Genomic DNA, 55,035 nt, shown 5'->3' with positions numbered 1-55,035 from the left:
TCTCGCGGCCCGACCTGCTCTCCACCGACACGGGCTGCGTCTGGGGCGGGTGCCTGAGCGCGGTGCGCATCGGCGCGACGCTGGACGAGCGCGAGCTGATCCAGGTGAAGTGCGAACAGGCGCAAAAGCCCGGCAAGCAGGCCTGAAGAACGCCGCTGCCCGCTCCGTTGGGCTTCAGAACCCGTGCGTCATCAGCGCGTACACCGTCTGCACGCCGGTCACGTAGTTGCCCATGCGCAGGTTCTCGTTCGCGGCATGCTGGTTGTTGTCGGCGTTCACCAGCGGAATGATCGCAAAGGGCACCTGCAGCACCCGCACGATCTCCGCCGTCGGCACGGTGCCGCCCATCATGCGGATGCGCACCGGCTCGGGCTTGGTGCCGAAGGTGTCGGTCAAGGCCTTGTAGGCCCATTGCCCGATCGGTGAGTTGATCGGCGAGCCCGCCGCATCGGCGCCCTCGCTGCGGTAGGTGAAGCTGGCGATCTTGTCGTAGCGGGCGCGCTCTTCGTCCGTCGGCGCACCCTTCACGAGGTGGTAGCCCTGCTTCACGATGTGCGCCTCGATCAGCTTGCCGAGGTACGGCGCGTCGGAATCGGGCGTGGTGCGCAGGTCCATCTCGGCCTCGGCCTTGTCGGGGACGATGTTCGCCACCTTGTCGCCCACGGCCGCCGATGCCATGCCGCGCACGTTCAGCGAGGGGTACTGCATCGCCTCCTGGTAGTTGGCGCCGACCTTGTCGGTTTGCGCGATGCCCAGGCGGCGCTTGAGCGCGGCCTCGTCGTCGGGCACGGCGGCCATGATCTTGCGCTCGGCCTCGCCGATCTTCACGCGGTCGTAGTAGCCGGGAACGGTCACCCGCCCGGTGTCGTCCTTCATCGAGGCCAGCAGGCTGGCGAGGCGCTGCGCCGGGTTGGGCGCGTAGTTGCCGTAGTGCCCGCTGTGCAGCGGCACCTTGGCGCCGTACACGGTGAGCCGCGCATCGGCCGCGCCGCGGTTGCCGAACACCAGCGTGGGCCGGTTGGTCGCATGCATCGGGCCGTCGTGGATCACGATGGCGTCGCTGCGCAGCAACTCGCGGTGCGCCTGCATGACCTGGCTGATCGACGGCGATCCTTTTTCTTCCTCGCTGTCCAGGATCACCTTGACGTTGACCGCCGGCTGGCCGCCGCCGGCCTTGAGCGCATCGATGGCCGCCAGCAGCATCATGATCGGGCCCTTGTCGTCCGCCGACGCCCGGCCGAACACGCGCCACTCGGGGTCGAGCGGGCCATTGAAGAGCGGGGCCGAATCGATCTCCTCCCACTCGCCCTTGTCCGTCTTGCGCTTGAGCACGGGCGTCCACGGGCTCTTTTGCGCCCACTGCGCGGGAATCACCGGCTGGCCGTCCAGGTGCATATAGAAGAGCACGGTCTTTCGCGCGGGGTCGCTGCCCGGGAACTCGGCGTAGAGCATCGGCTTGCCGTTGTTGGGCAGTTGCCGCGTCGTGAAGCCGCGTTTGCGAAAGGCCTGCTCCAGCCAGTCGACGTTCTTGCGGATGTCCTCCGGCACGGTGGCATCGTTGGGCAGGGCCAGCAGTTCGAAGTATTCGCGGTAGGTGGCCTGCGCATGGCGCTCGGCGAGGGCCGGCGAGAGTTCGGCCGCCTGCGCGAGGCCATGGCCGAGGAGCAGGAAGGCTGCGGGCACCAGCGCGAACAGGCGGCGCTGGCGGCGGTTTTGGCGAGGGGAAGGGGTGGATGCGAAATCGATGGGCATGGAAGGCAAAGGGAAAGGCAGAACAGGAGAGCGAAAGAATGCGGATGTCCGCCCAGCATAGAAAGCTGCCGGGCTTTCAACAATCGTTGGTTTCCTGAACCATCTAGCATTTCCCGCGCCCGGCGACGACGCATCTTTGTCCCTCAGTCCGCTCGCGGCAGCCGGAACTTGTCCAGCGCCATGCGCTGCCTGCCCTCTGCATCGAAGTTCTCCGGCGCGAGCCAGCGCTCGAACGCGGTGCGCAGCACGGGCCACTCGCTGTCGATGATGGAGAACCACGCCGCGTCGCGGCTGCGGCCCTTGTAGATGCTGTACTGCCGGAACACGCCCTCGGCCTGAAAGCCCAGGCGGGCCGCCGCGCGCTTGGACGGCTCGTTGAAGCTGTCGCACTTCCATTCGTAGCGCCGGTAGCCCAGCACGTCGAAGGCCAGCTTCATCAGCAGGTACTGCGCTTCGGTGGACATCGGCGTGTGCTTGAGCAGCGGCGAGAAATTGACATGGCCGACCTCGACCACGCCGTTCGCCGCGTCGATGCGCATCAGCGACAGCGTGCCGACGGCCCGGCCGCCCTGCCTGTCGATGACGGCGAAGTGCAGCGGGTCGGCGGTTTGCGCAAGGCGCTCGATGTGGGCGCGCATGGCATTCAGGTCGGCGGGCCGCTCGGCGCCCAGGTAGGTCCAGTCGCGGCCGTCGGGAGCCTGCGCGTAGGCGGCGTGCAGGTCGTCGGCGTGCCTCGCGGCGTTCACCGGCTCGAGCGTGCAGTAGCGGCCTTCGACGGGCGCGCGCGGCGGCAGCGGGCGGGCGCTCCATTCGGGCATGAGGGGGCCGAGGGACTGGCCGAATTCGTTGTGGCGGGCTGGCATGGGATGAAGCGTCTTTCAGGAACAAAGATGGAGCGGCGATGCCGGAGAACGCTAAAGTACGCCCGGCGTGGTTCCATGAGAAGTACCACGATGCATTCATTTCATGGTGCCACGCCTCGATCCATCGCCTCATGCCCAACCCGCCAGACCTCGCCGCATTGCTCGAATCGCCGCTCGAACGGGCCCGCGATGCCGGGTCGATGCAGCGCCAGCTGCACGAACGCCTGAAGCGCGCCATCCTCGACGGCCGTCTCGCCCCGGGCAGCCGGCTGCCCGGCTCGCGCGCGCTGGCTGAAGCGCTCGCGATATCTCGCAACACCGTCACCGCCGCCTACGAACACCTGGCCGCCGAAGGCTATGTGCAGCCCGATCGCCAGGGCACGCGGGTGACCGAGCTGTCGTCTCCGGCGACGACGACCACCAGGCGCTCCCGCGGCAAGGCCACGGGAGCGCCGGCCACCGCGCGCCGCCTTGCGAGCATCCAGCCACGCACCGCCTTCACCGAGCCGGACGCCACCTTTCGCCCTGGCGTACCCGCGTTGTCGCACTTTCCCGCAACCGCATGGCGCCGCGCGCTCGACCGTGCCATCCGCACCGCGAGCCCGGCCACGCTCGGTTATGGCGATCCGCTGGGCGAGCCCCGGCTTCGCGCGGCCATCGCGCGGCACCTGGCCATTGCGCGCGGCGTGCGGTGCGAGCCGCGGCAGGTCGTCATCGCCGAGGGCGCGCAGGAGGCGATCTCGCTGTGCGTGCGGCTGCTCTCGAACCCCGGCGAAACCGGATGGATCGAAGACCCCGGCTACCGCGGCGCGAAGTCGGCCATGCGCGCGGGCGACATGCACATGGTGCCGATCCGCGTCGATGCGGAAGGCCTCGATGCGAGCGCGGAAGACTGGCGCAAACACCCGCCGCGCCTCATCTACACGACGCCCTCGCACCAGTACCCGGCCGGCGCGGTGCTGAGCATCGCGCGCCGGCTCGCACTGATCGCACAGGCCCGCCGGCACGGCGCATGGATCATCGAAGACGACTACGACAGCGAGTTCCGCCACACCGGCGAGCCCATCGGTGCGATGCAGGGGCTGGTGCCCGACGCGCCCGTGCTCTACATCGGCACCTTCAGCAAGACGATGTTCCCGTCGCTGCGGCTGGGTTTCCTGGTGCTGCCCGAAGCGCTCCTGGCCAGCGTGCAGGCCCCGCTCGAGGAAATGCTGCGCGGCGGGCACCGCCACGCGCAGCTCGCCATGGCCGACTTCATCGAGAGCGGCCAGTTCGGCCGGCACCTGGGCCGCATGCGGCGGCTGTACCGCGACCGGCAGCAGGCGCTGCGGCTGGCGCTGACCCGGCATCTGAAAGTGCCGCACGAGATCGATGGCGGCTACTGCGGACTGCACCTCACCGTGCGCCTGCCGCCCCGCTTCGACGACCGCCGGATCGCCGCCGAGGCGCTGCGCCACCACCTGGCGCCCGTGGCCCTGTCGAGCTTCGCGATGCAGCCGTTGCCGTCGGACAACGGGCTGGTGCTGGGCTACGGCAACACATCGGCGGAGCTTTTCGAGCCGTTGGTCAAGCGCCTGTCCCAGCTGGCGCGTGCCGCGGAACGCGGCGGCAGTGGCAGCGTCACCTGAAGCCCTCGCAGCGCCAACAGTGCTACTGCGGACGGCCGGCGTCCCAGCTCAGCAGGCCCCGCTCCATCGCCGCGCGCACCGCCTGGGTCCGCGAATTGACGTCCAGCTTGCGGTAGATGCTCTTGATCTGCGTGTCGATGGTGTTGGCCGAACGGCTGAGCGCCTCGGCGATCCGGCGGTTGCTCAGGCCCTGCGACACGAGGTGCAGCACCTGCAGTTCGCGCGGAGACAACGGCCCGTTCGATGCCGGGTGGGCAGCCGACGGCACGGCGCCCATGCGCGACTTCATGGCGATGGCCGCCGAAGAAGGCCGGGATCTGGCGGCCGCCGCGATCAGGGCCAGCATGTGGCGCGCGATGTGCGAGGCGCCGGGCGAATCGCTGCGCTCCATGGAAAACATCAGGGCGGCCAACTCGTCCTCGCTGGCCTCGTTGAAAAGATGGCCGAAGGCACCGGCGGCTGCGGCGGGATCGGCTTTTCCTGTGGACATTTCGGTACTCGCTCAAGACATCAGGTTCGTTCGGCCATGCGGCCGCACGAAGGCAAGCGTCGTGGCAGCTGTCCGGCGGGCTTGACCGTCCGTCTCAGTTATTGAGAGAATTCATTCGAATTTGCGCCTTATTTAACGGTTTCTTCCATTCATTGGGTGCCGCGACCGCCCAGTCGCAGCGGTCGCACCTCGCGAATTTTTCCTCTCCAATGAACTTCGCCCCCCGCCGAGGCGACCCCCAGGTCCCCTCCTTTCCCATGCAAGGCCTCGTGGCGCGCAGCCACTTCAGCGTGCATGGCGAGCCGGCGCACCGGCAACTGCTGGCCTGGCGGGAGCGGGTGGGCCACGTGATCGACGTGCTTCCTTCCAAGGCCGACATCGAGAAACCTTTCAGCGCGGAGATCGACCGCTACAAGGTCGATGGCCTCCTGTTCACCGACTGCCGCTCCGACGCGATGCTGCTCGAACGCTCGCTGGCGCGCATCTCGACGGACAGCGTGCGCGACTACGTGTTCCACGTGTTCGCCGAGGGCGGCGTCGACGACGTCGCGCTGCAAGCCTCGCCTCGCCACGCTGCGGCTTCCACCACGAAGATCCTCGCGCTGGACATGAACCAGCCGGTGCGCATGCGGCGCAGCAGTTGCCGGGTGTTCACCTTCTTCGCGCCCGCCTCGCTGGTGCAGGAGACCTTGCCCGACCCCGAAGCCATCCACGGCCGCACGATCCAGGACACGACCCCGCTCACCCGGCTGGCGCTCGAACACGTGGCAGCGCTGGGCGCCAACATCCGCGGCATGACCGTTGCCGCAGCCGACAGCGCCGTGCGCAACGCCGCGCATCTGGTCGTCGCAGCCTTCGGCAAGCAGGCCGGCTTGAGCGGCAATGCGCGGTCGGCGGCGCGGGCGGCGCTCTTCGGCCGGGTGCGGCGCCACATCCAGGCCAACCTGCACCGCGCGGAGCTGACGCCCGAAGGCGTGGTCAGCGCCTTGCACCTGTCGCGACCGACCATCTACCGCATGTTCCAGCACGAAGGCGGTCTGGGCGCCTACATCCGCCACCTGCGCCTGCGCCAGGCGGCCGACGAACTCGCCCGCTACCCGCACATGATGGTGACGGACGTGGCCTATGCGGTCGGCTTCAAGAGCGCGTCGGACTTCACCCGCGCCTTTCGCCGGGCCCACGGCATGGCGCCGCAGGAGTTTCGTGCGCTGTCGCAGGCGTACCGGACGGATCGCCCGGCCCCCTGGCAGGCGCTGTCTGCCTAGCCCGCGACACCGAAGCCGGTGTCGAACGTGCCCTTCACATCCAGCGGCTGCTTGATGAGCCCCACCTGCCGGTAGAAATCCGCCGTGCCCTGCTGGTCGGCGATGACCTTCGCATCGATGGCCACCCACTTCTGCTGGCGGCGCTCGAACTGCAGCTTTGCGGCCTCGGGCGGGATGCCGATGATGCGGGCCAGCGCGGCCGAGTAGGCGTCGACATTGCGGTACGACCAGAGCTGCGCCTTCACCACGCGCTGCAGAAAGTCCTGCAGCACCGGCCGCTTGGCGGCAATGGCCGCATCGGTCGCGGCGAGGTAGCTCAGGCCCGGCAGCAGACCGCGCCCGCTCACGAGCACGCGCGCATGGTGGCTCACCTCGGCCAGCGCGGTGTAGGGCTCCCAGGTGGCCCAGGCATCGACCGAGCCTTGCGTGAGCGCGAGCTTGGCGTCGGCCGGCGCGAGGAAGCGGATGTTCACGTCTTCCGGCTTCAGGCCCGCCGCGGTGATGGCCTTGAGCGTCACGTAGTGGCCGATGGAGCCGCGGTTGGTGGCGATGCTCTTGCCCTTGAGGTCGGCCGCGGTCTTGAGCGTGGAGTCGGGCCGCACGAGCACTGCCGTGCCGTAGGAATCGGAGCGGTTCGCGCCGATGGCCTTGACGCGCGTGCCCGCGGCCAGCGCGAAGATCAGCGGCGCATCGCCGATGGGCCCCGAGTCGACCGCCGCCGCGTTCAGCGCTTCGGCCAGCGGTGCGGCTGCGGGGAATTCGGACCACTGGATGTCGTAGCCCAATCCTTCGAGGCCGTTGGCCGCTTCGAGCAGCGCGCGCAGCCCGCCCTTCTGGTCGCCGGCCTTGAGCACCGGGCGGCCCTGCGCGCGGGCGGGCAGCGAAAAGATGGGCAAGGCGGCGACCGTGGCGGCAGCGAGGCCTTGGGCGAGGAGCTTTCGGCGTGAGGAGGCGAGGTTCGAGGGCATGGGTTCTCCGTGTTCGGTCGAGGTCAAGAAAAAAATCAGTGGATGAAACCGCCCTTGACGAAGCGCACCGGCTCCGCGTCCATGCGGGCGATGAGTGCGCCGAGGCCGTCGGCGGGCAGCGCGGCGTTCTTCGCCGATGCCGCAGGCGTCGTGCGTTCGCTGCGGCACAGCAGGTCGTCGTCGGACCAGCCCGCCTTGCCGGGTTCGCCACGCGCACGCAGCCAGCCGTCGCGGTCGGCGATGAGTTGCGTGCCGGCCAGGCGATCGGTGCCGGCGATTAACGCCAGCGCCTCCCAGGCAGCGGGCGAATCGGCCACGCAATCGGCAGCGGCCAGCGCGGCTCCTGAAGGCTGGATCAGTTGGACCGTCACGAGCCGCGGGTCTTCCGCCGGCGCGGCATCACCCGCCACGACGCGCACGCGCTGGCCGCGCCAGCTCGCGAGCCACCGCGGCGGTTGCGCGCCGCAGCGCACCGCCATGTCGGGCAGGCCGATGGGCTGCGGCCAATTGCCGAGCGCGCGCAGGCTCTGGCCCGCGCCCTGCGCCTTCATGTAGTCGATCAGCGCCCAGGCGTCGGCTTCGTCGAGCCGCTCGGCGAAACCGGGCATCGTCGGCTGGCGCTGCGCATCGCGCGTGCCGTGCAGGATCCGCCAGAGCAAGTCGCCATCCGCGCGACGCCACAGCAAGGGGCCGCTCAGGTTCGGTGGCCATACCGCCAGCGATACCGCGAGCGGGCCTTCGCCCTTGCCGTCCGCGCCATGGCACGCCACGCAGTTCTGCGCGTAGAGCACGCGGCCCTTGGCGATGGAGGCAGCCGTGAAACCGGTCGGCGACGACTGGAAGCTCGTCGGCGTCGCGGGCACCAGCACCACATGGGCGTCGGGCCATGGCGCGGCGATCAACAGCATCGGCGCAAGCGCAAGCGCGTAGAAGCGCCGGCGCCGCCAGAACAGCCCGACCAGCAAGGCAAGCAGCGCGACGGCCATGCACGCCAGCGTCCACGCAAGGCTGCGCGCCTGGCCCAGGTCGATCAGCAGGTTCTCGCCAGACAGCCGCCGCGCCCACGGCCACGCCGGCTGCCCATGCACCTGCTGCGCGAGCCCAAGCGCATCGAGCACCCGCAGCAGTTGCAGTTGCGCGCCCTGGAGCAGGCCGATCAGCAGGTTGAGCCAATCGGCCTCGGGCGTGCTGTTCATCTCACCAGGTGGCGTCGAGCCCCAGATGTCGCAGGGCTTCGTGGCGCAGCTCGGCAAGGCGCGCATGCCCGCGATGACGCGGATACGGCAGGTCGACCACGATCTCAGCGGCAATGCGCGCCGGCCGGTCGCTCAGCACGATCACGCGGTTGGCGAGGAACAGCGCCTCTTCCACGTCGTGCGTCACCAGGAGCGCCGAGAAGCCCGCGCGCTGCCACAGGTTGACCAGCTCGCTCTGCATCGCGATGCGCGTGAGCGAATCGAGCTTGCCGAGCGGTTCGTCGAGCACCAGCAGCTGCGGGTCGTTGACCAGCGCACGCGCCAACGCCACGCGCTGCGCCATGCCGCCCGAGAGCTGGTGCGGAAAGGCCTTCGCGAAATCGGTGAGGCCCACCAGCTTGAGCGCCTCATCGACCCGCCCGCGTTGCGCCTTCAGCACGCCCCGCGCCTGCAGGCCGAGCGCCACGTTGTCCCACACGCTGCGCCACGGGTAGAGCGTCGGGTCCTGGAAGACGACGATGCGCGACGGATCGGGCCGGGTGATCGGCACGTCGTCCTGCGTGATGCGGCCGGCGGTGGCGGGCTCCAGGCCCGCGACCAGCCGCAACAGCGTCGACTTGCCGCAGCCGCTCGGCCCGAGCAGCGCGACGAATTCGCCGGGCTTGACCGTGAGGTCGATGTCGTCGAGCACCTGCAGCGGACCCGCAGGCACGTCGAACCAGTGGCTCACGCCGCGGATGTCGATGTGCGCGCCGGCCTGGCGCACGCCTGTTTCAGCAATCGCTACCACTTCACGGTCCCCTTCTGCCACGAGAGCACGCGGTCGCGCACCTTGAAGAGCAGCGTGATGAGGCCCGAGCACAGCACGGCCATCACGATCAGCGCGGCGTACATGTTCGAGTACGAAGCCCAGCCCTGCGCCCACGACAGGTAGAAGCCGAGCCCGGCCTTCACGCCCATCATCTCGGCCGTCACCAGCACCGAGAACGCGGCGCCCAAGCCCATGAAGAGCCCGACGAACACCTGCGGCAGCGCGGCGGGAATCGCCACGCGCAGCACCAGGAAGCGCTCGCTCGCACCCATGGTGCGCGCCACGTCGTAGTAATTGCGGTTGACGCCGGCCACACCCGACCAGGTGAGCACCGCCACCGGAAAGCCCGTGGCGAGCGCGATCAGGAACACGGCCGCCGCATAGCTCGACGGAAAGAAAAAGAACGCGAGCGGCAGCAGCGCCGAGGCCGGCACCGGCCCGACGAAGCGCAGCACCGGATGCACCCAGTAGCCCGCAATGCGCGACCAGCCGATGGTCACGCCCGTGAGAAAGCCCGCGAGCGCCCCGAGCACGAAACCGTGGGCCAGCAGGCGCGCCGAATGCAGCAGGCTTTCGCCGAGGCGCCGCCAGTCGTCGATGTAGGTCTCGACCAGGCTCTGCGGCGGCGCGAAGAACGGCGTGGGGAGCAGCGCGAGCTTGGCGGTCGCGATCTCCCAGATGGCGAAGAGCACCGGCAGCGCGACGAGCCACGGGCCCGCAGGCCGCAGCACGCGCGCCACACGACCGGCGCGCGACCCGAGCAACGCAACGGCCAGCAGCAGCGCGCCCACCGCGATAGCCGCGATGCCGAACTCGTCCGTGTACGCCCAGTCGCTGAACCCCACGGCCTTGTTCGGCCAGAAAACGGTGAGCAGGCCCAGTGCCGCCCATGCCACCGTCGCAAGCACGCCGGTCAGCCAGAAGCCTTCGGCGGTGCGCACGGGAAAGGAGGCCGGCGCGGCCTTCTCGGTGCCGGCACGGCGCCAGCTCCCAGGCGCGGGCGGCGCCTCCAACACTCGATCGATGACTGCGCTCATTGAATAACCTCCGTGCTTCGCACTGCGGTGCACGCTTGCTTGGGGCGGCTCGGCGCGGCGCTCATGCCAGCGGATCGAAAGACACGTGATCGGCGAACTTCACCGGGTCGGTCGTCTTCTTGAGCACGCCGACGCCGCGGAAATCGCGGGCATAGAACTCCACCTCGTCGCGCAGGTTCTTGCCCAGCGGATGGTGGTTGTGCGTGAGCGTGCCCAGCAGCGCGCGCAGGTCTTCGATCGGCACCTTGGGCGAGTACTTGGCAAAGAGCTTGGCCGATTCGTTCGGGTTCTCGGCCACGTAGGCCGACGCTTGCGCGATGGAACGCACGAGTGCCGCGACAGTCGGTTTGTCCTTGCGCACCAGTTCGCCGCGCGCGCCGACGATGCAGCAGACCTTGTCCTTGTATTCGCCCGAGAGGTTGCTCGCCACCTCGACGAAGGCGCCCTTGTTGCGCTTCTCGATCAGGTAGACGTTCGGGTCGCCGTCGGCAATGGCGTGGATCTCGCCCTTCTGCACCGCGATGTCGAGCAGGTCGGCCGGGTACTGGCGCCAGGTGACGTCGCGGTCGGCGTCGATGCCGTTCTTGGTCAGCAGGATCGAGAAGAAGTTCTTGCCCGGGCTCGCGATGTCCGACACGCCGATGATCTTGCCCTTCAGGCTCGCAAGGTTGGTCACGCCCGCGGCCTTGGCGCCCACCAGGCGCACGCAGCCGCCGTGCGAGCTGCCGACGATCTTCACGTCGAAGCCCGACTCCAGCGGCTTGAGCCAGCGGTGGATCATGCCCACCGCCGCATCGGCCTTCGCGGTGGCGAGCGATTCGAGCAACTGGTCGGTGGAGCCGGTGTAGTTGATCAGGTCGACCTGCAACCCGTTGCGCTCGAAGTAACCACGCTCCTGCGCCACCACCACGGGCGAGAGGCAGAACGCCGCGGCGTTCCATGCGAAGGTGAGCTTGCGCGCCTGCTGCGAGAACGCCTGCGAGGCGATCAGGCCGCCCGAGGCGACCACGGCGGCAGCGGCGCCCGTGCGCAGGACGCTGCGGCGTGAAAGAGATGCGGTCATCAAGAGACTCCGGTGGTTTTTTCTTCAGTCCAGCAGTTCGGGTTCCGCTTCTACGAGGCCTTCGTAGAGGCTGTAGAAGGAATGGATGGCCCCCTCCGGGCCGCCGATCTGGCTGTGCGTGTGGCGCGCGGTTTCCTCGTCGATGGGCTGCGGCTTGCCGGCCGCCTCGGCGAGGAGCTGGGTGTGGCAGGCGTTGTCCAGCGCGATGTACCACCACGCGGCGGCCTCCACCGTGGGGCCCGCGGTCAGGATGCCGTGGTTCTTGAGGATCGCGCCCTTCTTGTCGCCCAGCGCCTCTGCAATACGGTCGCCCTCGCTGGTGTCGACCACCATGCCGGTGAAGTCATCGAACAGCGCCACGTCGTCGTGGAACACGCAGCTGTCCTGCGTGATCGTGTCCAGCTTGCGGCCCAGTGTGGACCAGGCCTTGCCGTAGGTCGAGTGCGTGTGGGCGGCCGCGACGATGTTCGGGTTGTGCTCGTGGATTGCGGCGTGAATGGCGAAGGCGGCCTTGTTGAGCGGCTTGTCGCCGATCACCGTCTCGCCCTTCGAATTGACCAGCAGCAGGTCGGACACCTTGATGCGCGAGAAATGAATGCCCAGCGGGTTCACCCAGAAGTGGTCGGTCAGCTCGGGGTCGCGCGCGGTGATGTGGCCGGCCAGGCCCTGCGCAAAGCCGAAGCGCGCGAACAGGCGGAAGGCGCCCGCCAGGCGCTCCTGCCGGTGGCGGCGCTCGGCCTGCACGCTGGTGCGCGGCGGCACCGGATCGAACCAGTACTTCTGCTGCGGGTTCGGGTTGAGCTTGAGCGGCTGGGCCGCGCTGCTGCGGTCGATGGAGAGAACGGCGCTCATTGCTCAGGCCGCCTTGCGTTGCGATTGGGCGCGCTGCGCGACGAGCTCGCGCGTGCGCGGGATCAGCTCGCGGCCGTAGTCGGTCGCGTCTTCCAGCGGATCGAAGCCGCGGATCAGGAATGTCGTCACGCCCAGGTCGTAGTAGTCGAGCAGCGCCTCGGCCACCTGCTCGGGCGTGCCGACCAGCGCAGTGCTGTTGGAGCGGCCGCCAATTTCCTGCGCGACTGCCGTCCACAGGCGCTTGTCCACGCGCGGGCCCTTGTCGGCCGCGGCCAGCAGGCGCTTGGCGCCCTCGCTCTGCTGCGGGCCGCCGCGGTTGTAGCCCTGCACCACGCGCAGGCGTTTCGTCTCGGCAAGGATGTTCTCGGCACGTGCCCACGCGGCCTCTTCGGTCTCCGCGAGGATCGGGCGGAACGACACCGAAAAGCGCACGCTGCGCCCGTGCTTCGCTGCTTCGGCACGCACGCGCGTCGTCAGCTCGCGCGCCTGGTCGAGCGACTCGCCCCACAGCGCGTACACGTCGGCGTACTTGCCCGCGACAGGAATCGCCGCTTCCGACGCACCGCCGAAATACACCGGCACATGCGGCTTGCCGTTGCGCGTCTGCAGCGGCTTCACTTCGGAAAACGCGTTCTGGTAGCGGTAGTGCGCACCTTCATGGTCGAAGGGCTTGTCGGCGGCCCACACCTTGTGCAGCACCTCCAGGTATTCGTCGGTGCGGGCGTAGCGCTGGTCGTGATCGAGCCAGTCGCCGTCGCGGCGCTGCTCTTCGTCGGAGCCGCCCGAGATGTAGTGCACACCGAGCCGGCCGCCGCTGAACTGGTCGAGCGAGGCGAACTGCCGCGCCGCGAGCGTGGGCGCAACGAAACCCGGGCGGTGCGCAAGCATGAAGTGGATGCGCTCGGTGACCGAGGCTGCATACGCCACGGTGAGCGTGGCGTCGGGGCCGGTCGAATGGTGCGGCACCAGCACGCGGTCGAAGCCGGCGTTCTCGTGCGCCTGCGCGAAGGCGCGCACGTAGTCGCGGTCGATGGCCGGGCCCTTGGCCGCGTGGATCTCCGAGACCTTCTGGCCCTGGATCATGCCGATGAATTCAACGTCGTTCTGGCTCATGGGAGTCCTTTGTTTGTTGTCGAGGTTTGGGGGCTTCAGGCGACCGGCAGGCGCAGCACGCTTTCGAAGCTGCGGTCCCACAACGGCTTCACATCGGCTGGGCCGTCGAGCACGCCGATCTTCAAAAAAGTGTCGGCCACGTCCTGGTGGCTGCGCACTACCGCGTCGCTGACCGGGCCAAGGCTGTAGTCGCCACTGCGGCCGTTGAACAGCTCGACCAGGTCGCCGACCGGCACGCGCGTCTCGGCCGACTGCGCGCGCGCATAAGCCAGGAAGTTGCCGTTGATCCATGCGAACGAGCGCTGCAGGCGCTGCAGCAAATCGCTCAATGCCGCGCGACGCAGCGTGTCGTCGAGCGCGCGCGGGTTGGCGTAGATCGGGAAGTTGCCCGAGAGGTAGCCCACGCCGGTCTTGATGACCCGCGCGCCGTACTGGGTGCGCGCGATCTGGCCGTTGTAGCCGTAGATGGCCCAGGCATCGAGGTCGCCGCGCGCAAAGGCCGAGAGGCCGTCTGCCGGCGTGAGGCTCACGGCCTGGATGTCGCTGAACGAGAGGCCCGCCTCGGCCAGCTGCTTGGCCAGGTAGTAGTGCGAGGTGGTGGCGCGCACGTAGCCCACACGCTTGCCCTTGAAGTCGGCGATGCTGCGGATCGGTGCGTCCTTGCGCGCGAGCGTGGCCTGGTTGTTCAGGTCTTCGTGCGTCACGGCCACGAGCCGCACGCTGGATTTCTGGCGCGCCGCGAACACCGGCGGGATCTCGCTGCCCGAGCCCAGGTCAAGCGCGTCGCCGTTGATGGCCTCGATGTGCAACACGCCGTTGTTGAGTTCGCGCCAATCGATCTTGTAGGGCGTGTTGGCCTGGCCGGAGGCCTGCAGCAGCGGGCGCCACAGGCCCTTGTAGGTGCCGACACGCAAGGTCACGCCCGAGAGGTCGCGCGAGGGCGTTGCGGCCTGGGCCGCATGCGCCCCAAAGCCGGCGGCGGCTGCTGCGCCCCATGCGGCGGCGGCCTGCAGCAAGCTGCGGCGATCGAGGGGGAAATCGGGTTTCATGCGTTGCGGTCTTTCGTCTTCCCGGCCCACGGGAGCCGTGAGGGAGAAGCGAGACCGTACCGAGATGCCCTTCAAAAGCGAACGCAGAAAAACGAATTTGAATATGCGGGATACGTAGTTTTCGAGCCGGCGGCGTCCCGGTACCGTGCGGGAACCATGAGTGCACTCCCCTTGCGCCGCCCGTCGGCCACGCCCGAAGAAGAAACCCCATCCGCCACCGTCGATGCCGCATTGCTGGCTCGGCTGTCGGCCCGGTTCGCAGCCACCGCGGCCGACTACGACCGCAGCGGCGCCTTCCCCCAGGAGAACTTCGCGGCGCTGCAGGCGAGCGGGCTGATCGGCCTCGTCGCGCCCGCGGCGCATGGCGGCGGCAGCGCCACGCTGGCGACGGCCCGGCGCGTGATCGCGGCCGTGGCGCGCGGCGAGCCGGCCACCGCGCTGATCCTCACGATGACCTATCTGCAGCACCACGCACTCACGCGCGGCGACAACCGCTGGCCGCCGCAACTGCGCGAACGCGTGGCGCGCGATGCGGTGGAGCGCGGTGCGCTCATCAACGCGCTGCGCGTGGAGCCTGCGCTCGGCTCGCCCTCGCGCGGCGGCCTGCCCTCGACCGTCGCACGGCGCGACGGCAACGGCTGGAGCCTCGACGGCCACAAGCTCTACACCACCGGCATCGAAGGCCTGACCTGGCTCGCCGTTTGGGCGCACACCGACGAAGCGACGCCGCGCACCGGCGTGTTCCTGGTGCCGCGCAACGCCCCCGGCGTGCGCGTGATCGCCAGCTGGGACCACCTGGGCCTGCGCGCCTCGGGCAGCCACGAAGTGATCTTCGAGAACGTGGCCATCGACCTCGACCATGCGGTCGACCTGCGCGCGCCGGCCGACTGGGCGCCCGACGCCGGCAGCCAGACCGACATCGACGCGCACGCCACCCAGCAGGCCTGGATGGTCGTGCTGCTCGGCAGCCTCTACGACGCGGTGGCGCAGGCTGCACGCGACTGGCTGGTGGGCTTCTTGAACCAGCGCGCGCCCGGCAGCCTGAGTGCGCCGCTCGCGAGCCTGCCGCGCGTGCAGGAGCATGTCGGCGAAATCGAGGCGCTGCTGCGCACCAACCGCGTGCTGCTCGACGACGCGGCTTTGGCCGTCGACAGCGGCCACGCGCAGCCGGCCACGGACAGCGGCCTCCTCAAGTACACGGTGACGAACAACGCGGTCCGCGTGGTCGAACTCGCGCTGCAACTGAGCGGCAACCACGGCCTCACCCGGCAGAACCCACTGGAACGCCACTACCGCGACGTGCTGTGCAGCCGCATCCACACGCCGCAGAACGATGCGATCCTGGTGAGTGCAGGCAAGCGCGCGCTGCTGCAGACGGGAGTTGTTGCATGACCGGTCTGCTGTTTTCCAAAGCCTCGCGCCGCAGTTGGTTGAAGCAAGGCGCGGCGCTCTCGTTGGCCGCAACCGGCTCGCTGCGTGCGTTGGCACAGCCGCAGCAGACCACGCTGATCCTCGGCGACCAGGCCGGCGGCCTGCGCTCGCTGTTCGAGGCGTCGAAGGCGCTCGAGGGCGCACCGTTCGCCTACCGCTGGGCCAACTTCCAGGGCGCTGCACCTTTGTTCGAAGCACAGCGCAGCGCCGCAGTCGACACCGCGATGGCCGGCGACCTGCCGGTGCTCGCCGCGGCCGTCGGCAAGACGCCGCTCAAGATCGTCGCCACGCGCGTCGGCAAGGCCGATTCGCTGGGCATCGTGGTGCAGCCCGATTCGCCCTTGCGCAGCGTGAGCGACCTGCGCGGCAAGACGGTGATCGTTTCGTCCGCGCGCGGCAGCATCTCGCAGTACCAGCTTTATGGCGCGCTCGAAGAGGCCGGCGTGCCGCGCAGCGAAGTCACGGTGAAGTTCGTGCTGCCAACCGATGCGGCCGCCGCCTTCGCCTCGAAGCAGATCGACGCGTGGGCGATCTTCGATCCGTACTACGCGATCGCGCTGCAGCAAGGCGGGCGCATCCTGCGCGACGGGCGCGGCATCAACACGGCGCTGGGCTTCATCACCGCAAGCGAGCATTCGCTGGCCGATCCGGCCAAGCGCGCGGCCATCGTGCAGTTTCTCGACCGGCTGGGCCGCGCGGGCGACTGGGCGCTGGCGAATCCCGAGGCCTATGCGCTGGCCTACAGCCAGCTCACGCGGCTGCCGATCGAGTCGGCGCGCATCATCACCGCGCGCGCGTCGGTGGCGGGCCGGCCGGTGAGCGAGGCGGACATCGTCGCGTTGCAGGCCGTGGCCGACCGCTCGGCGCGCGACGGCATCCTGCCGGTGCGCGTGGACGTGCGCACCATCACCGACACCCAGCTCTGGAAGCGCCCCGCGTGATCGCGCCGCTGCGCGACTTCGTCGGCGCCTTCGGCCGGCTGCTCGACAGCGCCCCCGACGAGCCCCGCATCCTCTCCGAAGGCGGCGCGCTGCTGCGCACACTGGTCGCGCGCGACGACTGGCTGCCCGATGCCTTTGCACGGCCCGACCCGGCGCGCTACCAGCAGTTCCTGCTGCATGCCGACAGCACCGAGCGCTTCTCGGTCGTGAGCTTCGTCTGGGGGCCGGGGCAGGCCACGCCGATCCACGACCACACGGTGTGGGGCCTCATCGGCATGCTGCGCGGCGCGGAATACAGCCAGGGCTATGCGTTCGACGGCGATGGCCGCGCGCAGCCGCAGGGCGATGCGGTGCGGCTCGATGCCGGCAACGTGGAGGCCGTGTCGCCCACCATCGGCGACCTGCACCGCGTGCACAACGCGCATGCGGACCGCGTGTCGATCAGCATCCACGTCTACGGCGCCAACATCGGCGCGGTACGGCGGCATACTTACCCGGCCGAGGGCGGGCGGAAGCCCTTCGTCTCGGGCTACTCCAACACGCTGCTTCCCAACCTCTGGGACCGCTCCGAAGAACTCAGATCGACCTTCGCATGACGACCGCTGCCTTCCCCCTCCTGCCCTTTTCCGCCGTGCGCGAGCGACTCGTCGCGCGCGAGGAAACGGCGCTGCTCGATGTGCGCGAGGAAGACCCGTTCGCGCAGGAGCATCCACTGTGGGCCGCGAACCTGCCGCTCTCGAAGATCGAGATCGAGGCCTGGCGGCGCATTCCGCGGCGGGACACGTTCATCGTGCTGTACGGCGCGCACGATGGCGTCGATCTCGCACCGCTCGCCGCGCGCACCTTCGCTGCGTTGGGCTACACGAACGTGCACCTGCTCGAAGGCGGCCTCGAAGGCTGGCGCGCGGCGGGCGGCGAGCTGTTCCGCGACGTGAACGTGCCGAGCAAGTCGTTTGGCGAACTGGTCGAGCACGAGCGTCACACGCCCTCGCTCTCGGCACCCGAAGTGAAGGCGCTGGTCGAGGCCAAGGCCAACGTGGTGGTGCTCGATGCGCGCCGCTTCGATGAATACCAGACGATGAGCATCCCCTCGGCCACGAGCGTGCCCGGCGCGGAACTGGTGCTGCGGGTGCGCGAGTTGGCGCCCGATCCGGCTACGCAGGTGATCGTCAATTGCGCGGGGCGCACGCGCAGCATCATCGGCACGCAGTCGCTGGTGAACGCGGGCATTCCGAACCCGGTGGCGGCGCTGCGCAACGGCACGATCGGCTGGAAGCTCGCGGGGCAGGTGCTGGACCATGGGGCGGACCGCCAAGCGCCTGCTGCGGTGTCCGATGCGCATCGCGCGCAGGCAGAGGCCGATGCGCGTCGCGTGGCCGACAAGGCCGGCGTGCGCCGCATTCCGCTCGATGCGTTGCAGACGCTCGAAGCACCGGGCCGCACCGTCTATCGCTTCGACGTGCGCACGCCCGAGGAATACACGGCAGGCCACCTGCCCGGCTTTGCGAGCGCGCCCGGCGGACAACTGGTGCAAGAGACCGACCACCAGGTGCCGGTGCGCGGCGCGCGCATCGTGCTGGCGGATGACGACGGCGTGCGCGCCTCGATGAGCGCATCGTGGCTCGCGCAGATGGGGTGGGAGGTCTATGTGCCCGACACGGCGCCTTCAGCTTCTGCGTTCACGGAGACGGTGGCGCCATCGCCCGCCTACCCGCCGGTTGCAGCGACCGTCGGAGAGATCGCGCCCAAGGCATTGGCCGAGCTGCTGAAACAGCCCGGCACCGCCGTGCTCGACGTGACCACCAGCGCCAACTACGTGAAGCGCCACATTCCGGGTGCCTGGTATGTGATCCGTGCGCAGCTCGCGGGTGCAATCGATGCGGTCATCCCCGCATCGCAGCGCTACGTGCTGACCTGCGGCAGCAGCCTGCTCGCCCGCTATGCCGCAGCCGACCTGCGCACGCTGCTCGACGCGCGCGGGCAGCGCGATGTCGAAGTGCTGGTGCTGGCCGGCGGCAACACGGCATGGTTTGCCGCGGGCCAGGAAGCGGAGACCGGCGAGACGCGCCTCGCGACGGCGCGCACCGATCGCTATCGCCGGCCCTACGAAGGCACCGATGCGCCCGCGGAAGCCATGCAGGCTTACCTCGACTGGGAGTACGGGCTGGTCGCGCAGTTGGGCCGCGACGGCACGCATCATTTCAAGGTGATCTGAGAAAGCGTTTTGAAAGGATGACAACACGCCCGTGACACTGTTTCGCGGGCGTAAAGGCCGTCATCCACGGGTTCGGCGGGGCGTTGGTTGTGCACATCCACAACAACTCGTCCCAAGGAGCTTCGTCATGAGATTTCCTGTTGTTCTCGCGCTGTCGGCCGCTGCGCTCGCGGCTGCACTCACCGGCTGTGTCGTTGCACCGGCCCAACCCGTCTACTCGGCGCCTCCGGGCGTGGCCTATGTAGCCCCGACGTACGTGTCGCCTGGCGTTGGTTTTGTGTGGGCGTACCACCCGCGCTATGGGTGGGGCTGGCACCATCCTCAATACGGCTGGCACCGCGGCTGGAGGTAGAGGAAGGGCTCGCCCCCAGGCTCCGCGCACTTCGTGTCGCTTCTCCTACCCCCGACCGGGGGCAACACCAGCGGCCCGGCGAAGCCGGTTCCGCGGTGCTTCTGAAAGGGAGAGGGAAAGGAATGGGGTGCCGCACTTGCGCGGCACGCACCGGGGTCAGCTCGGCTCGGCGCTCTTGAAGAGGGCCGCGACCTTGCGCTTGCTCTTGATGTTGCTGGAGATGCCGCGCGCGGGCGCTGCCTTGGCGGCGGCTTCCCAGGCTGGCGTTGCGTCGGCCTGGCCCGGTTCGTAGGGCTTGTCGAAGAACGGATCGCGCGGCGCCGAAGGCGCACGGTGCGGACGTCCGCCGCTGCTGCGACGGGGAGCGTCAGCGCCGAAACCGCCGCTGCGTTCGCGCGGCTGGTCGAGCACGTCGCGTGCATCGCCGGCTTCGCCTTCTTCGCGCCAGTGGCGGCGTCCGTCGTTGATGCGGCCGCGCGGGCGGTCTTCCTCGAACTCGACGGGCTCCAGCTCGATCTTCTTCTTGATCAGCTTCTCGATGTCTGCCACCAGGCGCGCATCGTTGCCGCCGCTGGCAAAGCTCACGGCCAGGCCCGAGGCGCCGGCACGACCGGTGCGGCCGATGCGGTGAACGTAGTCTTCGGCGTTGAACGGAATGTCGAAGTTGAAGACGGCGGGCACGTCCTTGATGTCGAGGCCGCGGGCCGCGACGTCGGTGCACACCAGCAGGTCGACTTCGCCGGCCTTGAACGAGGCGAGTGCCTTCAGGCGTTCGTCCTGGCTCTTGTCGCCATGCAGTGCGGTGGTACGCAGACCGTCGCGCTCCAGCGAGCGTGCGAGGCGCGCGCAGCCGAGCTTGCTGTTGACGAACACGAAGGCCTGCGTGATGCCGCGCTGCTTGACGATCTGCTTGAGCGCCCGGCGCTTGTCGTCGTCGGACACGCTGTAGAAATGCTGCTCGACGGTGGAAGCCGTTTCGTTCGGCCGCGCCACTTCGATGGTGATGGGGTTCTGCAGGTAGCTGCCGGCCAGTCGCTTGATTTCAGGCGAGAACGTGGCCGAGAACAGGAGCGTGGTGCGCTGCTTGGGCAGGTAGCTCAGGATGCGCTGCAGGTCGGGCAGGAAGCCGATGTCCAGCATGCGGTCGGCTTCGTCGAGCACGACGTATTCGACCTGGTTGAGCACCGCGTTCTTGGCTTCGATGTGATCGAGCAGGCGGCCCGGCGTGGCCACCAGCACCTCGACGCCCTTCTTCAACTCCAGCGTCTGCGGCTTCATGTCGATGCCGCCGAACACCACCGTGCTGCGCAGGTTGGTGTACTTGGCGTACAGCTTGACCTGTTGCGCGACCTGGTCGGCCAGCTCGCGCGTGGGCAGCAGCACGAGCGCGCGCACCGGGTGCCGCGCGGGCGAGGTGGAGGCGTTTTCGTGCTTGAGCATGCGCTGCAGCAAGGGGAGCGAGAACGCCGCCGTCTTGCCGGTGCCGGTCTGCGCGGCGCCCATCACATCCTGCCCCGCGAGCACGACCGGAATGGCCTGCTCCTGGATCGGTGTCATGGTCTCGTAGCCCATTTCGGCTACGGCGCGGGCCAGCGGTTCTGCCAGCGATAGATTGGAGAAGGAGCTTGTCATTGAGCCCGCTATTGTCGCATTGCCGCAAAAAACGGCAGTGACGGCGTTGTGACAACGCCCGCGCCGCCGGCATTGCTACTTATTCAATAGCACCCGAGCCAACAGACATGGGCCCCACAGGCCCACGAAGCTCAAAGGTTGCGAGCGTTGAAGGTGTCGCACGACTTCATGTCGCCGCTTTGATAACCCGCGCCGAACCACTTCTGGCGCTGCGCGCTGGAGCCGTGGGTGAAGCTGTCGGGCACCACCGCGCGGCCCGCCGAACGCTGCAATGCGTCGTCGCCGATTTTCTGCGCGGCGTTCATCGCGGCCTCGATGTCGCCCGGGTCGAGCCACTTCTTCGATTCCTGCGAGTGGTGCGCCCACACGCCCGCGAAGCAGTCGGCCTGCAGCTCGACGCGCACGCTCACCGCGTTGTTCTGCGACTGGCTCAGGCGCCCGCGCATGCCGTCGACCTTCGCGGTGATGCCCAGCTCGTCCTGCACGTGATGGCCGACCTCGTGCGCGATGACGTAGGCCTGCGCGAACTCGCCCGGTGCGCCGAGCTGGTTCTTGAGCGTGTCGTAGAAGCCCAGGTCGATGTAGACCTTCTTGTCGCCCGGGCAGTAGAACGGCCCCATAGCCGATTGCCCGGTGCCGCAGGCCGTAGGCGTGGCGCCGCGGAACAGCACGAGCCGGGGCGGCTGGTAGCTGCCGCCGTTCTTTCGGAAGATGTCGGTCCACACCACTTCGGTGTTCTTGAGCACGGTCGAGACGAAGGCCGCTTCGCGGTCGCCCGAAGGCGGCCTGGGCGCGGGACCCTGCGGCGCCTGCTGCACCTGCTCGGTGCCACCGCCGCCGCTCAGCAAACTCAGCACGGTGAGTGGGTTGATGCCGAAGATCCAGCCGGCGATCAGCGCGACCGCGATGGTGCCGATGCCGATGCCGCGCCCACCGATGAAGCCGCCACCGCCCCCACCACCGCCTTCGCCGCGGCGATCTTCAACGTTGTCGGATTGTTCGTTGCCTTCCCATCTCATCGCAGTCTCCTTCCCGGCGTGCACAACTGTTGCCGGACAGTGGCTGGATGGTACTTGGCCCCAGGCCGCCCGGGGTAACCGGGCGTCAGTGCCCGGCCCGCCGCTGCGTCAGGTTTTCGGCAGAGTGACGCCGCGCTGGCCCTGGTACTTGCCGCCGCGGTCCTTGTAGCTGGTCTCGCAGACTTCGTCGCTCTCGAAGAACAGCACCTGCGCGCAGCCTTCGCCCGCGTAGATCTTGGCGGGCAGCGGCGTGGTGTTGCTGAATTCCAGCGTCACGTAGCCTTCCCATTCGGGCTCGAACGGCGTCACGTTGACGATGATCCCGCAGCGCGCATATGTGCTCTTGCCCAGGCAGATGGTCAGCACGTTGCGCGGGATGCGGAAGTACTCGACGGTGCGCGCCAGCGCGAAGCTGTTGGGCGGGATGATGCAGTAGTCGCCGTGCATGTCGACGAAGCTCTTCTCATCGAAGTTCTTCGGGTCGACCACGGTGCTGTGGATGTTGGTGAAGACCTTGAATTCGGGCGCGCAACGGATGTCGTAGCCGTAGCTCGAAGTGCCGTAGCTGATGATCTTGTGGCCACCGGCCTCGCGCACCTGGCCCGGTTCGAAGGGGTCGATCATTCCTTCGTTTTCGGCCATGCGCCGGATCCATTTGTCGCTCTTGATGCTCATATGCGCTCGCTGCTGCTGCGGGGGAATCGGGGCCGAATTGTGGCATGGGCGCCCTGTGCGCCCTCCCCCGCAGAGGTCAGCCCGCCTGCGAGATCACCGTGCGCTCGACCAGCCGGTCGTCTCCCAGCACGATCATCGCGAAGAGCAATTCTTCCAGCGTGTTCGCCAGCTTGGTCTTTCGCGCCAGCAGCGGCGTGGCGGCGGGATTCAGCACCAGGAAGTCGGCCTCGCACCCCGGCTGCAGGTTGCCGACCACACCATCGAGCCCCAGCGAGCGCGCCGCGCCGCCGGTGTGGTGCCACCACAGCCGGGAGGGCGGAATGCTCAGGCCGGCCTTGGTCTGGATTCCCTCGACTGTTGTACGGCCCACGTAGTAGGCGGCCAGCATGGTGTGGAACGGGCTGAAGCTGGTGCCGCCGCCCACGTCGCTCGCAAGGCCGTAGGGCGATTCGATGCGGTCGGCCGCACCGAAGTCGAAGAAGCCGCTGCCCAGGAACAGGTTGCTCGTCGGGCTCACGGCGGCCGCCGTCTTCGTCTCGCGCATCAGGCGGCGGTCTTCGTCGTCGATGTAGATGCAGTGCGCGTACACGGCGCGCTCGCGCATCAGGCCGAAGCCGGCGTACACATCGAGGTAGGAGCGCGACTTCGGATAGAGCTCCCGCGCCCACTGCACCTCGTCGCGGTTCTCGGCCACGTGCGACTGGATCCAGGTGTCGCCGTACTTCGCGGCCAGCTCGCCGGCGCCGCGCATCTGCGCATCGGTGCTGGTGGGCGCGAAACGCGGGGTGATCGCGTAGCCGAGGCGATCGACGTTGTGCCACTTGCGGATCAGCGACTCGGTATCGATAAGGCTCTGCTCGGTCTGGTCGCGCACGCCATCGGGCGAATTGCGGTCCTGCAGCACCTTGCCGGTGATCATGCGCAGCCGGCGGCGCTGCGCGCCTTCGAAGAAGGCATCGACCGAGGCGACATGCGAGGTCGCGAAGGTGAGCGAGGTGGTCACGCCGTTGCGCAGCAGTTCGTCGAAGAACACATCGGCCACTTCGCGCGAATGCGCCGGGTCGACGAACTTGCTTTCGGCGGGGAAGGTGTAGTTCTCGAGCCAGGGCAAAAGGCCCGGCGAGGGCGCGCCGATGATGTCGGTCTGCGGAAAGTGGATGTGCATGTCCACGAAGCCCGGCGCGAGGATGCGGCCCGGCAGGTGCGTCACATCGGCATCGGGATGGCGCGGCGACACGGCGGCATGGCTGCCGGCATCGACGACGCGCTGGCGGCCGGCGGCGTCGGGGGCGACGACCAGGAGGCCGTCTTCATCGAAAACGGGCAGGCCGGCGTCGTCGAATCGCAGGAGGGAGGCGCGGTAGGCTTTTTTCATCGTGGCTGCGGAGGGTAATCCAGCCCTGCGCCGTCGCAATTTCCATGCGCATATGAGTGCTATATGCGGAACGCACTCCCCGGGAAAACCCGGCGCGGCCGCTTTTCAGCGCGTCACACGCCCCTGCACGCCGTCGACCAGCCAGTTCATCTTGAGAATCTGCTCGTCGCTCAATTGCGCACCCTTGGCGATCACGACGCGGCCTTCGTTGTCGCGCACATCGCCACTCACCGCACGAAACGGCTGCAGCTTGCCGGCCGCGATGTCCTGCTGCCGCGCCAACACTTCCTGCTGCACGGCCTTGGGCACCTTGGTGCCGAAGTCGCCGACGCGGATCATTCCTTCCTTCACGCCGCCCCAGAGATTGCCGCTCTTCCAGGTGCCGTCGAGCACGGCCTTCGCGCGCTGCGTGTAGTAGCCGCTCCACTGGTGCGTGACCGCGACGATCTGCGCATCGGGCGCGATCTTGCGCATGTCGGAGTGGTACGCGATGGCCATCTTGCCGCGCTCCTGCGCCGCGGCCATCACGGCGGTGGAGCCGGTGTGGAAGGCGACGACGTCGGCGTTCTGGTTGAAGACCGCCATCGCTGCATCGCGCTCCTTGGGCGGATCGAACCACTCGTTGAGCCACACCACGATGACCTTCGCATTCGGGTTCACCGAGCGCATGCCCAGCGTGAACGCGTTGATGCCCTGCAGCACCTCGGGAATCGGAAAGCCCGCCACATAGCCCGCCAGGTTCGTCTTCGTCATGCGCCCGGCCGCGATGCCCGCGAGATAGCGGCCTTCGTAGTAGCGCGCATTGGCGGTCGCGACGTTGGCCGCGGGCTTGTAGCCCGTGATCGACTCGAACTTCACATCGGGAAAATCGCGCGCCACCTTCAGCGTCGGCTCCATGTAGCCGAAGCTGGGCGTGAAGATGAGCTTGTTGCCCTGCTGCGCAAGGTCGCGGATCACACGCTCGGCATCGGCCCCTTCGGCGACGTTTTCGACGAAGGTGGTCTTCACCTTCGCACCGAGCGCCGCATCGACGGCCTTGCGGCCCTCTTCATGCTGGCGCACCCAGCCGGCATCGGTGACCGGCGTGACATAGACGAAGCCGATCTTCAGCGGCGCATCGGGTGCCTGCGTTTGCGAAAAAGCGGGAGATAAAAAACAGGCGGCTGCCCACGCCAGAACGGCGCGGCCCGCGAGGTTTTTGTACATGGTGGTCCTCTACATGGCCCCGGAAAAACAAAAACCCGCAGTCGGCCGGGACGCCCAACTGCGGGATGCGGATTTTAGTGCGCGCGTTTTCAGGCGGTCGCTGCAGCCTCCGTGCGCGAACCCGTCACGCCGTATCGGGCCGCGGGCACCGAACTGGAAATCCGGCCCGACATGGCACGCCGCGCCGCATCGAAAGCGTCCCACTCGTCCTGGCTCGGCAGCGAGGGAATCGTCACCTTCTCGCCCAGGTCGAGCCCCGCGAGTGCGGCATCGACCATGTCTTCCGCGCTCATGACGATCGCGCTCGGCAGGTGCTGTACCGGCAGGCCCGCAAGGCCCCAGAACTCGGTGGCCGTCGCGCCCGGCAGCACGGCCTGCACGCGCACGCCCTTCTCGCCCACTTCATGCTGCAGCGACTGGCTGAACGCGAGCACGAAGGCCTTGCTGCCGCCGTACACGCCATTGAGCGTCTCGGGCGAAACCGCCACGATGGACGCGATGTTCACCAGGGTGCCCGCACCCCGTGCCACGAAGCCCGGCACGGCTGCATAGCTGAGGCGCGTGAGCGCATTCACGTTGATCGCGATCATCTCTTCCATCTTCTCGATGTCCGAGGCGAGCAGCGGCGCGGTGGCGCCGACGCCGGCGTTGTTCACCAGCAGCGTGAGGTCGCGGTTCGTGCGGATGGCGGCTTCGACGCGCGCGATGTCTTTCTTGTCGGTGAGGTCGGCGGTGATCGTTTCGATCTTTCGGCCCGTCTCGGCCGTGAGTCTGGTGGCCAGCGCCTGCAGGCGATCGCTGTTTCGCGCGACCAGCACGAGGTCGAAGCCACGGCGGGCGAGCCTGTCGGCGTAGACGGCGCCAATGCCGGAAGAAGCGCCGGTGATGAGGGCCGTGCCCTTGGGTGTTGCAGTCATTGGAGGTTCCTTTGGAAGCCGCGTCGTTGCGGCGTGAAAGGAAGTTTCCTCCTTCAGCGAGATGGCGTAAATGTCATATAAACCTCCTTTTACGCCAATTCCGAAATTTGCCTGGCCACCCGGCGAACGGCCTGCGGCGGCTGGCCCAGCGTGCGCAGGAACGCGCGGCGCATGCGCTCGGGATCGCCAAAGCCCGTTTCATCGGCCACCACATTGAGCGCCAGCCCGCCCGCATCGATCAGCGCCTTCGCCGCTTCCACGCGCAGGTGCTCGACGGCTTGCGCGGGCGAGCGGCCGGTCTCCGACTTGAAGGCGCGGCTGAACTGGCGCGGGCTCAGGTGCGCCACCTCGGCAAGGTCTTCGACCGACAGCGGATCGCGCAGGTTGGCGCGCGCGTGCACCAGCGCCTGCTGGATGCGGTCGGACTTGGGCTCCAGCTCGAGCAGCGCCGAGTACTGCGACTGCCCGCCCGCCCTGCGGTGGTAGACGACCAGGTTCTTCGCGACCATGCGCGCGGCCTCCACGCCCAGGTCTTCCTCAACAAGCGCGAGCATCAGGTCGATGCCCGCGGTCATGCCGGCCGATGTCCAGAGCGAGCCGTCGTTGATGAAGATGCGGTCCGGCTGCACCTTGGCCAACGGATGGCGCTTCTGCAGTTCCTGCGCGAAGGCCCAGTGCGTGGTCACGCGCCGGCCGTCCAGCAGCCCCGCATCCGCGAGACCGAATGCGCCGGTGCAGATGCTGGCAATGCGGCGCGCGCTGCGCTCGCCCGCGCGCAGCATCCTGCAAAGCCCTTCGGAGGTCGGCTCGATGGTGAGCGCGCCGGTCATCACCAGCGTGTCGAACTTCGATCCGGTCAACCGCTTCGTCTCGACGCCGATGCCCGACGAACTGGGAATGACGCCACCGGTTTCCGACAGCAGCTCGACCTTGTAGACCGGCGCGCCCGCGTGCTTGTTGGCCAGCTCGAAGGCGGCGACGGCGGCCAGATCGAGGATCTGGAAGCCCGGAAAAACGACAACGGCGATGCGCTTCTGCATGATGTCCTGAAAAGAGGTAATTTCGACATTCCGGCCGAAAGGCTACGTGACATCCTCCGACCGGTCAAACAGCCGTCCCACGCGGCACCACAAGAAAGAGGCTCTATGAAAGTCAATGGAATCGAACGCCCGCTCGACGTCGACGGCGACACCCCCGTGCTCTGGGTGCTGCGCGACGTGCTCGGCATGACGGGCACCAAGTTCGGCTGCGGCCTTGGCATGTGCGGGGCCTGCACGGTCCACGTCGACGGCGTGGCCACGCGCTCGTGCATCACGCCGGTCGAATCGGTCGCCAACGCCAATGTGAGCACCATCGAATCGCTCGCGGGCACGCGCGTCGGCCGCGCATTGCAGAAGGCCTGGCTCGACCTCGACGTCGTGCAATGCGGATACTGCCAATCGGGCCAGCTGATGTCGGCCACGGCCCTGCTGAGCAAGAACACCTCGCCCACCGACGAGGAAATCGACGGCGCCATGAGCGGCAACATCTGCCGATGCGGCACCTATGTGCGCATCCGCGCCGGCATCAAGGAAGCGGCGCGCGCCCTTTCCGGCAAGACGGCCGCGCCTGCAAGAAAGGCGGCCTGACATGATCCTCGATCGACTGACACCCCCTGAAGCCGACACCTCGCTCTCGCGCCGCGGCTTTCTCTCCGTCGGCGCCGCGCTGGGCGGCGGCCTGCTCATCGGTGTCGGCTTCGGCGCCGCGCCCTCCCCGGCAGAGGCCGCCGGCCCCACCGCCGCGCCCTGGGCACCCAATGCCTTCGTCCGCATCGCTCCCGATGGGCAGGTGACCGTGGTCATGGGCTTCATCGAAATGGGCCAGGGCACCTACACGAGCATCCCGATGCTGATTGCCGAAGAGCTGGAGATCGACCTCGCCGGCGTGCGCCTCGAACACGCACCGCCCAGCGACAAGCTCTACGGCAACCCGCTGCTGGGCTTCCAGGTGACGGGCGGCTCCACCACCATCCGCGGTGCCTACGAGCCGATGCGGCGCGCAGGTGCTGCGGCCCGCACGGTGCTCGTGCAGGCGGCGGCGCAGCGCTGGCGTGTCGAGCCGGCCTCGTGCCGCGCCGTGCGCGGCGAAGTGGTCCACACCGCGAGCGGACGCCGCCTCAAGTACGGCGCGCTGGTCGCCGATGCCGCCAAGCTCCCCGTGCCCGAGAAGGTCGAGCTGAAACCGCAAGGCGACTTCAAGCTGATCGGCACCTCCGCCCGGCGCCTGGACACGCCCGCCAAGGTGAACGGCACCGCGATGTACGGCATCGACGCGCGCGTGCCCGGCATGAAGGTCGCCACGCTGAAGCAGTCGCCGGTGTTCGGCGGCCGCGTGCGCAGCATCGACGACGCTGCGGCGCTGAAGGTGCGCGGCGTGCGCCAGGTCGTGCGGCTCGATGACTGCGTGGCCGTCGTCGCCGACCACATGGGTGCGGCGAAGAAGGGCCTGGCGGCCGTTGTCGTCGAATGGGACGACGGCGCCAACGCCAAGGTGAGCACCGAAAGCATCGTGCAGTCGATGGCCGAGGCCTCGCAGAAGCAGGGCGCGGTCGTGCGCAAGGAAGGCGACAACGCCAAGGCCATGGCCGGCGCGGCGCAGCGCCTGGAGGCCGTCTACGAAGTGCCGTTCCTGGTCCATGCGGCAATGGAGCCTCTCAACTGCACCGTGCATGTTCGCAAGGACAGCTGCGAGGTGTGGGTCGGCACGCAGGTACTCACGCGCGCACAGGCCGCGGCCGCGGCGGTCACGGGCCTGCCGGTGGAGAAGGTGACGGTGCACAACCACCTGCTGGGCGGCGGCTTCGGCCGGCGGCTGGAGGTCGACAGCGTCACGCGCGCCGTGCAGATCGCGCAGAAGGTCGACGGACCCGTCAAGGTCATCTGGACGCGGGAGGAAGACACGCAGCACGACATGTACCGTCCCTACTTCTACGACCGCGTGAGCGCCGGCCTCGATGCGCAAGGCAAGCTCGTGGCGTGGAGCCACCGCATCACCGGCTCCTCGATCCTCAAGCGCTGGCTGCCGCCGGCCTACAACAACAACTTCGACCCCGAGACCATCGACGGCGCCGAGAAGCCACCCTACGCGCTGCCGAACATTCTGGTCGACTACGTGAACCACGAGCCGCCGGTGCCCACCGCGTTCTGGCGCGGCGTGGGGCCGACGCACAACGTGTTCGTGGTCGAGAGCTTCATCGACGAACTCGCCACCGCCGCGAAGACCGACCCCGTCGCCTTCCGCACCGCGCTGCTCGCGCAGAACCCGCGCGCGCTGGCCGTGCTCAAGCTCGCCGCGGAAAAGTCCGGCTGGGGCCAGCCCCTGCCCGCAGGCCAGGGGCGCGGCGTGTCGCTGCAGTTCGCCTTCGGCACCTTCATGGCGCTGGTGGTGGATGCGGAGGTCGCCAAGTCGGGCGACGTGGCCGTCAAGCGCGTGGTCTGCGCGCTCGATGCGGGCGTGATCGTCAATCCCGACACCGTGCAGGCCCAGGTGCAGAGCGGCGTGATCTTCGGCATCTCGGGCGCGCTCTGGGGCAAGGCGACGCTGAAGGACGGGCGCATCGAGCAATCGAACTTCCACGACGTGCGCGTGGTGCGCATGAACGAAACGCCGATCATCGAAACCCACATCGTCGCGAGCAAGGAAGCGCCCGGCGGCATGGGCGAGCCCGGCACCTCGGGGCTTGCGCCGGCGCTGACGAACGCCATCTTCGCTGCGACGGGCAAGCGGGTGCGCAAGTTGCCGATCGACCCCGAGTTGCTCAAGACGGCCTGACCCGCGCCAGCCAGTAGCCGCACGCGGCGCGCACCCATCCGACACCGCGATGGGTGCCGCCGCGAATCGGCAGGCGCGGGTTCGGCCACGCCGCCACACAATCGGTTCGCCCATGACGAACCCGCCCTCCTACGCCAGCAGCGCCCACTGGCAGCGCAATCTCGCCGTCTGCATGTTCGGCTCCTTCACCACCATCGTGGCGATGACGTTGCTGCTGCCCTTCCTGCCGCTGTACGTCGAGCAACTCGGTGTGACGGACCACGCGGCCATCGTGCAATGGTCGGGCGTGGCCTATGGCGCCACTTTCTTCAGCGCCGCGCTGGTCGCGCCGCTGTGGGGGCGGCTGGCCGACCGCTATGGCCGGAAACCCATGCTGATCCGCGCGAGCCTGGGCATGGCGGTGGCGATGGCGCTCATCGGCATGGCGGGCAACGTGTGGCAGCTCGTGGGCCTTCGGCTGCTGGCGGGGCTGCTCGGCGGCTACGCCTCGGGCTCGATGGTGCTGGTCGCCACGCAGACGCCGAAGGACCGCACCGGCTGGGCGCTGGGCACGATGTCCTCGGCCATCATGGCCGGCAACCTCGTGGGGCCGCTGGTCGGCGGCGCGCTGCCGCCGCTCATCGGCATCCGCGCGACCTTCTTCGCGGCGGGCGCGATGATCTTCGTGGCCTTTCTCGCCACCGCTTTCCTGATCCGCGAGGAGAAGAAAGCGCCCTCGGCCTCGAAGCAGAGCGATGGCGCCAACATTGGCTGGGCCGCCATTCCCGACAAGCGCCCGCTCATCGCGATGCTCTTCACCGGCATGCTGCTGATGCTGGCCAACATGTCGATCGAGCCGATCATCACCGTCTACGTCGCCACGCTGGTCGAAGATCCCAACCGCGTGACGATGATGGCTGGCCTCGTGATGTCCGCCGCCGCGCTCGGCAGCATTCTCTCGGCCTCGCGCCTGGGCAAGCTGGCCGACCGCGTGGGGCACTGGAACGTGATCGTCGGGTGCCTGGCGGTCTCGGCGGTGCTGCTGGTTCCGCAGGCCTTCGTCACCTCGGGCTGGCAGCTGGTGGTGCTGCGCTTCCTGATGGGGCTCTCGCTCGGCGGGCTGTTGCCCTGCATCGCGAGCGTGATCCGCCACAACGTGCCCGAGCGCGTGGCCGGCAACATGCTCGGCTACTCGACCTCGGCACAGTACACGGGCCAGGTGGCCGGGCCGCTTCTCGGCGGCTTCGTGGGCGGGCACATCGGCATGCGGGCCGTGTTCCTCGGTACCTGCGTGCTGATGGCCGCAGGCGCCGGATGGAACTGCCTGGCGAAGCGGCGGTAGCCCGGGCGTCGTTCACATCTTCTCAGCTCGTGACTGGCTGCACGTGCCGCCGCACCGCCTCCAGCAGCAGCGTGGCGAGCCGCCCGACCGGCGCCTCGGCATTGGCCTGCGCGCGGTAGAGCGACATCGACATCTGCGGCAGCGCCGGCAGGCCGACTGCCGTGCGGTCGATGGCGCGCACATGCGAAGGCAGCCCGAAAGGCGTGCGCACCGTGAGGCCGAGGCCGGCCGAGCTCGCGGCCCACAAGGCCGCGAGGCTGGCGCTGGTGAACGCGTGGCGCCACGGCACGCCGGCGCGGTCGAGCGTCTGGGTGACGATGTCGCGCAGCGGGCACGGCGCATCGAGCAGCACCAGCGGCAGCGGCTCTTTCGACTTGCGCGCGCCGCGACCTGCGCCATCGCGGCGCTCGCGCTCCTTCCACCAAGGCGCGTCGAGCACATCGCCGGACGCCGGACCGATCCATTGCAGCGGCAGGCGCGCCACGCGCTCGGCATGCAGCGACGGCGGCTGGTCGCCCGCGTCCCACGCCAGCGCGAGGTCGAGCTTTCCGAGTTCGAGGCGTTCGCGCAACTCCGCGCTGCGCGCGACGCACGCCTCGATGCGCACCTTGGGATGCGCACGCGCAAAGCGGCCGAGCACAGCGGGCAGCAGCGTCTCGCCGAAGTCTTCCTGCAGGCCCAGCCGCACCCAGCCCTCGAGGTCGGCACCGCGCATGGCGGCGCTCGCTTCTTCGTTGAGTTCGAGCATGCGATGGGCGTAGGCCAGCAGGGTTTCGCCGGCATCGGTGAGCTCCAGCCCGCGGCCGGCCTTGCGGAACAGCACGGTGCCGGCCTGCGCTTCCAGCTTCTTCAATTGCGCGCTCACCGCGGAGGTGGAGCGCCCCAGCCGGTCGGCCGCGCGGGCGTAACTGCCGAGTGCGATACCGGTGGAGAAGCTGCGCAGCACGTCGAGATCGAACATCACCTGGGACATGGATTCATCCTTTTCCTATCGTCCTGTTTTTTGGGACGGTTCACTCATTATTTTCTGATTTTCAAAACCTTGGCAACGGCGGAAACTTCGCCGCACCATGACCCACCCGCCTCTTTCCCCTTCGTATTCGCCTCGCCACCGCTGGAAGGTGCTGGCCGCGGGCGTGGCCGCCAACGCGGCGTTTTCCGTGGCCTTCAGCGGCATTCCGATGACGGCCGTCCTGATGCGCACCGGCTACCAGCTCGACAACGCGACGCTCGGCCTCGTGCTCGGCCTCATGGGCCTGGGCATCGCGGTGAGCGAGCTGCCGTGGGGCCTCCTGACCGACCGCTGGGGCGACCGGCCGGTGCTCCTCACAGGGCTCGGCAGCACCGCCACGGCACTCGTCGCGATGGCGCTCTGGGCCGCGCCGAGCGCGCAGCACATCCCCGGGCTCGGCTGGCTTGCCGCAGGGCTGCTGCTGGTCGGCCTGCTGGGCGGCAGCGTCAACGGCGCGAGCGGCCGCGCGGTGATGACGTGGTTCGCCGCGAACGAACGAGGGCTCGCGATGAGCATCCGCCAGACCGCCGTGCCGCTGGGCGGCGGCATCGGCGCCCTGGTGCTGCCGTTCGTCGCGCTGCACTTCGGCTTTGCGGCGCTCTACGGCCTGCTGGCGCTGCTGTGCGCGCTGAGTGCGTGGATGAGCTGGGCCTGGGTGCACGAACCGCCGATTGCGAGGGATGCGCCACGCACCTCGTCAGCGGCCACGGCCACGGCCGAAGCCCCGAAGACCGGCCCGCTGCGCGATGTGCGCGTCTGGCGCATCGTGCTGGGCATCGGCATTCTTTGCGCGCCGCAGTTCGCCGTGCTGTCCTTCGGCACGGTGTTCCTGCACGACTTCGGCCACGCGGGCCTCGCGACGATCACCGCCACGATGGTCTTCACGCAGGTCGGCGCGATGGCGATGCGCGTGTGGAGCGGCCGCTGGACCGACCGCCGCCGCAACCGCCCGGCCTACCTGCGCGCCTGCAGCGCGCTCAGCGTGGCGCTGTTTGCCGCGCTCGCGGTGCTGGTGATGGCCGCGGGCCCGCACACCGCCGACTCATTGGCATTGCGCATCGCGCTGGTCGTGCTGCTCGGGGTGAGCGGCGTCTGCGTCTCGGCCTGGCACGGCGTGGCCTACACCGAGCTCGCCACGCTGGCCGGCGCGGCGCGCGCCGGCACCGCGCTGGGCATGGCGAACACCAGCGTGTTCCTGGTGTGCTTCGTCACGCCCTTCTCCATTCCCCATCTGCTTGCCTTTCAGGGCTGGCCGATGGTGTGGCTGGCAGCGAGCGCGTGCGCGCTGGTGGCGATGCCGCTACTGGTGCCGCGGCCCGCTGCTTCGGATCAGAAGCTCGCGAAGACGGCGTTGAGCCGGTCCACGTAGGCGCGCTTGGTGGCCGCGTCGATGAAGCTGCCTTCGAAGCTGTTGGCCGCGAGCTGCCAGGCATGCTGCACGTTGAGCCCGGTGGCCTCGAAGGTCTGCGTGAAGTTCTGGTTCATGTAGCCGCCGAAGTAGGCCGGGTCGTCCGAATTGACCGTGGCGACCAGCCCCGCATCGAGCAGCGCGCCGAGGTTGTGCTTCGACAGGTCCGGGAACACGCAGAGCTTGAGATTCGACAGCGGGCACACGGTGAGCGGAATGCGGTCTTGCGCAAGCCGCTTCATCAGCGCCGGGTCTTTCGCGCTCTGCACGCCGTGGTCGACACGTTCCACCTTGAGCACGTCGAGCGCGCTCCACACGTACTCGGGCGGGCCTTCTTCACCCGCATGCGCGACCAGGCGCAGGCCCAGTTCGCGACAGCGTGCGAACACGCGCGCGAACTTCTCGGGCGGATGGCCGACCTCGCTCGAGTCGAGGCCCACGCCGATGAATTTGTCGCGAAACGGCAGCGCCTGCTCCAGCGTTTCGAAGGCTTCCTCTTCGCTCAGGTGCCGCAGGAAGCACAGGATGAGCGATGCGCTCACGCCGAGCTTGGGCCCCGCATCGACGCAGGCGCGATGCAGGCCATTGACCACGGTTTCCATCGCCACGCCGCGCGCCGTGTGCGTCTGCGGGTCGAAGAACATCTCGGTGTGCACCACGTTGTCGGCCGCGGCGCGCTCGAGGTAGGCCCAGGCCATGTCGTAGAAGTCTTGCTCCTTCAGCAGCACGCTCGCGCCGGCGTAGTAGATGTCCAGAAAGCTCTGCAGGTTGGTGAAGGCGTAGGCGCGGCGCAGGTCCTCGACGCTGGCATACGGAATGGCCACGCCGTTGCGCTGTGCGAGCGCGAAGATCAGTTCGGGTTCGAGCGAGCCCTCGATGTGCATGTGCAGCTCGGCCTTGGGCATGGCACGCAGCAGTTCGGGGAGTCGGTCGGCGGGGATGTTGTCGAAGCGCTGGTCGTAGACAGGACGGAAGTCGGTCATGGCGTGGGAAATCTGCGTTGTGATCCCGCACAGCATAAGCGCAGCCACGGCCTGCGCCATCCCCGCAAACGTATGACCGTCAGTCGATGCTGCGGGCCGAGTTCGTGAGCGAGCGCGCGCAGAGCAGCAGCGTCGGCGCGAGCTTGCGCACCGCCTCGTCCATCGTCCAGCGGCTGGTCGGCGCGACCACGTGCACCGACGCGACAGGGCGGCCCTGGCTGCCGATCACGGGCGCGGCGATGGTCATGTCGCCGAGGAACAGCTCTTCGGCATTGGTGGCAAAGCCCTGCAGCCGTGCCTGGCGCAGCACTTCGAGGATCTCGTCGACATCGGTGCGGGTGTGGGCGGTGTGCGTCACGCGGTCCGAAGCCTCGATGAGCGCCCGCGCCTCGTCCTCGGGCAGTGCGCCCAGGTAGGCGCGCCCCGAGGCCGTGCAGTACATCGGGATGCGGCTGCCGATCGGCATGTGCACCGGCACGAACTGCGCGCTCACGAAGCGCGCGACGTACACCATGTCCAGCCCGTCGGGCTCGGTGAGGCACGAGGTCTCGGTCGTCACCTTGGTCAGCTCCGCGAGGAAGGGGTTGGCCACGTCGATCAGCGAATTGGCCGCCAGGTAGTTGAAGCCGATTTCCATCACCCGCGGCGTGAGCTGGTAGCGCCGCGTCTTCGGGTGCTTGCGCACGTAGCCCAGCTTCTCGAGCGTGAAGACCATGCGCTGCGCCGAGCTCTTGGTGATGTCGGTGGCCTCGGCCACGTCGGCCAGCGTCATGGTGCGGCGCCGGGCGCTGAAGGCCTGCAGCACGGCCAGGCCCTTCTCCAGCGACTGGTTGAACAGCAGGCTGGGGCTGTCTTCGGGGGCGGATTCGGGTGTGGCGTCCATGGCTGCGGAGTATAGCCATGTCGACCTGAAATATCGAATATCGATACTTTGAGTTCGACTAGTGGTTTTTCTTTATTGATATGAGATTCAAAAGAATCGACTATTGGCACACATGTTGCATTGGCCGTTCGGTCTTTTCCCAGTTCCTTTTCTTCCGTTTCCTTCCTGCTCTTTCACCTTCCCCGAGGAGTGCTTCCGTGAAACCCATCGTTCATCGCATCGTTCGCCACCTTCACTCACTTCGCCGCCTGGCCCTGGGCCTGTGCGTCGCGGGCGCCGCCTCGCTGGCCGGCGCGCAGGGCGCCGCACCCGCCACCTACAACGTGGGCGCCACGGCCACCGGCGTGCCCTTCACCTTCCTGGACGTGAAGACCAACACCATCCAGGGAATGATGGTCGACACCGTCACTGCCGTGGGCAAGGCCGGCGGCTTCGGCGTCAACGTGCAGCAGACGGTGTTCTCGGCGCTCATTCCCTCGCTCACCGCCCGCAAGATCGACATCGTCTCGGCCGCGATGCTCAAGACCGCGGCGCGCCAGGAAGTGGTCGACTTCAGCGACCCGGTGTATTCGTACGGCGAGGGCCTGATCGTCAAGGGCGACGACGCTCGCGCGTATGTCTCGCTCGACGAGCTCAAGGGCGAGGTGGTCGGCGCGCAGGTCGGCACCGTGTTCCTGGACATGCTCAACAAGAAGGGCATCTTCAAGGAGGTGCGCAGCTACGACTCGGTGGCCGACATGACGCGCGACCTCTCGCTCGGCCGCATCAAGGCGGGCCTGGGCGACCAGCCCATCATTGCCTACCAGCTGCGGCAGAACACCTTTCCCGGCGTGAAGCTGGTGGAAAGCTACAAGCCCGTGAACGTGGGCGACGTGTGCCTGGTGGTGCGCAAGGGCGACACCGAGACCATGGCCCGCCTGAACAAGGCCATCGCGGCGATCAAGGCCGACGGCACTCTGGCGAAGATCGTCCAGAAGTGGGGCATCTGACAACGCACCGCCCCCATGGCTGCTTCCTTTCTCCAGAACGCGCAGGACTTCCTGCCGATCCTCCTGCAGGGCGCCGTGGTCACGGTGCAGGTCACCGTGCTCTCGTTCCTGCTGAGCAGCGCGCTCGGCCTCGGGCTCGCGCTGATGAAGCTCTCGCCCGTGCGCGCACTGTCGTGGACGGGCACGGTGGTCATCAACGTGATCCGCGGGCTGCCGATCATCGTGCAGCTGTTCTACATCTACTTCGTGCTGCCGGAGTTCGGCGTGCAACTCACGGCCTTCCAGGCCGGCGTCATCGGCCTGGGCATCGCCTACTCGGCCTACCAGGCCGAGAACTTCCGCGCCGGCATCGAAGCCGTCGATCCGGGCCAGCGCGAGGCCGCGCAGGCCATGGGCATGCGCTCGGCGCTGATCATGCGGCGCGTGATCCTGCCGCAGGCCTTTCGCATCGCGCTGCCGCCGTATGGCAACACGCTGGTGATGATGCTCAAGGACTCCTCGCTCGTCTCCACCATCACCGTGGCCGAGATGACGCGCGCCGGCCAGCTCATCGCCTCGTCCACCTTCCAGAACATGACGGTCTACACGCTCGTCGCCCTGCTCTACCTGCTGATGAGCCTGCCGCTGGTCTGGGGCCTGCGCCGGCTCGAGAAGCGCTTCGGCGCCGGGAGGAAGCAGCCATGATCCGCGTCGATGGACTGGAAAAACGCTTCGGCACGCACCGCGTGCTGCAGGGCGTGAGCCTGCATGTGGATGCGGGTGAAGTGGTCTGCCTCATCGGGCCTTCGGGCTCGGGCAAGTCGACCGTGCTTCGCTGCATCAACGGGCTGGAGTCGTACGAAGGCGGCGAGGTGCGCGCCTTCGGCGAGCGCGTCGACCGCGACAGCGGCGCCATCCACCGGCTGCGCAGCCGCATGGGCATGGTGTTCCAGCGCTTCAACCTGTTTCCGCACCGCACGGTGCTGGAGAACGTGATGGAAGGCCCCGTCCATGTGCTGGGCCACAAGCCCGCACAGGCGCGCGAAGAGGCGCTTTCGCTGCTCGCCAAGGTCGGGCTCGCCGAGAAGGCGCAGGCTTATCCGGCGCAGCTCTCCGGCGGCCAGCAGCAGCGCGTGGCCATCGCCCGCGCGCTCGCGATGAAGCCCGAGGCCATGCTGTTCGACGAGCCCACCTCCGCGCTCGACCCCGAGCTGGTCGGCGACGTGCTCGGCGTGATGCGCGCGCTGGCCGACGAAGGCATGACCATGATCGTGGTGACGCACGAGATGGGCTTCGCGCGCGAGGTGGCCGATCGCGTGTGCTTCCTGCACAGCGGCAGCATCGTCGAGGAAGGCCCCGCCGCGCAAGTGCTTGGCGCACCGAAGCAGCCGCGCACGCAGGACTTTCTGCGGCGCGTGCTGCATCCGTCGTCGACGGCCGCGGTCGTGCCTGCCGAGGTGCGTTCATGAGCGCATCGCAGGCAATGCCGCCATCGCTGTGGGCGGCCACCGCGCCCCCTGCTCCGCCGACACCGCCGCTGCGCGAATCGCGCAAGGTCGATGTGCTGATCGTCGGCGGCGGGTTCACGGGCCTGTCGACCGCATTGCATCTGGCCGAGGCGGGCGTACAGGTCTGCGTGCTCGAGGCGAATGAACCCGGCTGGGGCGCATCCGGCCGCAATGGCGGACAGGTGAACCCCACGCTCAAGCACGACCCCGACGAGCTGACCCGCCTCTATCGCGGCGAGCGCGCGGCACCGTTGATCGACGCGGTCTCCCGCTCGGCCGACGTGGTGTTCGACCTGATCGCGCGGCACCGCATCGATTGCCAGCCGGTGCGCAACGGCTGGCTGCAGGTCGCCTACTCGCCCAAACAAGTGGCCGGGCTGCATGCGCGCGCCGAGCAATGGGCAAGGCGCGGCGTGAAGACGGAAATGCTCGACCATGCCGCCGTCAGCGCGCGGCTCGGCACCGAGGCCTTCGCGGGCGGCTGGCTCGACCCGCGCGCAGGCGGCATCCAGCCGCTGGCCTATACACGCGGCCTGGTGCGCGCCGCGCAGGGTTTCGGTGCGGCCGTGCATGGCGGCACCGAGGTCACGGCACTGGAGCGCGGGGGCGCGCAGTGGCATGCGAGCACATCGACTGGCGCCACCGTCATCGCGGACCAGGTGGTGCTCGCAACCAACGGCTACACCGGACCGCTGTGGCCGGGGCTGTCGCGCACCGTGCTGGCAGCGAACAGCTTCATCGTCGCCACGGCCCCGCTGAAAGGCGCCGCCGCCGATGCCATCCTGCCGCGCGGCGAAACCGCTTCGACTTCGCAGCGGCTGCTGCTGTACTTCCGCAAGGACGCGCAGGGCCGGCTGCTGATGGGCGGGCGCGGGCACTTCGCCGACCCGGACGGACCTGCCGACTTCGCGCACCTGGAGCGCTCGCTCGAGCTGCTGTTTCCCCAGCTCGGCTCGCTGCGTTACGAATACCGCTGGGCCGGCCGCATCGCCGTCACGCGCGACTTCATGCCGCACGTGCACACGCCCGCGCCGGGCATGACGATCGCGCTGGGCTACAACGGGCGCGGCATCGCGCTGGCGACGAGCATGGGCAAGCACCTGGCGGCACGTCTTGTCGATGCGAAGGCGGAGTTTCCATATCCGGTGACGGAGATGCGGCCGATACCGCTGCATGGGTTGCAGCGGTTCTATGTAGCGGGTGGGGTGGCCTGGTACAGCTTGCTGGATCGGTTGGCTTGAGCGAGGTTTTCGCCTGAAGCCGGCAGTTCGAGGAACTGTTGGCCTCAGAGATCAGGGCCTGTTCCCCCTGCGCAAAGGGTCGCGCAGGTTGAACAGGGCCTAGTTTCGCCAATGCGTATGTGACTGGCTCAAGCCGTCCTTGAGAATTCCGCCGAAGTGGCAGCATTCCCCCTGGGCATCTGTAGAACATACAAAGCCAGCCGCATCTTTGATGATTTCGTCCTGCATGGCATTCACCCAGGTTACTGCCCATGGGATTCGAACCATCACATTGGCGTTTGCCTGGTTGGGTCCCAAAGCGCCGATCGCAATCTGTAGAGGGTTCATGTGAGCGGGCGAGAGAAACATCACGGTGTTCGCTGCCCCGTGGCTCAAGACCATCGTGCGAGCCGCCCAGGTCACGCCAGCCTGATGCAGCACCGCTGCACGCGAATCATCGGTGCCACCCGGTCCGAGAAGACGAATGTGTTTGATTCGGAAGGCCTCAGTGCAATTGAACATGCGACGCGCTCCAAAGATGGGGGCCATATTTTCATGGTCTCGATCTTGTCTGTCGATTGACTACCAAAGTCTTCTCGTGGTGGGCTTCGAAGGGCCTCCCGATGCGGCTGGCTACCAGCCTTGAACCCTTGCCGTGCCGCGCGTTCACCGGGGATAGCCGATCTCGGCGATGTCATCCACGAGCGACGCCAGGTCGGTATCGGGATTGAGCCGCCGGACAAGCTCGACGCTGAGCGGCTCGTGGCGGTAGATCGCGGCGACGTCATTCACATCGACGTCGCGCTCGTAGTACTCACTGGCGAACGCCACGTATTGCTCGGGTCTCCCCGCAAGAATGCCGAGCAACTCGGCCGATCCATCGGGGTCTTCGCCCGCAGGAAGTTCGACCCTTCCGCAGGACCACCGTTCGTCATCGCTCAGACGCCAGATACAGAACGTGCTGTCGTGAGTGCTGAATGCGGGCTCATGCAAGAGGTTCGCATGGAACACCGAAGGCAGGCTGTCGAATATCTCGGGCTGCGGGTTCCCGGACCTGAACACTGGCGCCTCGTGCGCAAGGCCATGGAGGGCGGCACCCGCCGCGCAGAAGATGGCGAACCAGTGGTCCCCCGAGCCATTGCGCATCGAAGCCATCATCCCATCATCGGACCACGCCTGGTTGAACGAGTAGTAGCGGTACTCCCACTCCGGCGACAGGATGGCGTCGAGCATGGCGAGCGATTGCGTCAGCCGCTTCAGTTCCAGGATGTCCGGGAGCGGCTTCAGGTTCTTCGTCGAAAGGGTCATGGCATTCCTCGTTGTCGTTGTTCATTCAGCTCGATCTGCGCGTGGATCTCCTGGATCACCGCCGCTTTTTCCCGGTTGTAGACCTCGGGGTTGACGGGATCGATGGTGTGGGCGCGGTCCTTGGCCTCCTCGTACCTCCTGCGCAGATCCGGGCGCCTGTCCAGGATGTCCATGAACGCCAGCGAATCCTTGTGCACCGGATCGCCGCGGTGGCAGATGTGGATGTTGATGTTGAACCTGCGCCCGTCGTGCACCACGCTCCCGCAGACGTACGGCTTCTCATCCTTGTCGACCCAGACGGCACGGCGATGAAACCCGAGCGCTTCGAACGCCCGTTGCTCGCTGCGCAAGTCTTCCCTTTGCGTGATGGCGACAGCGTCCACCATGGGCTTGCCCCGCAAGCCGCGAATGGCGGTGCTGCCGATGTGAACGAGTTCCACGCCCTCCAGGCGCTCCTGAACATGGCGCCGGACTTGCGCGAACACCTCGGCGTATGCAGGGTCGTAGGGCAGGATGTTGCGATGGTCCAGGCTTTCATCGAACGCATCGATTTTCATGGGCAGCTCCGTGCAGGTTGTTGATTGCGGGTGGCCGCGACGGTTCGGACAGCGGTCCGCCAGCTAGTTGGATGCGTGGCGCCGGTCGCCGGCGCCGCCACCATCGCCGCCGTCGCGGTAGCGCTGCGGCGTCACGCCGTGCTGCCGCGCGAATGCACGCTGCAGTGCATCGACTGACCGGAAACCGCTGCGCGCTGCAATGCGCTCCTGCGGCCAGTCCGTCTGCCGCAGCAACTGCGCCGCCGCGGCCACGCGCGTCTGCTCGACGAACCGCGCCGGCGTGCATCCCGTCTCCGCCGCGAATGCGCGCGCGAAATTCCGCGGGCTCATCTGCACGCGCTCGGCCAGCAGCTCGACCGACAGCGCCTCCTGCGGATGCGTGCCGATCCACGCCACCAGCTCGCGCAGCCGATGGCTCGCCGTGCCCTGCGCCTGCAGCGCCTGGCTCAGCTGCGGCTGTTCCGCGCCGCGCAGCATAGGCAGCGCGAGCGTGCGGGCGATGTCCATCGACACGCCATGGCCGAGGTCGTCTTCGACCAGCGCCAGCGCAAGCTCGATGCCGGTCGTGACGCCGGCCGATGTCCACACCGGGCCGTCGCGCACATAGATGCGCTCGCGCTGCACGCGCGTCTGCGGCCGCAGCGCCTGCAACTGGTCGCACCAGCGCCAGTGCGTGGTGGCCTCGCGGCCATCGAGCAGGCCCGCCGCCGCAAGCGCGAAGGCGCCGCTGCACACGCTCGCGACGCGGCGAATGTTCGGTGCGGCGTCTCTCAGCCATGCGCCGATGCGGTGCTCGACGATCGCTTCGCGCACCGCGGGCTCGTCGCCGCCGGCCACGATCAGCGTGTCGATGGCGGCGGGCAATTGCCGCAGCGCCAGCGTGCCTCCGAACTGCAGTCCGCCGTTCGTCGACACCGTGCCGCCGCCGGGCGATGCGATGTGCAGTCGGTAGGTGCCGGGGCGCATCTCCTCGGCCTTGCTGAACACGCTGGCGGGGCCGGCGGCGTCGAGCACTTCGACGCCGTCGAACACGACCAGCACCACGTTGCTGGCAGGAACCGCGGCGTCTTCGTCCTTGTGGGTCGGGGTCGGCATTCTTAATCTCTGGGCATCGTCAGGTTGACAGGAGAACAGAGCCATGTGGAGAGCGGTGTGGGCGCTGATCGGCGCAAGTATTGCAGCGTTTGCCCTCGCAGGATGCGGCGCGGGCGCGCCGCTGCCGCCCGCACAGGCCGATGCGGCCGCGAGGGAGCGCGAGAAGCAGGCCTTCGTCGAGGCCCTGAAGCCGCGCCGCTCGGGCAGGCCGGTGGTCGTAGTGCTCGCACTGAACGAAGGCACCGAGACGACCGACCTGCTGTTGCCGCACGCGGTGCTGCGACGCGCCGACGTTGCCGATGTGCGGATCGTCGCGCCGAAAAGCGGCCGCGTGGCCCTGTATCCCGCGCTGCAGGTGGATGGCGCCCAGGACTTCGCGAGCTTCGATCGCGCGCATCCCTCGGGACCGGACTACGTGATCGTGCCGGCGATGATCGTTGAAGACGATCCCGCCGTGGCCGCCTGGCTCCAGCAACAGGCGGCACGGGGCGCGCGGGTGATCGGCGTCTGCTCGGGCGCGCTGGTGGTCGGCCACGCCGGCCTGCTCGATGGGCGGCGTTTCGCAGGCCACTGGTACGACCGCAAGACGCTGCTGAAGCGCCACCCCGGTTCGACCTACGTGCCGCATCAACGCTACGTGATGGACCGCGACGTCGCGACCACCACCGGCATCACCGCCTCGGTGCCGACGATGCTGGCGCTGGTCGAGGCCATGGGCGGGCCGGAGAAAGCGAAGTCGATGGCAGCGGAGTTGGGCGTGGCGTCGTGGAGCCCCGAGCACGACAGCGCGCCCTTCGGCCTCGACGTGAAGCGCGGCAGCAGCTACCTGCTCAACAAGGCTGCGTTCTGGCGCGGCGAGCAGGCGCAGATCGATGTGCAGAACGGCACCGACGACATCGCGCTCGCGCTGGCGGCCGATGCGTGGACGCGCACGGGGCATATCAGCGTCGATGCTGCGTCTGCCTCCGGCTCGGTCACGCTGCGCAGCGGGTTGGTGCTCGTCACGCAACCGGCTCGCGAAGCGGCGACCCGGCTGCCGCTGTCCGCGTCGCTGAAGCCGGTGCAGCAGCTGGACCGCACGCTGTGCGAGATCGCCGCGCGACACGGGGAAGCGCGGCGGGATTGGGTGATGCAGGAGATGGAGTATCCGGGGCCGGGTGTGGCTGCGTGTGCGGGGTGATGGCGGCCGAGACCGGTGAGAGCGCGCCGATCTAACATCGCGGCTCGCTCACTTGTCCTCCACCTCGCATGACCTCTTTCGATTTCGAAACGCTGCGCGTCCAGATTCGCGAAGCCGCCCGCACCGCCTTCGGCACGCTGCGCGCAGCGCACCCGAACGAGCGGTTCTACGCGATGGCCCTCTACGCCGACGACGGTGCAATGACGGTGTGCCCGAGCGCCAACAGCGAAGAAGCGCTGCAGCGCATCCTCGTGGACAACGACTGCACCGATCCCCGGGATATCGCCTACACCCGCTGGGGGACGGCGGAGTGGGCGTACGAAGACCAGCATGCAGAAGGTTTCAACGCAGTGTGCGATCGCCTGCGTGCCCACGTGCTGGCTTCGGGCGACGACGAGCGCGCCATCGCCGCATTCGGCTCGCGGCTGAACGACACGATGGTCCAGGCGCTGGCCGAGCTGGACCAGGAGGGCTTCTTCGGGACTGGTGCCGACAGGCAGGCGCTGACGCTCTTCTGCAGCATCTCGGACTCCGACGATGCGGAAGCATTCGAGGACGATTCGGCGAAGCGGCTGAATCCGCCCGCGGTGTTCGCCCTCTTCAAGGCCCGCTGGGGCGCGTCCTCCGCCTGATCACGCCGACACGATGGTCTTCGGCTCCAGAAACGCCTCCAGCCCGAACACCCCGTACTCCCTGCCCAGCCCCGATTGCTTGACGCCACCGAATGGCGCCGTGAGCGCGGGCCTGATCGCATTGACCATCACGCCGCCGGCCTCCAGCCGCTCGGCGACGCGGCGCGCGCGCCCGGGGTCCGAAGAAAAAACGTACGCCTGCAATCCATAGGGCGAGTCATTGGCGATGCGCACCGCTTCTTCTTCGTCGTCATAGGCCAGCAGGCACAGCACCGGGCCGAAGATTTCTTCGCGGGCGATCTGCATGTCGTTGCGCACGTTGGCGAACACGGTCGGCCTCACGAAGTAACCGCGCGAGAGATGCGCCGGACGGCCTTCGCCGCCGGCGACGAGCGTTGCCCCCTCCTCCAGCCCCGAGCGAATGAAGCGCTGGATGCGATCGTACTGGGCCTGATTCACCAACGGCCCGATGAGCGTCTGCGGATCGCGCGGATCGCCCACGCAGAGGCCCTCCACCGTGGTCTTGACGTGCTCGATCGCCTCGGCGAGCCGCGCGCGCGGCACCAGGATCCGCGTGCCGGCGATGCAGGCCTGGCCGCTGTTGAGAAAGCCCGCGCTCAACGCGAGCGGTATGGCCTTCGCGAGGTCCGCGTCGTCCAGGATGAGGGTGGCGGATTTTCCCGTGAGCGCCAGGCTCACGCGCTTCATCGTCTCGGCGCCCGCGCGCAAGATTGCCTTGCCCGTGGGCGTTGAGCCAGTGAAGGAAATCTTGGCGATGCCCGGGTGCGTGCTGATCTCGTTGCCGACATCGGCGCCACGGCCGTTCACGATGTTGACCACGCCCGGCGGCAAGCGCGCATCGTGGATGGCTTGTGCAATCACCTGCGTCTGGATCGGGCTCAGCTCGCTCGGCTTGATCACGCATGCGCAGCCCGCCGCGAGGGCGCTCGCGAGCTTGTTGCAGATGGAGCCCGCGGTGCTGTTCCACGGCGTCATCAGCGCGGCGACGCCCACCGGCTCCATGACCACCGTGGCCTCGCCGACAGAGCGCGTGAACGCATAGGCCTCGAGCGTTTCCACCGCGTTGGCAAAGCACTGCGAGGCGTAGTCGGCGACCCATTGCGCGCGCGACAACGGACCGCCGTATTCCTCGATGGTCGCTTCGCGGATCTCGTCGGTGCGCGCGAGCACGGCCGCTTGCAGGCGCCGCAGCATGTCGATGCGCTCCTCTTTCGTGCTGCGGCCGAAGGCGGGCTGCGCGCGCTGTGCGGCGGCGATGGCGAGCCGCACGTCGTCGCGGCTGCCGAGCGCGGCGGTGCCGATGCGCTCCTCGGTGGCGGGATTGACGATGTCGACGACTTCGCTGCCCTGCACGGGAACGAAGGCGCCGTCGATGTAGGCGTGAGAAAGGTGACGCATGGGACTGCTCCGTTGTCTTTCCCCGGAAATCCCCGGGTCATGAGCAATCTATGGCTGCCCAATCATCTTGAGAAGATGGAAAATTCAGCACGACTCATCCCGATATTCAGGACAATGCACAAGACAGGGCTGGTTGAATTCGAGGCCGTGCTGGCCGTCGCGCGGCGCCACAGCTTCCGGGCCGCGGCGCTGGAACTGGGCATGTCCACCTCGGCGCTCAGCAGCGCGGTGGCCGGGCTGGAAACACGACTGGGCGTGCGGCTCTTTCACCGCACGACACGCAGCGTGTCGCTGACCGAGGCGGGCCATGCGTTCCTCGCCCAGGTCGAGCCGGCGATCGCGCAGATCCAGGGCGCGATGAGCGCCCTCAACGACCAACGCGCCACTCCCACCGGCACCCTGCGCATCAACAGTTCGCTGGGCGCGGCGCGCATGGTCTTCGAGCCGATCGTGTGCGAGTTCCTGCGGCGCCATCCGGCGATGACGGTGGACATCGTCACCGAAGGCCGCATGGTCGACATCGTCGGGGAAGGCTTCGACGTGGGCATCCGGCCTGGCGAACTGGTGCCGCGCGACATGGTGCGCGTGCCGATCGGCGCGAAGCTGCGCATGGCGGTGGTCGGCTCGCCCGGCTACTTCGCAAGGCACCCGCCGCCGGGCTCGCTCGCCGATCTCTCCGCGCACCAATGCATACGCGCCCGCCTCCCCGGCGGTGCGCCCTCGCCGTGGGAGTTCATGGCCAAGGGCAAGGTGCAGGCGGTCGAGGTGCCGGGCCGGCTGATCCTCGATGCGCCGGCCCTGATGCTGGACGCGGCGCGGCAAGGCATGGGCCTTGCGCAAGTGGCCGAGTGGTACATCGAGGAGGACGTGGCGAGCAGGCGCCTCGTGCGCGTGCTGGACGACCGGATGCCTGCCGTCGCGGGGCTGGCGCTCTACTACTCGGGGCGCCGGCACATCTCCGCAGGGCTGCGCGCGTTCATCGACCTCGTCCACGAGGTGAACGAAACGGGCGCGATGCAGAGGTAGGCATTCGTTCAGTCGACCCGGATGTTGCGTACCTTCACCAACGCACTCACCCGTCCCGTCTCGTCCTGCACGAATTTCGCGAACGCCTCGGGCGTGCTGCCCGCGGGTTCCAGGCCGAACTGCAGCAGCTTCTGCTTCACGGCGGGATCGTTGACCGCCGCCTGCACCGCCTTGCCCAGCCGCTGCACGACATCGGCCGGCGTGCCCTTGGGCAGGAACACGCCGTTCCACTCGACCACGTTGTAGCCCGGCAGGCCCGACTCGGCGAGCGTCGGCGTGTCGGGCAATCCGTTCACGCGCTTGCTGGAGCTCACCGCCAGCGCGCGCAGCTTGCCCGACTTCACATAGCCCAGCGTCGACGCCACATTGCCGAAGTACGCCGACACCTGCTCGCCCATCACATCGGTCAGCGCAGGTGCACCGCCCTTGTAGGGCACGTGCATCAGGTTGACCTTGGCCTGCTCGTTCAGCGCCTCGCCCGCCAGGTGCGAGCCGGTGCCGCCGCCAGCCGAGGCGAAGCTCAGCTTGCCGGGGTTCTTGCGCGCGAAGTCGAGGAATTCGGCCACGGTCTTGTACGACGCGGTGGCGGGCACGACGAGGATCTGCGGCGCGGTGGCCACCAGCGAGACCGGAATGAAATCCTTCGTCGCGTCGAACGGCAGCTTGCGCAGCGACGGGTTCACCGAAAACGCCGAGGCGTCGTAGAGCACGGTGTAGCCGTCGGCGGGTGCCTTGGCCACGTTGTCCTCGCCGATCACGCCGCCGGCACCGGGCTTGTTGTCGATGACGATCTGCTGGCCGAGCGCGGTGCTCATGTGCTGCGCGACCACACGCGCGGTGTTGTCGGCGCCGCCGCCCGCGGCGTAAGGCACGACCATGCGGATGGGCTTGTCGGGCCACGCAGCCCAGCCAAGCAGCGGGGTGCACGCGGCCAGCGCGGCGATCGATTTCAGGAGGCGTCTCTTCGTCATTCGGATGTCTCGGGCTTTGTGGTTTCAGGAAAGTCGTAGAGCAGCGCCGGGTTGTCGACCAGCACGCGATGGCGCGTGGCCGCGTCGGGCACCCACTGGCTCAACAGGTCGAACAGCACCGCGTCGTCGGGCTTGGCCATGGGCTCGGTCGGATGCGGCCAGTCGCTGCCCCACACCACGCGCCCGGGGGCCTGGCGAACCCAGGCCTGCGCGATGCCGGTCGTGTCGGCGTAGCCATCCGCGGCACCCGCCTTCGAGTCGAGGTAGGGGCCGGACAGCTTGATCCAGGTGCGCCCGTTGTCGCGCAACCGGCTGACCACATCGAACGCGGGGTGCGAAAGCGCATCGGGCAGCGGCAGCCGCGCGAGGTGGTCGAAGACGATCGTGCACGGCAGCCGCGCGAGCAGATCTGCATGCGTCGCGATCTGGTCGGCGCTCCAGTGCAGTTGCACATGCCAACCGAGCGCATGCACGCGCTGCGCGAGCGGTTCGACCATCGAAAAATCGGTCGCCGCATTGGCCGGCGTGTAGAGGGTGAAGCGGATGCCGCGAACGCCGCCTGCATGCAGCCGCGCCAGTTCGGCATCGGTCACGTCGGGGCGAAGCACTGCGACTCCGCGCGTGCGCGCGGGGCCGAGCGCGCGAATGGCGTCGAGCGTCACGCTGTTGTCGGTGCCATGAACGCGCGGCTGCACGACGACCGTGCGCCGGGTGCCGATGCGTTGCTGCAGCAGGCGGTAGTCGTCGACCGTGGCCTTGTCGACCATCGCGTCCGGCGAGCCATGCAGCGCGAAGCGGCGGTCGTAGACGTGCATGTGCGCATCGCACGCGCCCTCCGGCGCCGCGCTGGCGGGTCGGCGCGTTCCGCCGCTGTTGGGGTAGCTGACGTCCATGCGCGTTTCAGCCGGCCGCGTTCGCGGTCTTCAGCACCTTGGCCGTGTGCTGCCCCAGCGTCGGTGCCGCAAAGGGCTCGGGGCCCGGCGTGCGCCCGAACTTCACCGCCCTCGTGAATCCGCGGTACGAGCCGAGCGTGGGATGCACGAAGTTCGCCACCATGTCCTCGGCCAGTACCTGCTCGTTGTCGAACATGTCCTCGACCGTACGTGCCGCCGCGCAAGGGACTTCCTCGCCGAACAGCTCTTCCCATTCGAGCGCGGTGCGCGCAGCCAGCGCCTCGCGCAGGCGGGGAACGATCTCCGCAAAGTGCTGCGCGCGCTTGCGCACCGAGTCGTAGCGCTCATCGGCCGCAAGTTCGGGCAGGCCCACCTTGGCGCACAGCGCCTGCCAGAAGTGCGGCGTGTTGGCCGAGATGTAGAGGTGGCCTTCGCGCGTCGGATGCAGGCCGGTGATACCGCCCGAGCGCATGTCGCGCCCCACGTCCTTCGCCTCGCCTTCGGCCCACACCATGCGGGCAGATTGCATCGTGAGCGCGGAGCGCAGCAGCGACACGCCGACGAACTGCCCTTCCCCGCTCTTCTCGCGCTCGTACAGCGCCGAGGCCACGCCCGCGGCCACGAGCGCGGCCGCGTAGTAGTCGACCACCGAGCCGTAGATGATCTCGGGCGGCTCGCCACGCTTGCCCTGCAGCGCGCACATGCCGGTCATGCTCTGCAGCACCTGGTCGTATCCGGCCTTCTCGCGCAGCGGGCCGGTCTCGCCATAGCCCGTGAGGCTGCAATAGATGAGGCGCGGATTGACCGCTTTCAGCTGGTCGTACGCAATGCCCAGCCGCGGCGGGACGCTGGGGCGGAAGTTGTGCACCAGCACGTCGGCGGTGCGCACCAATGCCATCAGCGCGGCCAGGTCTTCTGCATTCTTCAGGTCGAGCACCACGCCCAGCTTGCTGCGGTTCACGCCGATGAAGGCGCGGCTCTCGGCTTCGAGCGTCGAGGGGTACTTACGCAGGTTGTCGCCCGCGGGCGGTTCGATCTTGATGACCTCGGCGCCCTGGTCGGCCAGCAGCGAGCAGCCGTACGGGCCCGCGATGTAGGCGCTCAGGTCGAGCACGCGCAGGCCGCTCAACGGCCCCGCGGGGCCGGTGCGCGCGGGCAGGCGTGTGTCGTCTTTGTCGGCGTCGAAGCTCATGGATCCTTCTTTCCTCAATCGTCAGTCGGCGGTGATGTTCTGCTGCTTCGCCAGCTTCTTCCAGCGCTCGACGTCCTCGGCGATGACAGTGCCGAACTGCACGGGCGAGAGCGGCGTGGCGATGGCGCCTTCGCGCAGGAAGTTGGCCGCGATCTCGGGCCTGGTGATGATCTTGTTCACCGCGCCGTTGAGCCTGGCGACCACGTCGGGCGGCGTGCCCGCCGGTGCGAGCAGGCCCCACCAGAGCTCGAACTCGTAGCCGGGCACGGCCGTGGAAATGGGCGTGAGGTCGGGCGCGATCGGACTGGGCTTCAAGCTCGTGATGCCCACCGCACGCAGCTTGCCGGCGCGCACCATCGGCAGCAGCGAGGGCCCGCTCGAGATCAGCAACTGCGTCTGGTTGCCGACGAGGTCGGTCACGGCCGGACCCATGCCCTTGTAGGGAATGTGCGCGATCTGCAGGTCGCCCACCTTGGCCTTGAGCAACTCGGTGCCGAACTGGTTGACGCTGCCCGCACCCGACGAGGCGTAGTTGTACTGCCCCGGCTTGGCCTTGATGGCGGCGATGAGCTCGGCCGGCGTCTTCGCCGGGAACTCGTTGTTCACCGCGACGATGAACGGCCCCTTGGCGAACATCGCGACGGGCGCGAGGCCCTTGACCGGATCGAAGGGCAGCTTCGACTGCACGGCCGCATTGGTCGTCATGCTCGACGACACCGCCACCAGCGTGTAGCCATCGGGCGCGGCCTTCGAGACCTGCCCCGTGCCGGTGTTGCCGCTCGCGCCGGGACGGTTGTCGATGATCACCGGCTGCTTGAGCTCATCGCCCAGTTCCTTGGCCACCTGCCGCGCGAAAGTGTCGTTCGAGCCGCCCGCTGGATAAGGCACGACGATGGTGATGGGCTTGGTCGGGTACGCGGCCTGCGCGAATGCGCTGCCGCTCAACAGGCAGCCGCCGGCGATGGCGGCAACAACAACGGCGAGCGTGCGCAAGCGAAACAACGGGGAAATCTTCATCTGTCTTGTCTCCTGATTTTTTTGGGGAAAGCGAAAGGCTCAAGCCGGCAGCAGGCCCAGGCTGCGCGCGCTCGCAACGATGGCGCGTGCGCGGATCACGAAAGGGATGTCGATCATTTTTCCGTCGACCACGTAGGCGCCCACGCCCCTGGCATCGGCGTCGCGGGCCGCCTCGACCACCTTGCAGGCGTGGGCGATTTCTTCGTCGGTGGGCCGGAACACCTCGTTGGCGATCGCGATCTGGCTCGGGTGGATGCAGGTCTTGCCGAGGAAGCCTAGGTTGCGCGACAGCACGGCCTCGGCGCGAAAGCCTTCGGCATCGCGGATGTCCGCGAACGCACCGTCGTAGGCGTAGACACCCGCCTCGCCCGCGGCGATGCGCATCGCGAACATCGCCTGCTGGATCGCGGCCGGCTCGCGTCGCGCAATGCCCAGCGGCTCGAACAGGTCGCCGAGCCCCAACTGCAGCCCGGCCACGCGCGGATGCGCCAACCCGAGCTGCGCTGCGATGCGAAACGCCGAAGGCGCTTCGATGTTCAGCAAAAGGCCGATGGGCGTGCGCACGCCATTGGCCTCTTCGGCGCGCTCGATGGCCTCGACCGCGGCACGCACATGCGCCGGGCTCTCGGGCTTGGGAATGTTGATGAGGTGCACGCCGGGCTGGGCCACCGCCGCGATGTCGTCCGCGAAATGCGGCGTGTCCATCGCGTTGACGCGCACGATCACGGTCTTGCCCGATGCGGCCGGCTCGCCGCCCCGCAGAAGTTGCCGCACGGCATCGCGCGCCTCACCCTTGCGCGGCTCGGACACCGCATCCTCCAGGTCGAAACACACGCCGTCGGCCGCACCGTCCAGGGCCTTGGCGAACAACTCGGGGCGCGTGCCGGGAACGAACAATTTGCTTCTCATGCGCCGCAGTGTGCGCATCGCATGAGAAAAGAAAAACACATGCTTTCTATGATCAGTTCATAGAAAATCTATCTTCATGGAAACCGCCTACCTGCAAAGTTTTCTCCTGGTGGTGGAGTCGGGCTCGATGTCGGAAGCGGCACGCCGGCTCGACCTGACGCCCGCGGCCGTGGCACAGCAAATACGCACGCTGGAACGCGAGCTCAACGCACCGCTGCTGGCGCGCGCGGGCCGCACGGTGCAGCCGACCGAGGCGGGGCACCTGCTGGTGCAGCGTGCGCGCAACCTGCTGCGCGAAGTGGGCGACATCAAGACGCTCTTGAACAGCGATGCGGCCGGCGGCGAACTGCTCATCGGCACCATCAACACGGCCATCCACAGCCTGCTGCCGGACATCCTCGCGCGTTTCGTGAAGACGCATCCCGGCGTGAAGGTGTTCCTGCAATCGGGCACGACGGCCACGCTCCACAAGGCGGTGCAGCAGGGCGAGCTCGATGCGGCGGTGTGCCTCCATCCGCCTTATGTGCTGGCCAAGACCTTCGACTGGTCGCTGCTGCGCGAGGAGCCGCTGGTGCTGCTCGCGCCGAGCCGCCTCGCCAGGCGCGATCCGCACGAGCTGCTGCGAACCTCGCCGCTCATCCGCTACGACCGCGCGCTCGGCGGCGGCAAGCAGGCCGACCGGTACCTCCGCGCCGCGGGCATCGTGCCGCAGGAGCGCTTCGAGCTCAGCTCGCTGCTGGCGATCGCGATGATGGTCGACCGGGGACTGGGCGTTTCGCTGGTGCCCGACATCGCATCGCCGCTGCTCGATGGCCAGCGCATCGCGAAGATTCCGCTGCCGCTGCCCTCGGAGCCGCGGCGTTTCGGCGTGCTGTGGCTGCGTGCGTCGCCCCGGCAGCGGTTGATACAGGGGTTCGTCGACAGCGCAGCACGCGTGATCGAGACAAGAGGCGCGCCAGCCTGAGCGCACCGGCGCCCTACGCCCGATCAGGTGAATGGCTACTTGCGCTTCTCTCCCGGAACGCCTAACTTGCGGGCCTGCACCAGTTCCTTGGTTGCGATGCACTATGCAGGTCAATGAATCCAACAGGTTCCAGAAAACTCCGCATCGGTCTGAACACGCGCATGAGCCTCGGCGTTGCTGCAGTGGTGCTGGCAGCCACGTTCGCCATTGCCACGGCTGCGCTGCAGTTCGTCAAGACCAGCATGCGGGAGTCGATTGCCCAGGAGGAGTTCGCGCGCGTTTCGGCCCTGGCGGATGCGGTTGACCAGAAGTTCATCAGCCGGCGCACGCTGCTGAAGACTTTCGGCGACAGCGCCGAGGCGCTCCGGGTGCCGGATGCGGCGCCGCTGCAGGCTTTTCTGGAGCGGCACACGTCGCTGCGCGAGGCGTTCGACAACGTGGCCTTCATCGACATGGACGGCAACCTGGTGGCAAACCTCAACAACGCCAGCCAGGTGCGCCGGGTGAACGTCAAGGACCGCGCGTATTTCCGGGACACGGTGGCCTCCAGGGCGGGCGTGATCTCGGAGCCCTATCGCAACCGGCTGAACGGCCTGGCGCAGGTCGCCATCACCGAGCCGGTGCTGGACAGCGCCGGGCGGGTGCAGTTCGTGATCTCGGGCTCCATCAACCTGAAGGAGCGCAACATCCTGGGCGAGCTTGCGAGTGTCAGGTTCGGCGAGACGGGGTACCTGTTCATCACCACGACGAACGGCATCGTGGTGGACCATCCCCGCGAAGAGCGCGTGCTCGAAGCCGCCAGCCCGGACACGGCACGCAACCCCGAGATAGAGCGCGCCATCGCGGGCTTCGAGGGCGCGACCGAGGGCGTCAACCGGGCAGGCGTGCACGGCCTCTATGCGTTCAGGCGATTGCGGCAGGCGGACTGGATCATGGGCGCCATGTATCCGCGCGACGAGGCGTTTGCACGTGTCGACGCCATCGAGCGCGCAGCCTGGGCCGGGGCCTTCGTGCTCGCGCTGCTGGCGGGTGGGATCGCATTGGCTGTCGTGCGGCGGCAGCTCAAGCCCCTGACCGCGCTGCACCGGCACATGCTGGATGCACAAGCCGCACCGGCCGAAGTGGCCGCGCTGCGCACATACACCAACGATGAAATCGGCGATCTCTCACGCACCTTCGACCGGCTGATCCGGCAGCGGCAGGCCGACGAGAAGTTCCTGCGCGACATCACCGACAACCTCCCGGCCATGGTGTCGCATGCCGACGCGCAGGGGCGCTACACGTTCGTGAATGCCCGCCTGTGCGAGAAGCTGGGCCAGAGTGCCGCGCAGCTCATCGGGCAGCCGGTGCAAAGCATGCGCAGCCCCGGCGACGACGCGGCCCTCGAAGCGGGCCTGCGGCGCGTGGCGGCGGGCGAATCGGTCAGCCTGGAGCGCCGCGACACGTCGGGGTCCGGCGCGGAAGAGCGCTTTTTCCAGACCGACCTGATTCCCGACCTCGACAACGCCGGGCAGTACCGCGGCTACTACGCCATGACCTTCGACGTGACGGAGCGCAAGCGCATCGAGGTCAGCCTGGCGCACAGCGAGGCGAAGGTCCGCATCATTGCGGACAACATTCCTGCGCTGGTGTCGCATGTCGACGCGTCGCTCAACTACACCTTCGTGAACGCCCACATCCGGGCGCTGCATCAAAATGACTCGATGGTCGGCCAGTCGATGCCCGAGGCGCGCGGTGCGGCGGATTTCGCCATCGTCGAGCCCTACATCCGGCGCGCCCTGGCCGGCGAGACCGTGGTCATCGAGAAAAAGGGCGACCCTGCGCGCGGCATCGGCGAGCGCACCTACAAGGCCCACTACATTCCCGACCAGGACGCCAGCGGCGCGGTGCAGGGCGTGTTCGCGATGACCTTCGACATCACCGATGAAGTGAACGTGCGCAAGGCCCTGACCGAGCAGGAGAAGCGGCTGCGCGACGTGACCGACAGCATTCCCGCGCTGGTGGGCTACTTCGACACCGGGGAAAACTGCCTCTACGCCAACAGCCGCGCACGGCAGATGGCCGGCCATGGCGACCGGCCGCTGGACGGCGTCACGCTGCGCTCGGCCCTGGGCGAATCGATGTACGCACAGCACGCGCCCTACATCCCGGTGGTGCTCGCGGGCAAGCAGGTTCGCTTTCCGCTTCATGCGCCGCTGCACGGCAAGGACGGGCACTTCCAGGCCCACCTGGTACCCGACAAGGACCTTGGTGGCCGCGTCCTGGGCTTCTATCTCATGACCTTCAACATCACCGCGCTCAAGCAGGCGGAACTCCAGCGCGCCGACAGCGAGAACCGGCTGCGCACCATCACCGACAACCTGCCCGCGCTCATCACCTACATCGACCGCGAGGAGAACGTGACCTTCGCCAATGCCACCCATCGCGAGTGGCTCGGGCTGGACCCCTCCCAACTGCTGGACCGCCCGCTTCACGACGTGGTGGGCGCCGGCGTGTACCGCAAGCGCAAGGCCATGATCGACCGGGCGCTTGCCGGCGAGCGTGTCGAATTCGAGGACCAGACCGGAACCGGCGGCACAGACCGCGTCACGCGCGTCAGCCTGGTGCCCGACATCGGCGCGGACGGGTCCACGCACGGCATCTTCTCGCTGTGCCTGGACATCACGGCGCTGAAAGCGGTGGAGAGCCAGCTGATCGAGCTGGCCCGGCTCGACACGCTCACGGGCCTGCCGAACCGGCTCGCCTTCAACGAGCTCCTGCCCGCGGCGCTCCTGCGCGCGCAGCGCACCGGAAGCGCGATGGCCCTGATGTTCCTGGACATCGACGCCTTCAAGACCATCAACGACACGCTGGGCCACGCGAGTGGCGACAGCGTTCTGGCCGAATACGCCAACCGCCTGCGGTCC

Annotated in this window: 52 protein-coding genes (2 of these 52 cut by a window edge); 21 read left to right on the top strand and 31 right to left on the bottom strand. The window is 68.1% G+C overall.

From position 1 onward, the window contains the following. Positions 1-146: the end of a symmetrical bis(5'-nucleosyl)-tetraphosphatase gene (locus tag J2W23_RS11545; protein ID WP_307648817.1), read on the top strand. The gene continues 706 nt to the left of window position 1, outside the view; the window shows 146 of its 852 coding nt (coding positions 707-852); its start codon lies beyond the left edge, outside the window; the stop codon is at positions 144-146. 28 nt (positions 147-174) lie between these two features. On the opposite strand, the gene J2W23_RS11540 is transcribed toward J2W23_RS11545, so the two are convergent. Then, positions 175-1,752, bottom strand: a complete 1,578-nt coding sequence (locus J2W23_RS11540; RefSeq protein ID WP_307648816.1) for a M20/M25/M40 family metallo-hydrolase — start codon at positions 1,750-1,752, stop codon at positions 175-177. A 143-nt stretch (positions 1,753-1,895) separates the two neighbouring features. Further along, positions 1,896-2,615 carry a GNAT family N-acetyltransferase gene (locus J2W23_RS11535; protein WP_307648815.1) on the bottom strand — a complete coding sequence of 240 codons (720 nt, stop codon included), beginning with the start codon at positions 2,613-2,615 and terminating at the stop codon, positions 1,896-1,898. A gap of 131 nt (positions 2,616-2,746) precedes the next feature. Between J2W23_RS11535 and pdxR the strand changes: the two genes are divergently transcribed. Further along, positions 2,747-4,243, top strand: coding sequence for a MocR-like pyridoxine biosynthesis transcription factor PdxR (pdxR, locus tag J2W23_RS11530; protein ID WP_176659746.1), 1,497 nt, complete (start codon positions 2,747-2,749; stop codon positions 4,241-4,243). A 22-nt stretch (positions 4,244-4,265) separates the two neighbouring features. Here the strand turns inward: pdxR and J2W23_RS11525 are convergent, their stop codons facing one another. Continuing rightward, positions 4,266-4,733, bottom strand: a complete 468-nt coding sequence (locus J2W23_RS11525) for a response regulator transcription factor (RefSeq protein WP_307648814.1) — start codon at positions 4,731-4,733, stop codon at positions 4,266-4,268. A gap of 257 nt (positions 4,734-4,990) precedes the next feature. On the opposite strand from J2W23_RS11525, the gene J2W23_RS11520 reads away from it, so the two are divergent. Further along, complete coding sequence (locus J2W23_RS11520; RefSeq protein WP_307648813.1) at positions 4,991-5,998, top strand: AraC family transcriptional regulator; 1,008 nt, start codon at positions 4,991-4,993, stop codon at positions 5,996-5,998. Here J2W23_RS11520 and J2W23_RS11515 read toward each other — a convergent pair. From J2W23_RS11515 to J2W23_RS11480, 8 genes are all read right to left on the bottom strand, one after another. After that, on the bottom strand, positions 5,995-6,966 hold the full coding sequence (locus J2W23_RS11515; RefSeq protein ID WP_307648812.1) for an ABC transporter substrate-binding protein: 972 nt from the start codon (positions 6,964-6,966) through the stop codon (positions 5,995-5,997). The genes J2W23_RS11520 and J2W23_RS11515 overlap by 4 nt on opposite strands. 35 nt (positions 6,967-7,001) lie before the next feature. Further along, positions 7,002-8,162, bottom strand: a complete 1,161-nt coding sequence (locus J2W23_RS11510) for a c-type cytochrome (RefSeq protein WP_307648811.1) — start codon at positions 8,160-8,162, stop codon at positions 7,002-7,004. A 1-nt stretch (position 8,163) separates the two neighbouring features. Further along, a complete protein-coding gene (locus J2W23_RS11505; protein WP_307648810.1) occupies positions 8,164-8,952 on the bottom strand; it encodes an ABC transporter ATP-binding protein in 789 nt (262 codons plus the stop codon). Next, entirely contained in the window at positions 8,946-10,010 is a 1,065-nt protein-coding gene (locus tag J2W23_RS11500; protein WP_176659740.1) for an ABC transporter permease, read from the bottom strand. Before J2W23_RS11500 ends, J2W23_RS11505 begins: the two co-directional genes overlap by 7 nt. A 61-nt stretch (positions 10,011-10,071) precedes the next feature. Further along, the gene (locus J2W23_RS11495; RefSeq protein ID WP_176659739.1) at positions 10,072-11,073 is read right to left on the bottom strand and encodes an ABC transporter substrate-binding protein; all 1,002 of its coding nucleotides are present in this window, start codon (positions 11,071-11,073) and stop codon (positions 10,072-10,074) included. A 24-nt stretch (positions 11,074-11,097) separates the two neighbouring features. After that, complete coding sequence (locus tag J2W23_RS11490) at positions 11,098-11,925, bottom strand: class II aldolase/adducin family protein (RefSeq protein WP_307648809.1); 828 nt, start codon at positions 11,923-11,925, stop codon at positions 11,098-11,100. A 3-nt stretch (positions 11,926-11,928) separates the two neighbouring features. Continuing rightward, positions 11,929-13,038: an LLM class flavin-dependent oxidoreductase gene (locus J2W23_RS11485; protein ID WP_307648808.1), complete on the bottom strand. Its 1,110-nt coding sequence runs from the start codon at positions 13,036-13,038 to the stop codon at positions 11,929-11,931. Between the two features lie 35 nt (positions 13,039-13,073). Then, complete coding sequence (locus tag J2W23_RS11480; protein WP_307648807.1) at positions 13,074-14,087, bottom strand: ABC transporter substrate-binding protein; 1,014 nt, start codon at positions 14,085-14,087, stop codon at positions 13,074-13,076. A 156-nt stretch (positions 14,088-14,243) separates the two neighbouring features. On the opposite strand from J2W23_RS11480, the gene J2W23_RS11475 reads away from it, so the two are divergent. The 5 genes from J2W23_RS11475 (at position 14,244) to J2W23_RS11455 (ending at position 19,026) form a co-directional block, all read left to right on the top strand. Next, positions 14,244-15,479: an acyl-CoA dehydrogenase family protein gene (locus J2W23_RS11475; RefSeq protein WP_307648806.1), complete on the top strand. Its 1,236-nt coding sequence runs from the start codon at positions 14,244-14,246 to the stop codon at positions 15,477-15,479. Then, a complete protein-coding gene (locus tag J2W23_RS11470; protein ID WP_307648805.1) occupies positions 15,476-16,459 on the top strand; it encodes an ABC transporter substrate-binding protein in 984 nt (327 codons plus the stop codon). The genes J2W23_RS11475 and J2W23_RS11470 overlap by 4 nt, the downstream gene beginning before the upstream one ends. Beyond that, entirely contained in the window at positions 16,456-17,055 is a 600-nt protein-coding gene (locus tag J2W23_RS11465) for a cysteine dioxygenase family protein (protein ID WP_176659733.1), read from the top strand. Before J2W23_RS11470 ends, J2W23_RS11465 begins: the two co-directional genes overlap by 4 nt. Continuing rightward, positions 17,052-18,674 (top strand): rhodanese-related sulfurtransferase, encoded by a 1,623-nt coding sequence (locus J2W23_RS11460; RefSeq protein WP_307648804.1) that lies wholly within the window; start codon positions 17,052-17,054, stop codon positions 18,672-18,674. The genes J2W23_RS11465 and J2W23_RS11460 overlap by 4 nt, the downstream gene beginning before the upstream one ends. Before the next feature lie 127 nt (positions 18,675-18,801). Continuing rightward, positions 18,802-19,026, top strand: a complete 225-nt coding sequence (locus tag J2W23_RS11455; RefSeq protein ID WP_206174834.1) for a hypothetical protein — start codon at positions 18,802-18,804, stop codon at positions 19,024-19,026. 156 nt (positions 19,027-19,182) lie between these two features. Here the strand turns inward: J2W23_RS11455 and J2W23_RS11450 are convergent, their stop codons facing one another. The 7 genes from J2W23_RS11450 to J2W23_RS11420 all read right to left on the bottom strand — a co-directional run bounded on the left by J2W23_RS11450 (position 19,183) and on the right by J2W23_RS11420 (position 26,890). Further along, positions 19,183-20,658, bottom strand: coding sequence for a DEAD/DEAH box helicase (locus tag J2W23_RS11450; RefSeq protein WP_307648803.1), 1,476 nt, complete (start codon positions 20,656-20,658; stop codon positions 19,183-19,185). A 131-nt stretch (positions 20,659-20,789) separates the two neighbouring features. Then, positions 20,790-21,677 carry a KPN_02809 family neutral zinc metallopeptidase gene (gene ypfJ / locus J2W23_RS11445; protein WP_307648802.1) on the bottom strand — a complete coding sequence of 296 codons (888 nt, stop codon included), beginning with the start codon at positions 21,675-21,677 and terminating at the stop codon, positions 20,790-20,792. A gap of 108 nt (positions 21,678-21,785) precedes the next feature. After that, positions 21,786-22,352: a dCTP deaminase gene (gene dcd, locus J2W23_RS11440; RefSeq protein ID WP_176659728.1), complete on the bottom strand. Its 567-nt coding sequence runs from the start codon at positions 22,350-22,352 to the stop codon at positions 21,786-21,788. Between the two features lie 76 nt (positions 22,353-22,428). Next, positions 22,429-23,727 carry a guanine deaminase gene (gene guaD, locus J2W23_RS11435; protein ID WP_307648801.1) on the bottom strand — a complete coding sequence of 433 codons (1,299 nt, stop codon included), beginning with the start codon at positions 23,725-23,727 and terminating at the stop codon, positions 22,429-22,431. Positions 23,728-23,832: 105 nt separating this feature from the next. Beyond that, entirely contained in the window at positions 23,833-24,933 is a 1,101-nt protein-coding gene (locus J2W23_RS11430; RefSeq protein ID WP_307648800.1) for a BMP family ABC transporter substrate-binding protein, read from the bottom strand. 89 nt (positions 24,934-25,022) lie between these two features. Further along, a complete protein-coding gene (locus J2W23_RS11425) occupies positions 25,023-25,850 on the bottom strand; it encodes an SDR family NAD(P)-dependent oxidoreductase (RefSeq protein ID WP_176659725.1) in 828 nt (275 codons plus the stop codon). Positions 25,851-25,939: 89 nt separating this feature from the next. Continuing rightward, positions 25,940-26,890 (bottom strand): GlxA family transcriptional regulator, encoded by a 951-nt coding sequence (locus tag J2W23_RS11420; protein WP_307648799.1) that lies wholly within the window; start codon positions 26,888-26,890, stop codon positions 25,940-25,942. Positions 26,891-26,995: 105 nt separating this feature from the next. Between J2W23_RS11420 and J2W23_RS11415 the strand changes: the two genes are divergently transcribed. The 3 genes from J2W23_RS11415 to J2W23_RS11405 all read left to right on the top strand — a co-directional run bounded on the left by J2W23_RS11415 (position 26,996) and on the right by J2W23_RS11405 (position 30,984). Beyond that, positions 26,996-27,478, top strand: a complete 483-nt coding sequence (locus J2W23_RS11415; RefSeq protein WP_307648798.1) for a (2Fe-2S)-binding protein — start codon at positions 26,996-26,998, stop codon at positions 27,476-27,478. Position 27,479: 1 nt separating this feature from the next. Beyond that, entirely contained in the window at positions 27,480-29,663 is a 2,184-nt protein-coding gene (locus tag J2W23_RS11410; protein ID WP_307648797.1) for a xanthine dehydrogenase family protein molybdopterin-binding subunit, read from the top strand. A 112-nt stretch (positions 29,664-29,775) separates the two neighbouring features. Beyond that, complete coding sequence (locus tag J2W23_RS11405) at positions 29,776-30,984, top strand: MFS transporter (RefSeq protein ID WP_307648796.1); 1,209 nt, start codon at positions 29,776-29,778, stop codon at positions 30,982-30,984. Between the two features lie 22 nt (positions 30,985-31,006). Here the strand turns inward: J2W23_RS11405 and J2W23_RS11400 are convergent, their stop codons facing one another. Further along, positions 31,007-31,957 carry a LysR substrate-binding domain-containing protein gene (locus J2W23_RS11400; RefSeq protein ID WP_307648795.1) on the bottom strand — a complete coding sequence of 317 codons (951 nt, stop codon included), beginning with the start codon at positions 31,955-31,957 and terminating at the stop codon, positions 31,007-31,009. Positions 31,958-32,054: 97 nt separating this feature from the next. Here J2W23_RS11400 and J2W23_RS11395 point away from each other — a divergent pair, with 97 nt between their 5' ends. After that, complete coding sequence (locus J2W23_RS11395) at positions 32,055-33,365, top strand: MFS transporter (protein ID WP_307648794.1); 1,311 nt, start codon at positions 32,055-32,057, stop codon at positions 33,363-33,365. On the opposite strand, the gene J2W23_RS11390 is transcribed toward J2W23_RS11395, so the two are convergent. Both J2W23_RS11390 and J2W23_RS11385 read right to left on the bottom strand, forming a co-directional pair. After that, a complete protein-coding gene (locus J2W23_RS11390; protein ID WP_307648793.1) occupies positions 33,326-34,387 on the bottom strand; it encodes an adenosine deaminase in 1,062 nt (353 codons plus the stop codon). The genes J2W23_RS11395 and J2W23_RS11390 overlap by 40 nt on opposite strands. Before the next feature lie 79 nt (positions 34,388-34,466). After that, complete coding sequence (locus tag J2W23_RS11385) at positions 34,467-35,270, bottom strand: IclR family transcriptional regulator (RefSeq protein WP_176659717.1); 804 nt, start codon at positions 35,268-35,270, stop codon at positions 34,467-34,469. Positions 35,271-35,476: 206 nt separating this feature from the next. Here J2W23_RS11385 and J2W23_RS11380 point away from each other — a divergent pair, with 206 nt between their 5' ends. The 4 genes from J2W23_RS11380 to J2W23_RS11365 are packed head-to-tail and all read left to right on the top strand — an operon-like array spanning position 35,477 to position 38,987. Next, positions 35,477-36,259, top strand: a complete 783-nt coding sequence (locus tag J2W23_RS11380; protein ID WP_176659869.1) for an ABC transporter substrate-binding protein — start codon at positions 35,477-35,479, stop codon at positions 36,257-36,259. A 15-nt stretch (positions 36,260-36,274) separates the two neighbouring features. Further along, the gene (gene ehuD / locus J2W23_RS11375; RefSeq protein ID WP_176659716.1) at positions 36,275-36,943 is read left to right on the top strand and encodes an ectoine/hydroxyectoine ABC transporter permease subunit EhuD; all 669 of its coding nucleotides are present in this window, start codon (positions 36,275-36,277) and stop codon (positions 36,941-36,943) included. Next, a complete protein-coding gene (locus J2W23_RS11370) occupies positions 36,940-37,707 on the top strand; it encodes an amino acid ABC transporter ATP-binding protein (RefSeq protein WP_307648792.1) in 768 nt (255 codons plus the stop codon). Before ehuD ends, J2W23_RS11370 begins: the two co-directional genes overlap by 4 nt. Then, positions 37,704-38,987: an NAD(P)/FAD-dependent oxidoreductase gene (locus J2W23_RS11365; RefSeq protein ID WP_307648791.1), complete on the top strand. Its 1,284-nt coding sequence runs from the start codon at positions 37,704-37,706 to the stop codon at positions 38,985-38,987. Before J2W23_RS11370 ends, J2W23_RS11365 begins: the two co-directional genes overlap by 4 nt. A gap of 99 nt (positions 38,988-39,086) precedes the next feature. On the opposite strand, the gene J2W23_RS11360 is transcribed toward J2W23_RS11365, so the two are convergent. From J2W23_RS11360 to J2W23_RS11345, 4 genes are all read right to left on the bottom strand, one after another. After that, positions 39,087-39,488: a hypothetical protein gene (locus J2W23_RS11360; protein ID WP_307648789.1), complete on the bottom strand. Its 402-nt coding sequence runs from the start codon at positions 39,486-39,488 to the stop codon at positions 39,087-39,089. Positions 39,489-39,632: 144 nt separating this feature from the next. Further along, positions 39,633-40,274 carry a hypothetical protein gene (locus tag J2W23_RS11355; RefSeq protein WP_307648788.1) on the bottom strand — a complete coding sequence of 214 codons (642 nt, stop codon included), beginning with the start codon at positions 40,272-40,274 and terminating at the stop codon, positions 39,633-39,635. Further along, positions 40,271-40,831, bottom strand: coding sequence for a GrpB family protein (locus tag J2W23_RS11350; protein ID WP_307648787.1), 561 nt, complete (start codon positions 40,829-40,831; stop codon positions 40,271-40,273). The genes J2W23_RS11355 and J2W23_RS11350 overlap by 4 nt, the downstream gene beginning before the upstream one ends. Before the next feature lie 63 nt (positions 40,832-40,894). Next, positions 40,895-41,926 (bottom strand): GlxA family transcriptional regulator, encoded by a 1,032-nt coding sequence (locus J2W23_RS11345; protein WP_307648786.1) that lies wholly within the window; start codon positions 41,924-41,926, stop codon positions 40,895-40,897. 43 nt (positions 41,927-41,969) lie between these two features. Between J2W23_RS11345 and J2W23_RS11340 the strand changes: the two genes are divergently transcribed. Continuing rightward, positions 41,970-43,106: a DJ-1/PfpI family protein gene (locus tag J2W23_RS11340; RefSeq protein ID WP_307648785.1), complete on the top strand. Its 1,137-nt coding sequence runs from the start codon at positions 41,970-41,972 to the stop codon at positions 43,104-43,106. 68 nt (positions 43,107-43,174) lie between these two features. Further along, a complete protein-coding gene (locus tag J2W23_RS11335; RefSeq protein ID WP_307648784.1) occupies positions 43,175-43,738 on the top strand; it encodes a DUF4303 domain-containing protein in 564 nt (187 codons plus the stop codon). On the opposite strand, the gene J2W23_RS11330 is transcribed toward J2W23_RS11335, so the two are convergent. Beyond that, positions 43,739-45,157 (bottom strand): aldehyde dehydrogenase family protein, encoded by a 1,419-nt coding sequence (locus J2W23_RS11330; protein ID WP_307648783.1) that lies wholly within the window; start codon positions 45,155-45,157, stop codon positions 43,739-43,741. A gap of 114 nt (positions 45,158-45,271) precedes the next feature. On the opposite strand from J2W23_RS11330, the gene J2W23_RS11325 reads away from it, so the two are divergent. Then, on the top strand, positions 45,272-46,183 hold the full coding sequence (locus J2W23_RS11325; protein WP_307648782.1) for a LysR family transcriptional regulator: 912 nt from the start codon (positions 45,272-45,274) through the stop codon (positions 46,181-46,183). Between the two features lie 8 nt (positions 46,184-46,191). On the opposite strand, the gene J2W23_RS11320 is transcribed toward J2W23_RS11325, so the two are convergent. Genes J2W23_RS11320 through J2W23_RS11300 form a run of 5 tightly spaced genes read right to left on the bottom strand, consistent with a single transcriptional unit; the run spans position 46,192 to position 51,165 of the window. Further along, positions 46,192-47,154, bottom strand: coding sequence for a Bug family tripartite tricarboxylate transporter substrate binding protein (locus J2W23_RS11320; protein WP_307648781.1), 963 nt, complete (start codon positions 47,152-47,154; stop codon positions 46,192-46,194). Next, on the bottom strand, positions 47,151-48,047 hold the full coding sequence (locus J2W23_RS11315; protein WP_307648780.1) for an amidohydrolase family protein: 897 nt from the start codon (positions 48,045-48,047) through the stop codon (positions 47,151-47,153). The genes J2W23_RS11320 and J2W23_RS11315 overlap by 4 nt, the downstream gene beginning before the upstream one ends. Before the next feature lie 7 nt (positions 48,048-48,054). Next, positions 48,055-49,239 (bottom strand): CaiB/BaiF CoA transferase family protein, encoded by a 1,185-nt coding sequence (locus J2W23_RS11310; RefSeq protein ID WP_307648779.1) that lies wholly within the window; start codon positions 49,237-49,239, stop codon positions 48,055-48,057. A 21-nt stretch (positions 49,240-49,260) separates the two neighbouring features. Further along, positions 49,261-50,256 (bottom strand): tripartite tricarboxylate transporter substrate binding protein, encoded by a 996-nt coding sequence (locus tag J2W23_RS11305; RefSeq protein ID WP_307648778.1) that lies wholly within the window; start codon positions 50,254-50,256, stop codon positions 49,261-49,263. 39 nt (positions 50,257-50,295) lie between these two features. Next, positions 50,296-51,165, bottom strand: a complete 870-nt coding sequence (locus J2W23_RS11300; protein ID WP_307648777.1) for an HpcH/HpaI aldolase/citrate lyase family protein — start codon at positions 51,163-51,165, stop codon at positions 50,296-50,298. A gap of 76 nt (positions 51,166-51,241) precedes the next feature. On the opposite strand from J2W23_RS11300, the gene J2W23_RS11295 reads away from it, so the two are divergent. Beyond that, positions 51,242-52,129, top strand: coding sequence for a LysR substrate-binding domain-containing protein (locus tag J2W23_RS11295; RefSeq protein WP_176659700.1), 888 nt, complete (start codon positions 51,242-51,244; stop codon positions 52,127-52,129). Positions 52,130-52,290: 161 nt separating this feature from the next. Further along, on the top strand, positions 52,291-55,035 hold the 5' portion of the coding sequence (locus tag J2W23_RS11290) for a sensor domain-containing diguanylate cyclase (protein WP_307648776.1). It continues 300 nt past the right edge of the window; only the first 2,745 of its 3,045 coding nucleotides appear in the window; the start codon lies at positions 52,291-52,293; its stop codon lies beyond the right edge, outside the window.

This window comes from Variovorax boronicumulans, from assembly GCF_030812215.1.
In the GTDB taxonomy this organism is placed as follows: Bacteria; Pseudomonadota; Gammaproteobacteria; order Burkholderiales; family Burkholderiaceae_C; genus Variovorax; species Variovorax boronicumulans_C.
The sequence above is the reverse complement of the archived record's forward strand: the minus strand, read 5'-3'. Positions and strand labels throughout refer to the sequence as shown.

What these genes read in the sequence shown, in the direction of transcription:
- J2W23_RS11330 (WP_307648783.1), bottom strand. Translation starts at nt 45,157, where the DNA reads ATGCGTCACCTTTCTCACGCCTACATCGACGGCGCCTTCGTTCCCGTG.
- J2W23_RS11340 (WP_307648785.1), top strand. Translation starts at nt 41,970, where the DNA reads ATGTGGAGAGCGGTGTGGGCGCTGATCGGCGCAAGTATTGCAGCGTTT.
- J2W23_RS11420 (WP_307648799.1), bottom strand. Translation starts at nt 26,890, where the DNA reads ATGCAGAAGCGCATCGCCGTTGTCGTTTTTCCGGGCTTCCAGATCCTC.
- J2W23_RS11410 (WP_307648797.1), top strand. Translation starts at nt 27,480, where the DNA reads ATGATCCTCGATCGACTGACACCCCCTGAAGCCGACACCTCGCTCTCG.
- J2W23_RS11365 (WP_307648791.1), top strand. Translation starts at nt 37,704, where the DNA reads ATGAGCGCATCGCAGGCAATGCCGCCATCGCTGTGGGCGGCCACCGCG.
- J2W23_RS11400 (WP_307648795.1), bottom strand. Translation starts at nt 31,957, where the DNA reads ATGTCCCAGGTGATGTTCGATCTCGACGTGCTGCGCAGCTTCTCCACC.
- J2W23_RS11475 (WP_307648806.1), top strand. Translation starts at nt 14,244, where the DNA reads ATGAGTGCACTCCCCTTGCGCCGCCCGTCGGCCACGCCCGAAGAAGAA.
- J2W23_RS11460 (WP_307648804.1), top strand. Translation starts at nt 17,052, where the DNA reads ATGACGACCGCTGCCTTCCCCCTCCTGCCCTTTTCCGCCGTGCGCGAG.
- J2W23_RS11415 (WP_307648798.1), top strand. Translation starts at nt 26,996, where the DNA reads ATGAAAGTCAATGGAATCGAACGCCCGCTCGACGTCGACGGCGACACC.
- J2W23_RS11385 (WP_176659717.1), bottom strand. Translation starts at nt 35,270, where the DNA reads ATGGACGCCACACCCGAATCCGCCCCCGAAGACAGCCCCAGCCTGCTG.
- J2W23_RS11355 (WP_307648788.1), bottom strand. Translation starts at nt 40,274, where the DNA reads ATGACCCTTTCGACGAAGAACCTGAAGCCGCTCCCGGACATCCTGGAA.
- J2W23_RS11315 (WP_307648780.1), bottom strand. Translation starts at nt 48,047, where the DNA reads ATGGACGTCAGCTACCCCAACAGCGGCGGAACGCGCCGACCCGCCAGC.
- ehuD (WP_176659716.1), top strand. Translation starts at nt 36,275, where the DNA reads ATGGCTGCTTCCTTTCTCCAGAACGCGCAGGACTTCCTGCCGATCCTC.
- J2W23_RS11295 (WP_176659700.1), top strand. Translation starts at nt 51,242, where the DNA reads ATGGAAACCGCCTACCTGCAAAGTTTTCTCCTGGTGGTGGAGTCGGGC.
- J2W23_RS11430 (WP_307648800.1), bottom strand. Translation starts at nt 24,933, where the DNA reads ATGTACAAAAACCTCGCGGGCCGCGCCGTTCTGGCGTGGGCAGCCGCC.
- J2W23_RS11320 (WP_307648781.1), bottom strand. Translation starts at nt 47,154, where the DNA reads ATGACGAAGAGACGCCTCCTGAAATCGATCGCCGCGCTGGCCGCGTGC.
- J2W23_RS11480 (WP_307648807.1), bottom strand. Translation starts at nt 14,087, where the DNA reads ATGAAACCCGATTTCCCCCTCGATCGCCGCAGCTTGCTGCAGGCCGCC.
- J2W23_RS11335 (WP_307648784.1), top strand. Translation starts at nt 43,175, where the DNA reads ATGACCTCTTTCGATTTCGAAACGCTGCGCGTCCAGATTCGCGAAGCC.
- J2W23_RS11345 (WP_307648786.1), bottom strand. Translation starts at nt 41,926, where the DNA reads ATGCCGACCCCGACCCACAAGGACGAAGACGCCGCGGTTCCTGCCAGC.
- J2W23_RS11300 (WP_307648777.1), bottom strand. Translation starts at nt 51,165, where the DNA reads ATGAGAAGCAAATTGTTCGTTCCCGGCACGCGCCCCGAGTTGTTCGCC.
- J2W23_RS11470 (WP_307648805.1), top strand. Translation starts at nt 15,476, where the DNA reads ATGACCGGTCTGCTGTTTTCCAAAGCCTCGCGCCGCAGTTGGTTGAAG.
- J2W23_RS11485 (WP_307648808.1), bottom strand. Translation starts at nt 13,038, where the DNA reads ATGAGCCAGAACGACGTTGAATTCATCGGCATGATCCAGGGCCAGAAG.
- J2W23_RS11325 (WP_307648782.1), top strand. Translation starts at nt 45,272, where the DNA reads ATGCACAAGACAGGGCTGGTTGAATTCGAGGCCGTGCTGGCCGTCGCG.
- J2W23_RS11360 (WP_307648789.1), bottom strand. Translation starts at nt 39,488, where the DNA reads ATGTTCAATTGCACTGAGGCCTTCCGAATCAAACACATTCGTCTTCTC.
- J2W23_RS11520 (WP_307648813.1), top strand. Translation starts at nt 4,991, where the DNA reads ATGCAAGGCCTCGTGGCGCGCAGCCACTTCAGCGTGCATGGCGAGCCG.
- J2W23_RS11405 (WP_307648796.1), top strand. Translation starts at nt 29,776, where the DNA reads ATGACGAACCCGCCCTCCTACGCCAGCAGCGCCCACTGGCAGCGCAAT.
- J2W23_RS11490 (WP_307648809.1), bottom strand. Translation starts at nt 11,925, where the DNA reads ATGAGCGCCGTTCTCTCCATCGACCGCAGCAGCGCGGCCCAGCCGCTC.
- dcd (WP_176659728.1), bottom strand. Translation starts at nt 22,352, where the DNA reads ATGAGCATCAAGAGCGACAAATGGATCCGGCGCATGGCCGAAAACGAA.
- J2W23_RS11495 (WP_176659739.1), bottom strand. Translation starts at nt 11,073, where the DNA reads ATGACCGCATCTCTTTCACGCCGCAGCGTCCTGCGCACGGGCGCCGCT.
- J2W23_RS11500 (WP_176659740.1), bottom strand. Translation starts at nt 10,010, where the DNA reads ATGAGCGCAGTCATCGATCGAGTGTTGGAGGCGCCGCCCGCGCCTGGG.
- J2W23_RS11540 (WP_307648816.1), bottom strand. Translation starts at nt 1,752, where the DNA reads ATGCCCATCGATTTCGCATCCACCCCTTCCCCTCGCCAAAACCGCCGC.
- J2W23_RS11305 (WP_307648778.1), bottom strand. Translation starts at nt 50,256, where the DNA reads ATGAAGATTTCCCCGTTGTTTCGCTTGCGCACGCTCGCCGTTGTTGTT.
- J2W23_RS11370 (WP_307648792.1), top strand. Translation starts at nt 36,940, where the DNA reads ATGATCCGCGTCGATGGACTGGAAAAACGCTTCGGCACGCACCGCGTG.
- ypfJ (WP_307648802.1), bottom strand. Translation starts at nt 21,677, where the DNA reads ATGAGATGGGAAGGCAACGAACAATCCGACAACGTTGAAGATCGCCGC.
- guaD (WP_307648801.1), bottom strand. Translation starts at nt 23,727, where the DNA reads ATGAAAAAAGCCTACCGCGCCTCCCTCCTGCGATTCGACGACGCCGGC.
- J2W23_RS11525 (WP_307648814.1), bottom strand. Translation starts at nt 4,733, where the DNA reads ATGTCCACAGGAAAAGCCGATCCCGCCGCAGCCGCCGGTGCCTTCGGC.
- J2W23_RS11390 (WP_307648793.1), bottom strand. Translation starts at nt 34,387, where the DNA reads ATGACCGACTTCCGTCCTGTCTACGACCAGCGCTTCGACAACATCCCC.
- pdxR (WP_176659746.1), top strand. Translation starts at nt 2,747, where the DNA reads ATGCCCAACCCGCCAGACCTCGCCGCATTGCTCGAATCGCCGCTCGAA.
- J2W23_RS11310 (WP_307648779.1), bottom strand. Translation starts at nt 49,239, where the DNA reads ATGAGCTTCGACGCCGACAAAGACGACACACGCCTGCCCGCGCGCACC.
- J2W23_RS11515 (WP_307648812.1), bottom strand. Translation starts at nt 6,966, where the DNA reads ATGCCCTCGAACCTCGCCTCCTCACGCCGAAAGCTCCTCGCCCAAGGC.
- J2W23_RS11395 (WP_307648794.1), top strand. Translation starts at nt 32,055, where the DNA reads ATGACCCACCCGCCTCTTTCCCCTTCGTATTCGCCTCGCCACCGCTGG.
- J2W23_RS11450 (WP_307648803.1), bottom strand. Translation starts at nt 20,658, where the DNA reads ATGACAAGCTCCTTCTCCAATCTATCGCTGGCAGAACCGCTGGCCCGC.
- J2W23_RS11425 (WP_176659725.1), bottom strand. Translation starts at nt 25,850, where the DNA reads ATGACTGCAACACCCAAGGGCACGGCCCTCATCACCGGCGCTTCTTCC.
- J2W23_RS11510 (WP_307648811.1), bottom strand. Translation starts at nt 8,162, where the DNA reads ATGAACAGCACGCCCGAGGCCGATTGGCTCAACCTGCTGATCGGCCTG.
- J2W23_RS11535 (WP_307648815.1), bottom strand. Translation starts at nt 2,615, where the DNA reads ATGCCAGCCCGCCACAACGAATTCGGCCAGTCCCTCGGCCCCCTCATG.
- J2W23_RS11350 (WP_307648787.1), bottom strand. Translation starts at nt 40,831, where the DNA reads ATGAAAATCGATGCGTTCGATGAAAGCCTGGACCATCGCAACATCCTG.
- J2W23_RS11455 (WP_206174834.1), top strand. Translation starts at nt 18,802, where the DNA reads ATGAGATTTCCTGTTGTTCTCGCGCTGTCGGCCGCTGCGCTCGCGGCT.